We start from the raw sequence: 57,671 nt of genomic DNA on the forward strand, positions 1-57,671 counted from the left end.
GGGTTCACAACATATTTTAGGCGAAATCGTCTAGGCAGACTTATCTTTACATTGTAATTAAGTGATAGCATTGACCCCAAATCGATTCAAGAACTTAACTAGAGAATTAAAGGTTTCCCCAAGCCTTTTTTAACCTACAAATGACTACCGAAGTTTATTCGGACCATATCTTACAAACCTACTTAACTAAAAAAAGCTCTTTCCCAAAAGGGCTTTTTTTTATGGAATAAAACTACAGGCCCCAAACAATTGGAAAATGGATCAAATACAATTTCTGGGTATTAGGATATTTATGCAAATAGTTGGGTTAACCTAAATAGGGGTCATGACCAATTGTTGTGTTTATGTAAGGATCATTATCAATCTGTAAAGGAAGAATGTTATATTTTTCACACCCCTGAACGGGGGGATAAAGAAGGAACGGCCTATTTTTGATTTCGTTTTAAATCAAGTGGTTTCCGCATTGGGTGGGGGAAGCCGTCCATAGAGCATTTCACTTTAGTGAAAGCGGCCTGGGCGGTGTGGCTGCGGAAAGTGCGTGGATTTAAAGAAATTCAAAATCAGCCTAGCGTTTTTTGTTTCTTTTTTTGGCAATGCAAAAAAGAACAGAACACGAACTTCGGGATAGTTTATGCTTTCTTTTTCTAATTCACACCCAATTTTTGGGATTGATTCTGGAAAATCCGGTAAACTTGTCATTCACTTTAACAAGTTATGCTACAAATCCAGCAGGATTCACAACAATAATTTACTTTTCAATATCAATGCCATTACATTCGTAGTGTATTTATGATTTATTATCGCGTCCCAATCGGATTATGAGTTAACCTATAAATAAGTATTTGGAATTAGCCCGTTCAAAATTGACAACTAGGATACAATGTTTGACTAACTAATTCAACCAAAACCTACTTAATAAAAAAGTCCTGACGAATTCGTCAGGACTTTTTATTATTATATATCTATTGGGGATTAAAAGGCGTAGTTCAGGCCAAATAACCAATAAGTCTGTAATTTATCATCGATATTATCGAAAGTAGCGGCTGCATCGGGTGTTGGTCCGTTCAAAGCATAATTAAGCGCTTCCTGCTTATTATCCCTTAGTCCAAACTCAAAACCTAGTCCAATCCCATTCCAAATGGTGTAACCGAAAGAGTTGATCCAAGTCCAATTGGACAAATCTGATGATTTATAGCTTTGGAACATTGAAAGATTGGTCTTGAAGTTCACCTTACCTATTTTACGGGTATAATCGGCAACGATCTTGGCACCAAGTGAAGATTCGAAAATATCATCCTCACTACTGAAAACAAAGTTGTAGTTCAAAGGGTGGATCACCACTACCAAATCGGTAATTGGTGTCCATGTAGCACCAACACCTATATCCAAATACCCTGGATCGTTGAAGTTGCTCAATATGGTGGTCCTGTATTCCGCTAACGTCGATATGGCGAACTTCTCACTGATTTTTCGCCCGTAAAGCGAAGTAATGTTAAAAACATCGGTAGCTTGCTTAAAGCTATCATCGTCAGTAGGGTCATCCTTGTCATCGAATTTTACCCAACCCAAATTGACGTTTCCAGAGTTTCTCCAGAAATATTTCTCTTGGTTAAGGTTGGCAAAACCATTGATTGTAACACCGATATTACCGGCATTGGAATTGGCGGCATCCTTTGAATACCAATTGTTGAAACCGGAAAGGTTGGCTCCAATAGTTCCAAATGCCCCTTTTTTCCAACCTGGAAGGGCATTGATTTGTGCTTGCAGGGCATCTACCCTACCTTGGATTGCAGCTATCGAATCCTTTTTAGGTCCTTGCAAGGCCTTAAGTTCATCGGCAGTCTGCGCGTAAGTAGCTGATAAGGCCAAAAACGCAGTTAACGTTACTACTAAATTTCTCATAATGCTTAGTGTTTAATTATGTTATGAAGCGCAAAAATAAGCATTGTTAACAATAAACAATTACCGTTATCAACAATTATCCCTTTTTATACAATGGCACGGAAGAGCAAGCCTCACCGTACATAACGCTTTTTGCAACCGGCAATAATTTTGAAGTTATAAACAAATAGGCATTTTGCGGAACAGGTTTATTGCTGCACCCTTTGATTATAACAGGCCTGTCCTCGTAGGCAGAAACATCAAGGTCCTCAATGATGGATTGATACAGGGAAGTTTCCAAGGTTTCCAGATTTCCTTGCACCACTCTTTTGGCATAAGGATGTAGTTTGGTACTAATAAGCATATAGGCCCATCCTGGGATGATGGCATCGGTAGAACAGTCTACCGCAATGAATTTATCTTGATACTGTTTCCAATCGTGTTCGGCAATACTAGCCCGGAAATCCTTTTCCCTCAAGACAAAACCTTCGTAAAGCCAGTCCTTGATATCCAGGAAAACGCGTTCCCCAACAGGGTAATAATCTTCCAAATCAATGGTCTTCAATTGACTTTGGGCCACACGGTTGATGATTTCCTTTTCCATGGACGATACGTTTTAAAAATAGATTTATCCTAAAAAGGCGCTACTCACGAAATTACCTAAAGCAATCCCAGTTCCAATTTTGCCTCTTCACTCATTAAATCCTGGGTCCAAGGCGGATCAAAGGTTATTTCGACGATGGCATTCTTTACGGCATTCAACGATTTCACTTTCTCCTCTACTTCAACAGGAAGGGTTTCTGCCACAGGGCAATTCGGTGAGGTAAGGGTCATTAATATCTTGACATCCATGACCTCATTGACAAAAACATCATAAATCAATCCCAGTTCATAAATATCAACGGGAATCTCAGGGTCATAAATTGTTTTTAATACCTGTACTATTTTCTCGCCCAATTCTTGGGTGTTTATTGCTGCTTCGCTCATTTTTCTAGATTTAGTTCAATTGTGTCTGGTACGCAATGGCATACATCTTCAATTGTTTCACCATACTCACCAAGCCATTTGCCCGGGTTGGGGACAAATGCTCTTTCAATCCAATCTCATCTATAAATTCGGTATCGGCATCTATGATATCCTGAGGTTTTTGATTGCTAAATACACGAATCAAAATAGCGATTATCCCTTTGGTGATTATGGCATCACTATCTGCCGTAAATACCAACTTATCCCCTTCCAATTCTGCGTGTACCCAAACCTTACTTTGACAACCTTTAATGATATTGCCATCGATTTTGTACTTCTCGTCTATCAAAGGAAGGGATTTACCCAACTCTATCATGTATTCATAGCGCTGCATCCAATCCTCGAACATTGAGAATTCATCTACTATTTCCTCTTGAATTTCCTTTATACCCATTACCTGATTTTATACAAAAATACAATAAGTATTATACCTTTTCAATACTATGCCAAGACCAGCCGCTTTGTTCAAAGCAACATTGCCTTGGCTCGTTTTATTCCGGCAACCAAAACATCTACCTCATCCTTGGTATTATAAAAACTAAAACTGGCCCGTACCGTACCTGGGATCTTGTAGAAGTCCATAATTGGTTGGGCGCAATGGTGGCCTGTACGAACGGCGATTCCCAATTTATCCAGAATGGAGCCCATATCATACGGGTGTATCCCCTCTATATTAAAGGAAATCACGGATGTTTTAGATTTTGAAGTCCCGTAAATACGTAATCCCTCTATGGTCAACAATTGTTCGGTTGCATAGTGAAGAAGTTCATTTTCATAGGCGGCAATCCCCTCAAAACCTATGGCATTCATATAATCCAAGGCTGCACCAAAGGCGATTCCTCCACAAATATTGGGTGTACCAGCTTCAAACTTATGGGGTAAATCGGCATATGTGGTTTTCGCAAAGGTAACCTCGGCAATCATTTCACCACCTCCTTGATAGGGTGGCAATAAATTGAGCCATTCTTCCTTTCCATACAACATACCCTCTCCTGTAGGACCACACATTTTATGGGCCGAAACGGTATAAAAATCCACATCCAATTCCTGTACATCGGCCTTAATGTGGGGTGCGGCCTGCGCACCGTCTATCAATACCGCAGCTCCTACTTCATGGGCGGCATCGATTATTGTTTTAATCGGATTTACCGTTCCCAAGGCGTTGGACACGTGGTTACAGAAAACCAATTTGGTTTTCCCTGACAGTAATTTATGGTATTCATCCAAAAGCAATTCCCCTTCCTCACTCATGGGAATCACCTTTAAGATTGCTCCTGTGCGTTCGCACAACATCTGCCAAGGAACGATATTGGAATGGTGTTCCATGGCCGAAACGATAAGTTCATCCCCGGCCTTTAAAATAGACGAAAAGCCATTTGCCACTAGATTGATACTATGCGTGGTTCCTGAAGTGAAAATGATCTCATAGGGCTTCGCCGCGTTAAAATGCTTTTGGATCTTAATACGTGCCTGTTCGTATTTATCGGTCGCTTCTTGCGATAACGCATGTACACCCCGATGTATATTGGCATTGTAATTACTGTAATAGTCTACAATAACATCGATTACCTGTTGTGGTGTCTGCGAAGTTGCCGCATTGTCGAAATAGACCAAAGGATTCCCATTGACCTTACGGTTCAGAATCGGAAAATCTTTTCGGATTGTTATTGGATTAAAAGTTGTTTTTTCCATTTCACAAATCAAAACCCAAACGGACTCCCAGCTTTTCTGCTATAAGTCGGTTTATACTTGTTTTCAGCTCGGAAATACGAACACTTTCCAAAACATTATTGGCAAAAGCGTACATCAACAAAGCCCGGGCCTCTTTTTTGGGGATACCACGCGATTGTAAATAGAATAGTGCATCCTCGTCCAATTGTCCAATGGTACAACCATGGGAACATTTAACGTCATCAGCAAAAATCTCCAATTGTGGTTTGGTGTTTATCGTTGCCTTGTCGCTGATCAAAATATTATTGTTCTGCTGAAAGGCATTGGTCTTTTGGGCAATCTTGTCAACAATGATCTTACCGTTGAAGACCCCTGTGGAATTTTCCCCATAAACCCCCTTATAGTCTTGATGACTTTCACAGTTTGGCTCAATATGATGAACCAAAGTATGGTGGTCTACATGCTGTTTATCCCCCAAAATGGTAATCCCCTTCATGGTAGAATCGATATGCTCCCCATTCTGGTAGAAGTTCAGGTTGTTTCTTGTGAGTTTACCTCCGAAAGAAAAAGTATGCACTTTTACTACACTGTTACTTTTTTGATTGATATAGGTGTTATCTATCAAAGAAGCGGTTTTGGCATCGTTCTGAATCTTGTAATAATCGATAATGGCATTCTCAGCTGCAAAAATCTCGGTTACCACATTGGTCAAAACCTCGTTCGTTGTTAAACTTTGATGCCTTTCGATGACCTGAAGCTCAGCATTCTCCTCAGCAATAATCAAATTCCTGGGCTGAATCATCAAGGACGCCTCGTTACCTGTGGAGAAATGTACGATTTCCACCGGTTTTTTGGGCATTTTGTTCTTTGGGATATAAATAAAGGCCCCTTCCCTACTAAATGCAGTATTCAACGTGGTCAAGGAATCTTCCTTGGAAGCCACCTTATTAAAATACACATCGATATATTGCTTGTACATGGGTTTGGTCAAAGCCGCACTCATTAAACATATATCAACCCCGTCGTGGGTGGTTTCAGAAAGAAAAGAAGAATAAATACCATCGACAAAAACAATTTTGTAGGTATCGATCTCCTGTAGGAAATACTTCTTCACTTGTTTATTTTCCAGGGCATTTACCTCTTTTGGGAAAATACTGAAATCTATTTTTTGAAGACTTTTCAAGGAAGTATACTTCCAAGCTTCCTCTTTTTTGGTGGGAAACCCTTTCTCCTCAAAGTTCTTAAACGCTTCAGACCTGATATCATGCACTGGGTGCTCAACATCGATCTTGTTCTCGAACGCCATGAAAGAAGAAATCAATTTATCTTTTAAATCCATATCAATTCTATTGGTAGTTGGCACTTACATACTGCCGACTGTACTGCTTACTGCTGTTTATACCGCTGTCTCTTGTTTGAGCCAATCGTATCCTTTTTCCTCTAACTCATGGGCCAAATCCTTAGTGCCCGATTTTACGATTTTACCTTGGTGCAATACATGCACAAAATCAGGGACTATATAATCGAGAAGACGTTGATAGTGGGTAATTACGATTACCGCGTTATCCTTGTTCTTTAATTTATTCACCCCATTGGCCACAATACGAAGGGCATCAATATCGAGACCGGAATCGGTTTCATCCAAGATAGCCAACTTGGGTTCCAACATGGCCATTTGAAAAATCTCGTTCCGCTTCTTCTCCCCACCTGAAAAACCTTCATTCAGGGAACGCGACAAAAATTTACGGTCAATCTCCAATAACTCGGCCTTTTCCCGTATCATTTTCAACATATCCTTTGCTGGCATATCGTCTAAACCTTTTGCCTTGCGACCTTCATTGATGGCCGTTTTCATGAAATTGGTGACGGACACCCCAGGAATCTCAACAGGATACTGAAAAGAAAGAAAGATACCTTTATGAGCCCTTTCCTCAGGAGATGAATCTTCCAGGTTTTCACCCTCAAGAACCACACTGCCCTCGGTTACCTCATATTCCTCTTTACCGGCAATGACCGAAGCCAAGGTACTTTTTCCCGATCCGTTGGGACCCATTATGGCATGTACTTCCCCTGCTTTGACCTCAAGGTTTATGCCTTTTAGAATTTCGTTATTTTCAATACCCGCATGCAGGTTGCTAATTTTTAACATCTTCTACTTTTTATAAATATTATCCAACTGAGCCTTCTAGGCTTATTTCCAATAATTTTTGTGCTTCTACGGCAAATTCCATAGGTAGTTTGTTCAAAACCTCCTTACTGAAACCATTTACGATCAATGCTATGGCCTTTTCGGTATCGATACCACGTTGATTACAGTAAAAAATCTGGTCTTCACCTATCTTACTGGTTGTCGCCTCATGCTCAATTTGGGCCGTTTTATTCTTCACTTCGATATAAGGGAAAGTATGTGCCCCACAATCGTTGCCCATCAATAAGGAATCGCATTGTGAAAAGTTCCTGGCATTCTTTGCACGACTGTTCACCTGTACCAAACCGCGATAGCTATTCTGCGATTTACCTGCGGAAATCCCTTTTGATATGATCGTACTTCGGGTATTCTTGCCAATATGAATCATCTTCGTGCCTGTATCGGCCTGCTGATAATTGTTGGTTACCGCAATCGAATAGAATTCACCGATTGAATTATCCCCTTTTAAGATACAGGAAGGATATTTCCAAGTAACGGCAGATCCGGTTTCAACCTGTGTCCATGATATTTTTGAATTCGTATGGCAAATACCCCGCTTAGTTACAAAGTTGAAAACACCACCTTTTCCATTTTTATCACCAGGAAACCAGTTTTGTACCGTTGAGTATTTTATTTCGGCATCATCTAACGCAATGAGCTCTACAACAGCGGCATGCAATTGGTTTTCATCCCTTGATGGAGCCGTACAACCTTCCAAATAACTTACATAACTGCCTTTATCGGCAATGACCAATGTTCTTTCGAACTGTCCGGTACCGGCTTGATTGATCCTAAAATAGGTTGACAATTCCATTGGGCAACGAACACCTTTTGGAATATAGCAGAACGATCCATCGGAGAAGACCGCAGAGTTTAGGGCGGCATAGAAATTATCTTTTTGAGGCACTACAGAACCAATATACTTTTTCACAAGTTCCGGATGCTCTTTGATGGCTTCTGAAATGGAACAGAAAATGATTCCTTTTTCCGCCAATGTTTTTTTAAACGTCGTAGCCACGGAAACCGAATCCATAACGATATCCACGGCAACCCCTGCCAATTTCTTCTGTTCATCCAAAGAAATCCCCAATCGTTTAAAAGTATCCAATAATTCCGGATCAACTTCATCCAAACTATCGTATTTCGGTTTACTATTTGGGGCAGAATAATAGGATATCGCCTGAAAATCAGGTTTTGGATAGGTAATATTGGCCCACTCAGGTTCTTCCATGAGCTTCCATGCCTTAAAGGCTTCCAATCGCCATTGGGTCATCCAATCCGGCTCCTCTTTCTTTTTGGAAATCGCAACAACAATCTCCTCATTCAGTCCGATAGGGAAAGTATCCGATTCAATATCCGTATAGAAACCATATTCATACTCCTTGGTCTCGAGTTCCTTCTTTAATTCCTCTTCGGTATATGCCATATCTTATTTTATAATGAAAAGCTTTCCCCACACCCACAGGTACGCTGTGCATTAGGGTTGTTAAATACAAAACCTTTCCCGTTCAATCCTCCGGAATATTCCAAAACTGTTCCAGCGAGATATAAAAAGCTTTTTTTATCTACAATTATACGTACTCCGTTGTCCTCAAAAACCTTATCGGTATCGGCTACCGAAGTATCAAAATCCAATTCGTATGAAAGTCCACTACACCCTCCACTTTTAACGCCGACCCTAACATAATCCTTGGCAGCATCAAAGCCACCCTCTGTCATTAGGCCAATCACCTTTTGTTTAGCTGTTTCTGAAACTTGTATCATTATTTGTTTTGATTCTAAATAGTTTACAAATATAAGTTATAAGTAGGGTTCTACAATAAAACCTAACATTATTATAACGTATACATTCATAAGGGTTATCTATTGCAACCCCAGGCCGTAAGAAACCTGCATAAGAATTTGTGCCCTTTTCAACAAAAAAATAGCTTTGCATCAGTAAGTGAAGTATTTAAAATACCCACGAACCTATAACACTTCAAATGGGCTAAATTTATTTGTAAAGTTCCTCGTAATACTGTTTGGCCATACGGTTACTGCCGAACTCCGGCAGCACGTCATCAATACTATTGAATACTATTTCCTGCCATTTCTTAGGCTTGTCATAATACGTGGGCAGCACCTTATTCTCAAGAATGTCATACAAATTATCGCTGTCAATCTTATCTTGATCCCAAGTAGGTAAATTTTGATCTATCACAGGAAAGACAAAGGAATTTATACCATCTTTGGAGAATTCAGGCATCCAACCGTCGTTTGATGAGACATTCACCGAACCGTTCATGGCCGCCGTCATACCGCTAGTCCCTGAAGCTTCCCTTGTGATTCTTGGAGTATTCAGCCAAATATCGGATCCGCATTTCAATTTACGTGACAATTCGATTTCGTAGCCTACCAATACCGCCAAGTTCGATTTCTGTTTGGAATAATGCACTAAATGATTGAAAATATCAATGGCATAAAAATCGTATGGATAGGGTTTTCCGGCCCAAATGATCTGTACGGGATATTTTTCATTATTGATCAGTCTTTCAAAACGTTCTAGGTCATTGAGCAACAAATCGGCCCTTTTATACCCGGCAAATCGTCTTGCCCAAACCATGGTCATTACATTGGGGTCAAAAAGCTTATTGGTTTGGTTCAAAACCGCATTAAACAAATCTTTTTTGAGTTCAACCTTTCTTTTGGTATATAATTTCGCATCCTTTTCCTGGTGCGCCTCTTCAATGACCTCATCTTGCCAGAACTTTTGGTTCTGGGCATTGGTTATGGGGATGATCTCACTGATACCGGAATAGTCCTTCCACATATCTCGGGAGACCTTGGCATGCAACTTGGATACCGCATTTGATTTTTTGGCCATTCTTAAGGCAGAAACCGTATAATTGATCATTCCACCGTTGACCATCTCTTGCTGTAGTTCAGGTTCAGAAAGATATCTTCCGAAGAAGCCACAACGATTCAAATGACGACCATCGCGCTCCTCATTACCTGCCTTTTCAGGGGTATGCGTAGTAAATACCATTTGGTCTTTTTTTACGCCTTTGTCGCGTAGGTAATAAAAAGCAGGCAAGGCATGCCCTTCGTTGAGATGGTACATATCGGCACCTCCCAAGGCCTCAACTATTTTAGCCCCACCAATTCCCAAAACGATACTTTGGGAAATACGCGTTAAATAATTGGAATCGTACAGGTGATTGGTAATCGTCTTGGACAAATAATCATTTCCTTCAACATCGGTGGTTAACAAATACATGGGCACCGTACCGAATATCTCCGGTTTTAAAACCATAGCCCGGACCTTGACCGAAGGATTGTCGTGCAATTTAACTTCAACCTCAATACCGGAATCTTCTAGAAACGTATAGTTCTTTTCGATAAAATTGGTGCTCATGGTTTGATCACCATTCCTGCCTTGGTCATAATAACCATATTTCCATAGCATTCCGATGCCGATCATATTTTGCTTAAGCTCAAAAGCCGATCGCATATGCGATCCCGCTAAAAAACCGAGCCCACCAGAATATATCTTAAGGGCCTGGTGTATCCCAAATTCCATACTGAAATAGGCAACTTTCTTATTAAATTCCTTGGCTGGGGTGTATGGCATGTGCCATTGGTTATACTCAGAGGTCATATTCAATTTTTAGCCAAAATTAATCAATATCACTGGTCATAGGAATCCTAACCAAGGAAAATTTACAGTTCTGGAGTTGGAAACCGTTGTGTTTTCCATTGCCCAGGCCAATAAAATACTCCGTAATATATTGTTTTTGTGGTTTTTAACGATAACACAACACTTGTATTTGGTTCTTTTGTATCCAAAATAATGATTCCTATAATATCCTTCTTATTTTTGCAAAATGCTGGAGAACAAGAATCAAGAAAAAACAGATTTGGAATCATTGGGGGAATTCGGTTTGATAGACCACCTTACCCAACAATTCACTATTGAACAAAAATCAACCATAAAAGGCATTGGTGATGATGCCGCCGTACTGGATTTTAAGGATAATAAGACCATAATATCTACGGATCTTTTGATTGAGGGAGTTCACTTTGACCTCAGTTATATGCCCTTGAAACATTTAGGCTACAAGGCCGTCATGGTCAATCTTTCAGATATTTATGCAATGAACGCAAAGGCGACGCAAATAACGGTATCCCTAGCGGTTTCAAACCGATTTCCGTTAGAAGCTTTGGAAGAGCTTTATGCCGGTATTGCCATGGCCGCAAAAATTTATAATGTCGATTTGGTCGGTGGAGACACCACCTCTTCGCAAACTGGACTCATCATTAGTATAACCGCAATCGGAGAGGCAAAAGATAAGGATATCGTATATCGCTCCGGGGCCAAGGAAAATGACCTATTAGTCGTAACCGGCGATCTAGGCGGGGCCTATATGGGCTTACAAGTGTTAGAACGGGAAAAGGCGGTTTATCAGGTAAACCCAAACAACCAGCCCGATCTAGAACCGTATTCCTATATTGTGGAACGACAATTGAAACCCGAGGCCCGTAGGGATGTTTTCGATTTGTTCCAGAAATTGGAGGTGCACCCAACGTCTATGATCGATATCAGTGACGGACTTTCTTCCGAAATCCTACACCTGTGCAAAAACAGTAAAGTGGGTTGTAATTTGTATGAAGATAAGATTCCATTGGACCCAACGGTCATCTCAGCCTGTGAGGAATTTGGTATAGACAGCACCCTAGTGGCACTAAGCGGTGGGGAGGATTATGAACTGTTATTCACTTTAGACCAAAAAGAATTCCCGAAAATAAAGGGCAATCCTAACCTAACAGTCGTGGGGCACATGACTGCTGAGAACGAAGGTGCGCACTTAGTTTCCAGGAATAACTCTAAAATTCCATTAACCGCTCAGGGTTGGAATTCATTTGCCAAAACATAATTAGGCTGCGTGATCCGCAGTACAATGTCTTCTTTGGTATATAGATTTTAAAGTATCGTTGATTTCTTGACGCTCAGGGGTCAAGACAGAAAGATCTCCGGTTTCACTTGTGGTCACTTCTTTACCACAATGAATGCATTCATACTCCTTGATGTGTTGGGTGACTTTTTTGGTGACAGCGTAATGGTGTCCGAAAATCTGGCAAATTACTTTCTTCATGATGTAGGTTTTTTAGGCGTGCATTCTTCCGATTTGAGGAAAAGGATGAATGCTGAATACTTTGATTAGGTCTTTTGTAAAAAGCGGTTCATGAATCACTTTATGCTACAACGTCCTTTTCCTGTTATTTATTGGGATTAACCAAATTATTTATCTATAAATTCGATGAAATACACCTAAATCGTCAAAATGTTCATTTTTAACGATGAAACACTTGGTTCTCCTCTTCGATTTAATAGTATCTTTGCGCCCGAAATTCCAACCCATGAACAAAACCAAGGAAACCCTAGTCACGGCATTCGCCCTTTTCTCACTTTTCTTCGGAGCAGGAAATTTAATATTACCTCCATTACTCGGGTTTAAGTCGGGTGATTTTTGGTGGCTCGTTACCCTTGGGTTTTGCATTTCCGCCATATGCATTCCTATCATGGGTATTTTTGCCCATGCCCGCCTGCAAGGTACCCTCTACGATTTCGGCAAGAAGGTGTCCCCTAAGTTTGCTTTGGTATTCGCCCTACTCATATATGCCATCGCTGCAGGACTCCCCTCCCCACGTACAGCCTCCGTGACCCATGAAATTGCCATTCAGCCTTATTTTGACACCCCCTATATCCTAACGAGTATCATTTATTTTGCCTTGGTCTTTGTCTTTGTAATGAACCGGTCAAAGATCCTGGACATTCTGGGTAAATTTTTGACACCTGCCATTATTTTTATTCTATTGTTGATTATTGGCATTACCACATTTTCATACCCGATGGATTTTGGCGATACCGTTTTCCCGAATCCTTTTACGGCTGGAGTTTTGGAAGGGTACCAAACCTTTGACGCCATAGGCGCGGTGGTAGTGGGCGGTGTTATCATTGTTTCCATCAACCTAAAAAACAAGGGGGATTCCTTTAAAGAGAAAAGATCCCTTGTACGAAGGGCCGGCTGGATCGCAGGATTCGCATTGCTATTGATCTATGCCGGACTCATTTTTACCGGTGCACTAATGCACCAAGAATTTGATGCTGATGTTTCGCGCACCGCCATTTTAAACGGAATCAGTTTAAAAACCTTGGGCAACAAAGCCAACCTATTTTTGGGCATCTTGGTAAGTTTGGCCTGTTTTACCACAGCGGTAGGTATTGTTACCGGAACGGCCGATTTTATAAAATCCAGGTTCGGTGACTCCCAAATGGCCTATACGATAACGGCCATAATCGGATGTGTTCTCGGCGTGGGGATGGGACAGTTCAATGTCGATTATATCATTGACGTGGCCTTACCCACACTTATGTTCATTTACCCCATAACCATCATTTTAATCGTATTGAATGTACTGCCCGAAAAATATACCTCCCCAATGGTCTTTAAAACGGTCGTTATCACTACTTTCCTATTCAGCATCCCTGATTTTATGGGTAGTATTGGCCTAGGTGATACAATTTCCGCCGTTAAGGATCTTATTCCTTTAAGTGACTACAGTATGGGATGGGTAATCCCCGCTTTTGCTGTTTTTATTGGGGTGAATGGGATAAAGAAATAAGGATGTACCCTATGTTCGATTTATCCCATATTTCAACCAAAAATTCGTAAGGACCCATACGACACGGTAAACAAAGTAACCCGAGGCTTATTCAAAAAATGGGATAATCTTATTTTGGAAAACGACTTGCCCTATATTTGTAAATCCAAAAAAAGGACTAAAAAAATGGAACATTTTACACTTGCCAGGGTTATCCATATCATTGCTGTGGTTTTATGGATAGGCGGGGTTAGCATGGTCACGACCGTAATCATTCCTGCCGTTAAGAAAATGAAATCCAAAGAAGACCGCATTAAAACCTTTGAACAGATTGAAGGTAGGTTTGCCCTTCAAGCCAAAATTACCACCTTGATAACAGGTATTACCGGGTTTTATATGCTCTATGTACTCGATGGATGGGAAAGATATCTTGATTATAAATTCTGGTGGGTACACGCCATGACCTTAGTTTGGATATTATTTACCTTGGTCTTATATGTTTTGGAGCCTTTGTTACTTCATAGACTCTTTAAAAAATATGCCGATAAAAACCCAGAGAAGACTTTTGCCATTATGCACAAGGCCCATTGGATATTGTTGATGCTAAGTTTAATAACAACAGCGGGTGCAGTTGCCGGCAGCCATGGTTGGTTTTGGGTAAATTGAGGTTTTATATTCAATTCAACGCAGGCCTAAGGCCTGCGTTGAACTTCATTTAGGCATTCACTGATTTTTTCCAAGCAAATTTTTCAAAAGGCTTATCTACAGGAGTGTTTGCAATGTGATTGGTGTAATTACTGATTATTTTTTGAGACAACCCCAAGATGATTTCCAACACTTGTCTCTCTCCATAACCAGCGGCATAAAACGCTTGTAATTCTTCCGGCGTAACATGTCCGCGATTACGAACGATTATTAGGGTCATTGTACGTAAGGCCTCTAATTTTGGATTCTCAAGAGGGGTCTCATTACGTAAAGACTCCGTAATGGCATCATCTACCTTCATCATTTTCGCAATTGCAGTATGGGCAGGCACACAATAATGACAAGCGTGTTCTACGTTTATGGTTTGCCAAACTACAGTCAACTCATCCTTATCAAATGAAGAATCCGTGAACAATTTGTGTAGGGTTTGATAGGCTTCCAAAATGCCTGGCGCCCCTGCCAATACGCCGTGTAAACCAGGAATCATTCCGTTCGCTTTTAAGGATTGCTCCAATAATTCCTTGCTTCCTTCTGGAGCAGTTTCAATGTTGTTGACTTTCAATGTTGTCATAATTTTAAATTTCAATTGTTATCAAATAGTTTCTAAGCTATCGCTTAGTTTTGTTGTAAAAAAAATGCTATATGTTCCTAAACGTCATTTCTATATAATCCTCGAGCTCTTCTTTGCTGTTTACCCTTGAAGCCGCCGCAAGGCCGTGTTTGGCCAATAATAAATAATTGGCCTGTTTGCGTATGGTTGCTTCATCTTTGGAGGAATCCATACTTAATTTTTCAATAAAAATCGCTTTTACTCCCTCCATGAAATCCACAATTTCCTTACTGATCACATCATCCTCTTTCTCGGCAAACTCATTATATGTGTTTGTCACAAGGCAGCCTTTCTGATTTCCCAATTCTTCTGGAACCCTAATGGAGTCATAAAAGAATTCCTTGATGTCTTCGACACCACGGGTAGAGGTTTTCAGTTTATTGAAAATCGCACTTACCTTTTGTTTATAACACTTCAAGCTTTCCTGAAAAACGCCATGTTTACTCCCAAAACTGGAATAGATAGAGAATTGATTGATTCCCATTTCCTTCTCCAACATTCTGACGGAAGTAGCTTCATAACCGTTATGCCAAAACAAATGCATTGCTTTTTCAATAACCTCCTCCTCTATGTATTCTTTCTTTCTTGCCATTACATTTGTAATACGATACAAAACTAAGCAATCGTTTAGTTATAAAAAACAATTTAACGTTTATTATAGGTTTTAATACATCTACCACATCATTAACACCTCATTGTAAGCTTATTATATTTATCGGAAGCCATAAACAATTCGGTCTATTTATTGATCATTATGAAAGATATAATCTCCCACCGATAAAAAATGGATGTTTTATAAAATCGGAATGGGATGGAAACCGTCCGATTATAATAATACAACCTGCCAAATCGCATTATTGAACAATATTACCCTTTTACGCTAAATCCTATTTAAATAATGTAAATTTTGGTCAAATTACAGCACAAAAATGTACTTAACCCTTCCATAGGCCGAAATTAGGTTTTATGTTCCCCTCTTGGGGACGGATGCATTAGACGCGTTTACGAATTTTGTTCATAATTCGATGGTGGGCGTTCCAAGATCTCACGGGCTTTTTTTGTTGCCCCACTGAAACTATCGAAAATCAGGTCTTCCTGTATCAAATCGGTCAACTGGTATTTCTTGAATTTCGCTTTAACCTCAGGATTGAGTCCGGATAAAAGAATAGTAATGTCCTTGTTTCTCAGAATCTTTATGGTATCCTTTAAGTTATGCAATCCCGTCTGGTCAATAAATGAAACATGGCGCATTCTAATAATAAGGACCTTACACGTTAACCCAATCTCTTCAATCGCCTCCGAATATCTTCTTGCCGATGCAAAAAACAAAGGCCCGCTAATCTCATAGATATTCAAAGCAATAGGAAGGTCCGAATAGTTCTCGATCAAATCGCTATCTACAAAATCATCAATCCGTTTTTCACTGATATCCGCCATTCTCTTCATGAATAAAATGGCCGAGAGGACAACCCCTACCTCAATGGCCAATGTCAAATCGAAGAATACGGTAATGAAGAAGGTGGTTAATAAAATGAGTGTATCAAAATAGGAACCTTTCAGAATAGAGGCGAAAGATCTCCATTCACTCATATTATAAGCCACAACCATCAAAATACCCGCCAAGCAAGACATCGGGATCATTTTCGCCCATTGTCCTAGAAATAGCATGATCAACAACAAAGTGATTGCGTGTACCATTCCTGAAATCGGCGTTCTACCTCCATTCTTCACGTTCGTCGCAGTACGTGCGATGGCCCCGGTTGCAGGAATACCCCCAAAAAACGGAGTAATAATATTGGCTATACCCTGTGCAATCAATTCCGTGTTAGACCTATGTTTGCCCCCGATCATACCATCGGAAACGACGGCTGAAAGCAAGGACTCTATACCTCCCAATAAGGCAATGGTAATGGCAGGTGCGATGTAATTCTGCAATTCATTCCATTGGAAACTGGGAATGGTAATATGAAAATTATTGGGAATGGCCCCAAAAAAAGTTTCAATGGTAGACACATCGAGTTTCAATATATGTACCAAAGGTGTTATGAGGATAATCGCCAAAAAGGAACCTGGAAGCTTTGTTGTTATCTTTTTTGAGAAAATGGTAATTAAAATGGTAATTGCGGTCAATGAGAATGCCACCCAATTTATTTGATCAAGGTTGGAGAAGTAGACCAGCCATTTCTCATGAAATTCAGAAGGTACTTTGTCTATAGGCAACCCCAACGCATCCTTGATCTGGGTCGAAAAAATGACCAAGGCGATACCACTTGTGAAACCAACGACCAATGGATGGGGAAAATACTTCAATAAAGCCCCAAGTTTCAATAAACCGAAAAGAATCAATATTACGCCCGCAAGGATAGTTGAAATGACCAAACCATCGATGCCGTATTGTTCAACAATACCATAGACAATTACAATAAACGCCCCCGTGGGCCCACCAATCTGAACCCGACTGCCCCCCAGTAACGAAATTAAAAATCCAGCGACTATTGCCGTGATCAATCCCTTTTCGGGCGATACCCCAGAGGCGACGGCAAAAGCAATAGCCAATGGTAAAGCCACAATACCCACGACAATTCCTGATAAAATATCATCTGATATTTGCTTTCTGTCTAGTCCAGATTTTAAAACCGAAAAGAATTTTGGTTTAAAAACATTCTTCATAATAGTATGCTTAATAAAAGTTTTTTCTTTAAAAATCACAGAACACCTTCTGGTACAAATGTGAAAAGTTTCCGCCTTGTTCGAAGTACCGGGATCCTCATTTTTGTATTCTAACGGAGTAGTATACAACTAAGGTATTCTCCCCGGATTGTGGGTGATATTAAACTTCATAAGATTGATATACTATAGGAATGGTTTTAACTCCATATTAAAAAAACAGTTTTCCCATAAGAAGATTGCTATGATTCCTTATTTCCATGCCAAGGGTCCAGTAGTCCCAATTGATTAAGAAAGACCATTGACCAAGACTAGGCCTTCATCAATTCCTCTATCTCCTCAACCTCTATAGGGATATTGGCCATAAGGTTGAAAGGTTCCCCTTTTTCTTGGATTACCACATCATCCTCAATTCGAATACCCATATTCTCTTCCGGAATGTAAATGCCCGGTTCAACGGTAAAGACCATATTGGCCTTCATAGGGGATTTTAAAGGTCCATAATCATGGGTGTCCAATCCGATATGGTGACTGGTACCGTGCATAAAATACTTTTTATAGGCTGGCCAGTTTTTATCCTCGTTTTGTACATCGGCCTTGTCCAATAAGCCCAAGCCCAATAGTTCCGAGGTCATGATATTACCGACTTCCTTATGATACTCAGCCCAATCGGTACCGGGTACCAACATTTTCGTAGCTTCGTTTTTCACTCTTAATACCGCTTGGTATACTGCTTTCTGACGTTCGGTAAACCTTCCATTTACAGGAATGGTCCTCGTTAGGTCACTGGAATAATTGGCATATTCCGCAGCAACATCCATCAACAACATATCTCCATCCTTACACTGCTGATTGTTCACGATGTAATGAAGTACATTGGCATTGGCACCGGAAGCTATAATCGGGGTATAGGCAAAACCTTTGGAGCGGTTTCGTATAAACTCATGTAGAAGTTCAGCTTCGATTTCATATTCCCAAACACCCGGTTTTACAAAACCCAATAATCTTCTAAATCCTTTTTCGGTAATATTGCAGGCTGTTTGCATCAGGTCGATTTCCTCAGGTTCCTTAACCCCTCTTATTTCCTGTAAAATAGGATTGCTCTTCGCTACTTTATGCCCTGGGAATTTTTGTTTACAATCCCGGATAAAACGATCTTCACGGGTTTGGGTTTCCACGGACTGTCTGTAGTGTTCATTGGTATTGAAATATATCGTATCGGCCTCGGTCATTAAATTAAAAAAGACCTTGTCAAACTCACTCAACCAATAAATGGTCTCGATTCCGGATATTTCCGTTGCTTTTTCCTTGGTCAGTTTTTCACCTTCCCAAACGGCAATATGATCATTGGTCTCACGTACAAAAAGGACCTCACGAAGTTTCTTGTCATGGGCATCCGGAAAGAGCAATAAAATGCTCTCTTCCTGATCGGCTCCACTTAAATAAAAAATATCGCGATGTTGCTCAAAAGGCAAAGTGCTATCCGCACTTACGGGATAGATATCGTTGGAATTAAATACTGCAATACTCGAAGGCTCCATTTTGGCCATGAATTTCCTGCGATTCTTAATAAAAAGTTCACTGCTGATCTGTTCGTATTTCATGTGGAATGTATTTGGACCACAAAATTAATAATTCCGATATGGAAAGGGTCAATTTCTAAATTTAATTATCTTAGTAAGGATAAATAAATCTCGGTGTCCCTATATTTTCAACCTCGTTGGGGTTTTTTCAGTTGTGGGGATCTTTTCAATTATGCACTTCCTATGAATCCAAGACCCAACATACTTCTCCTTGTTTTTTTGCTTACTTTCATTTGCAATGCCCAGACCGAATCCGAAACATTCAAAAACCTGAAATTCCGGTTTATCGGCCCTGAAGGAAACCGGACCATTGCCATTGCAGGAGTACCCGGAAATACCATGATCAATTATATCGGTGCCGCTTCCGGAGGTTTATGGAAAACCTCGGATGGCGGGGTAACCTGGAAATCGATTTTCGATGACCAGGATGTCTCTTCAGTCGGTTCCTTGGCCATAGCCCCTACAAATCCCAATGTTATTTGGGTGGGTACGGGGGAAACTTTTATAATACGGCCTGCCCATGCCATGGGTGATGGCATCTATAAGTCTGAAGATGCAGGCAAGACATGGAAGAACATGGGCCTTGAAAAAACAGGACGTATTGGTCGCGTGGTCGTTCACCCCACCAATCCTGACATCGTTTACGCCGCTGCCCTTGGACATACCTATGGACCCCAGCAGGAGCGTGGTGTGTACAAGACCATTGATGGTGGCAAAAATTGGAAACGCATACTTTTCATTGACGAAAACACCGGGGCTGCGGACATTGCCTTGGACCCTAAAAATCCAGATAGGCTATTGGTCGGCATGTGGTCTATCCTAATAAACACTTGGGGACTGAACAGTGGTGGTCCCGGTGGCGGCATCTACCGATCCCTTGACGGGGGTGATACATGGCAAGCACTCTCAGAGAAAGGATTACCGGGAGGTAGGAACAATCCTGTTGGTAAAACGGGTGTTGCCATTTCGCATTCAGACCCCAATGTAGTCTACGCCCTTTTTGAAATTGATAGTCCGGCCCTCTATAAATCCATTGACTTTGGTGACACATGGACACTGCAAACCCGCAACCACGATATCAATGAGCGTGCACCCTACTATACCCGCATGGCAGTTTCCACCAAAGACCCCAATGAAATCTATTTTGCAAATGTAAAGTTCAGCACTTCGAAAGATGGGGGGGAAACCCTAAAAGGCGGCTATAAGGCAGGTGGTGACAACCATGATATTTGGATAGACCCCACCAACGCTGACCGCATATTGGTTGCCCATGACGGAGGTGCAAGTATAAGTCTTAATCATGGAAAAACCTTTCAAAGGGTTGTACTGCCCATCGCCCAAATGTACCATGTGGCCGTTGATGACCAAATACCTTATAACGTCTATGGAAACCGACAGGATGGCTATTCCTATAAAGGCCCCAGCAATAGCCTGCAAGGATATATACCAATTGGTCTTTGGAAAGGGGTGGGCGGATGTGAAAGTGGATTTGCGCAACCAGACCCCTTTGACAACGATATTGTCTGGTCGGGTTGTTATGATGGTGGACTCCAAAGGTATAATGCCAAAACAGGACATTCACAAGATGTTCGCGTATGGCCCGAATCAGGGTATGGTTGGGCCCCTTCAGAAATGAAATACCGCTGGCATTGGAATTTTCCCCTTGCCTTTTCTCCCCATGTAAAACATCGGGTATATGTAGGGAGTCAATATGTGCATAAAAGTGATGACAATGGTCAAAGCTGGCAGGTAATCAGTCCAGACCTTACCCTAAACGATAAATCGCACCAACAAAGTTCAGGGGGTATCGCCAAAGACAATCTAATGACCTTCGACGGATCCACCTTATTTGCCATAGAGGAATCCGGATTGGAAGCCGGACTTATCTGGGTAGGAACCAATGATGGTCAAGTACAGCTTACACGAAACGGGGGTGAAAATTGGACCAACGTGACCCAAAATATCCCCAACCTTCCAAAATGGGGTACCATATCCAATATAGAAACCTCACGGTATAAAAAAGGGGCTGTATACCTTAGTGTTGACTTACATCAAATGGGTGATTTTAATCCTTACATCTACAAAACAGAGGATTATGGGCAACATTGGAAGTTGATAAGTGGCAACATTCCGAAATCCGTACATAGTTTTGTGCATGTCATCAAAGAAGACCCTAAAAGGGAAGGTATGCTTTACGCTGGGGTCGATAATGGTTTGTATATCAGTCAAGACGATGGGGAACATTGGATGCGACTTCGCAATAACCTTCCCCCTGCACCGGTATATTGGCTTGAAATTCAGGAACGTTTTGATGATTTGGTTGTAGGCACCTACGGAAGGGGCTATTACATCCTTGATAATATTTCACCCCTGCGTGAATTCGATTTGGATGCTAAGGATAAAAAAGCCCATTTGTTCAGTTTACGACAAGCGTATCGGTTTCAAGAGCGGGAAAGTATAAAAACCGACGGACCTAGTAACAACGCTGGACAAAACCCTACGTATGGGGCCGATATCAACTATTACTTAAAAGATAGTACAGATCAAAAGGTGGAAATACAAATATTGGATGCCAACAATGAAATCATACGTACGTTAAAAGGTGAAAATGACAAAGGCATACATAGAACCGTATGGAATTTACGCTACGAACCCACCTACAAGCCCAAATTGAAGTCGACCCCACCCGGAAGACCTTGGGTACAACTCAATGGGGAAGGATGGCGCCCATTGGTTACATGGGATTTAGATCTTTGGCGTGGGCAATTCGGACCACGGGTAGTGCCCGATACCTATACAGTAAAGCTCATTATTGGCAAGGACGAATATGTCCGTGAATTAAAAGTTCTTAAGGACCCTTCTTCCGAAGGTACTTTGCAAAGTATTCAGGAGCAGGTGGCTTTTTCGTTGGAATTAAGGGATGCCATGAACTATGCCGTTACCCTAATCAACGATATTGAAACGATACGGTCCGAGTTGAATGAGGTCATTCCCAGCTTAAAACGTAAAAACGATATTCAACGTGCTACAGAGCTTCGGGAAATGGCCCAAAATATAGCAGGTACACTGTATGACATCCAATTAACCGGTGCCCGTGAAGATGCCTTTAGGGCTCCTATGAAACTATACGGAAGATTGAGTGCCCTGGCGAGCGATATTGGAGCCAATGGTGTCGATTTTAAACCAACCGACCAACAACGTGAGGTCTATGCCATTTTCAACAAGCGTTTGGAAAACGTAAATGAAAAGTTCAAAAAGTTCATCAAGGTTGATGTAAAACAATTGAACACCCAACTTAAAAAGAGCAAATATCAAATACACCTTAACAAAAAAATAAAACCCTAGTGTTTGATATTACCGGATAGCCTATTCCTTATCCAATATTTTGTCCCACTTAAAGTGAAAGTCCAAACCTGTTATTCAATAACCGCAAAAGGTTGTAGCTCCTTAGCACCCATCTTAATGATATTCACATCCAAGGATATGGGTTTTAAGGGTTGGTCTATGGAATCCCTTGGGCTATTCACAATAGCGTCGACAACGTCCATACCTTTGATAACCTTACCAAAAACAGTATAATCACCATCCAAACGGTGCTCCCCTTTCGCATTGTGGACGATATAAAACTGACAACGGGCAGAAAGTTTGTCGGGGTTGTTGTCCCTTCCTGCACCGAGTGCACCATAATCATGCAACAATTTTTCGTTGAATTCCGGTTTCAATAAATATTCGGGATCCTTAAACCCTTCCGGAGTATCCGGGCAACCGCCCTGGGCCACAAAATTCGGAATTACCCTATTGAATGTAAGTGAATCCCAATACCCGTCTTTAGCCAATTGCAAAAAACTTTGTTTGTGATTTGGGGTTTCATCGTAAAGCCAGACCAAAATTTCCCCTTTGGGTGTGCTTATCTGTCCGACTTCATAGCTCTTCTGGGTTCCGCAGGAAGACAGTACAAATAATACCGGCAAAATCAGTTTATACATATTTTGATTTTTTTTGGAAGATAAAAAAAAGCGGTAACAAAAGCAGTTTGCCCCACCTTTTGATTTCATTTCTTAATGGTACATCCAATGGTAGATGATCCCAATAACCGGAAACCAATTAAGACCTCTAAACTTTTGGTTTTTTTGGCAATCGTCTGAATGACAAGGAAATTAATACACCCTGCCTTGTGGTTTACGCTTTGAAACACTAAATTTAGTAACCAATAAAAACCACTCCATGCGCCTTACCCTTAAACTATTTTTATTCACTTTTGGTTTTACGATGATTGCCTTTACACAGGAAAAAACGAATTCGCCCCAAAAAATAAGGGCGCTGATCATCGATGGGCAAAACAACCACGATCAATGGCCCAAAACCACCTTTATGTTGAAAAGGTATTTCGAAGAATCAGAATTGTTCGATGTGCAGGTAGAACGTACCGCTTTTACATGGAAAGGTGAGGAATACCTAACGGATTATGCCATTTCAGGTACAGGTGATTCCGAAATTGTTGAAAAACCCATAACCGACCCTGATTTTAAACCTGATTTTTCCAAATACGACGTTGTCATCTGTAATTTCGGGTGGAATGCCGCGCCATGGCCCGATGAAACACAGAAATCTTTTGAGACCTACATCAACAATGGCGGTGGTTTGGTGGTTTTTCATGCTGCGGATAACTCCTTTCCCAATTGGCAAGCCTACAATGCCATGATCGGACTTGGAGGATGGGGTGATCGTACCGAAAAAGATGGACCTTATGTATATTACAATGAAAAAGACGAGTTGATAAGGGATATGTCCCCAGGAAAAGGGGGTGCCCACGGACCTCAACATGAATATCAGATCCAAATCAGGAATACTGAACACCCGATTACGAAAGGTATGCCCAAGATATGGCTTCACACAAAGGATGAACTGTACCAACAATTACGGGGACCGGCTGAAAACATGGAAATCTTGGCCACTACTTTTGCCTCAGGGGAATTTAAGGGTTCCGGACGGCACGAACCGGCATTGATGGTGCTTAATTATGGCAAGGGCCGTATTTTTCATACCATCATGGGGCATGCCGACTATTCCGTACAATGTGTTGGTTTTATCACGACCATGCTACGAGGAGCCGAATGGGCGGCTACAGGAAAGGTTTCCCTGCCAATCCCAAATGATTTTCCTTCGGCAGAACAATCAAAAAGTCGCGATTTTACCGCAAAAAATTAAACATCACCCACGAAATAGAAGAAAGGTATAAATCTTTCTTCAAAGACCCCAAAACCTATAAAATAATCCAAACCGACCCATCGGTCGGATATACATGGTACAATACAATTCCATAAAAGATTTGCAAAGGATAAGCGACCTGAAATGTCCGTCGAGCGTCACTTATTCAGAGCCAATACCGTTGGCGGGAAACACGAACAGACCCATGGGTCTGTTTTCTGGGAAGGGCTTGAGGAAGAAATGCATTACGAAAGTGTCGTTTTTCCCAATAATCCTCTAATCAAATCGGCTTTCCAACATGAAAAAGGGCATCCCCCTGATTAACTACCGCTTGGTGGTTCACACTAAATACAAAACCATCGAAAGGTGCTCTTATTTTTTTACTTCGCTGGGCATAAGTATCGGTGACAATACCCATTTCCTGACCTTTTCGCACTTCACTACCATTGGTTATTACCGGAATGAACATCCCTGCCGTAGGGGCCCGAAGCCATTTACGATCACTTAGCATAACCGTTCCCGTTCGTTCAACATACATGGGATCTATACTGGAAATCATCTTAAAATGTTTTAAAACATTCAGGATGCCCTGTATCCCCTGTAAAATGGAATAATCATCGAACCGCATACTTTCCCCGGCCTCAAACACAATGGTAGGTTTCCCCATTTGAAAAGCTGCGTTCCTAAACGACCCTTTGATCAATCGGGAAGAAAATGAGAATGGGGCATTAAAAATCTCAGCTAATTTCCTGCTGTTTTCATCATTCTTGGTAAAACGTATTTGTGGAAAATTATGGCGTTGGGCTCCCCCAGTATGCAAATCGATGGCAAAATCCATTTGATCCATGATCTCGGAAATATAATGATACGCCATACGACTGGCCATAGAACCGGACTTAGTCCCAGGAAAGCTACGGTTCACATCCTTACCATCAGGCACATCGCGGGAAAAGTGTATAAACCCAAAGATATTTAAAATGGGGACTGCAATAACGGCCCCGATATCAATCTTAAACTTTTTCTCCTGGATCATTCGACGTACGATCTCTATGCCGTTGATCTCATCGCCATGTAAACCCGCCTGGATCAACAAGGTCGGACCGGCATGTTTCGCATTGAACACATATACCGGTATATCGATAAGCGTTCCTGTGGGTAGCCTATCTATGCTTATTTTCACGAGTTTATCTTCTCCCGGGAAAACCGTCTCACCACCGATCTCGATATTTCTATTATCTTTTTCTTGGAACATTCTTTTCTACAAACAAGATTATTTCTTTGGCAATATTCACTCCAGTGGCCGCTTCGATTCCCTGTAATCCAGGCGATGCATTGACCTCGATAAGCAATGGTCCTTTTCTGGAACGAATGATATCGACCCCTGCAACGCCCAAACCCAAATGCTTGGTTGCCCCCAAGGCCATATGTTGTTCTTTTGGGGTAGGCACTATCGTTTCCGTAGAACCTCCGCGATGTACATTGGATCGAAAATCCTCTACATCGCTGCTTCGTTTCATACTAGCCACTATTTTTTGGCCCACCACAAAAATCCGGATGTCCTCACCATTCGATTCCTCGATAAACTTTTGGATAAGGATACTGGTATCCATCTTATAAAAGGTATCGATGATCGATTTTGCCGATTTTTTACTTTCCGCCAAAATTACCCCTAACCCCTGTGTACCTTCCTGAAGTTTGATAATGACAGGAGGTCCCCCCAAAAGTTCGATTTGTTCCTCAATATCATCGGGATTAATGGAAAACAGGGTTTCTGGGATGGGAATGTGCTTACGCGATAGGATCTGAAGGGTTCGCACTTTATTTCTTGCCCTTGTAATACCTATGGAATGGGCCGTGCTGAACACCCCGTTCATTTCAAGTTGTTTTACAATGGCAACCCCATGCTTGGTCACCTTGGCCCCTATTCGAGGAATAATGGCGTCAAAGGCATTTGTAATATCCTCATTTAGATAATACACCTTAGGTTTGCCCGAACCCAATTTTACCGAACATTTGGTATGGTCTATCAATTCTATATAGTGCCCACGATTTTCGGCTTCATCCGCAATGCGCTTTGTTGAATACACATTCATACTCACTGATAGAAGTCCAATATCCATATACTAATATTTTTACCACGGGTAAGATCGTTGAAAAAAAAGAAACTGCCTAATTAAAAAAATAACCCAAAAAATAAGGCCACTTTCACAAAATATTTCACAAAAAAATGGCCAATTAAGATATTTAATCCCTAAAAACCCTAAAACCCATTATTTTATCCTGTTTAAGAAAGTGCTTAAAATCAGTCCTTTCAGGCCTTATTCCTTAAACAGAGTTTTTTGGTGCTTAAAATGAGTCTAAATAAGCGTACTTATGTCCCCCAAAACTTGTTCATAATTCCACGGAAATGTAAATTTGCAGCCAAAATCAACAACCAATGAGCGGGTTCTTTAATTCTTCGATAGGTAGAAAGTATGCGATGGCGCTTTCTGCTTTTTTTCTTATTATTTTTTTAGTCATTCATTTAGCGGTAAACATCACATCCGTTTTCAGTGAGGATTTGTTCAATCAACTATCCCATTTCATGGGTACGAATCCATTAATTCAATTTGGATTACAGCCTGTTTTGATATTTGGTGTCGTCTTCCATTTTGTGATGGGGTTTGTTCTTGAGAGAAAGAACAAAGGCGCAAGAAACATTAAATACTTTAAAAACAATGGGGCTGCCAATTCCACTTGGATGAGTCGTAACATGATTTACAGCGGCTTGGTTATCCTAGCTTTTATCGTATTGCATTTTATAGATTTCTGGATTCCGGAATTGAACACCAAGTATGTTCAAGGTGATATGTCTGGCCTTTTGGCGGATGGGGAAGGATTTCGTTATTTCGAAGAACTTCAACATAAATTTGTTAACCCTGCCAGGGTAGGTGCTTATGTAGTTGCCTTTATTTTATTGGCGCTGCATTTATTACACGGATTCACCTCTGCTTTCCAATCCGTTGGGGCAACCATGGGAAGAAGAAAAGTAATGCAAAATATTGGCAAGGCATATTCAATTCTTATTCCATTAGGATTTATCGTTGTTGCTCTTTTCCATCATTTTAACCATTAATACCATTTACTTATGTCTGTATTAGACTCAAAAGTGCCTGAAGGCCCAATTAAGGACAAGTGGACTACCTATAAGGACAAAATAAATCTTGTAAACCCTGCGAACAAGCGTCACATCGACATTATTGTTGTTGGTACCGGATTGGCAGGAGGATCCGCCGCTGCAACCTTAGCGGAGCTAGGATACAATGTTAAAGCATTTGCATATCAAGATTCTCCCCGTAGGGCACACTCAATCGCAGCACAAGGTGGTATTAATGCCGCTAAAAATTATATGGGTGATGGCGATTCTGTTTATCGTTTGTTCTATGATACCGTAAAAGGTGGCGATTATCGCTCCCGTGAGGCGAATGTTTATCGTTTAGCCGAGGTGTCAGCCAATATTATTGACCAATGCGTAGCCCAAGGGGTACCATTTGCACGTGATTATGGCGGATTGTTGGACAACCGTTCTTTTGGAGGGGTTTTGGTTTCCAGGACATTTTATGCCAAAGGACAAACGGGTCAACAATTATTGCTAGGTTGTTATTCGGCCATGAACCGACAAATTGCCCGCGGTAAGATCGATATGTACAACCGACATGAAATGCTCGATGTTGTTAAGATCGACGGCAAAGCACGTGGTATTATTGCCCGTAATTTGATTACAGGTGAACTCGAACGTCATTCTGCCCATGCCGTGGTAATCGCCACAGGTGGTTATGGTAATGTATACTTCCTTTCAACCAATGCTATGGGATCCAACGCAACCGCTGCTTGGAAAATACATAAAAAGGGTGCTTTCTTTGCCAACCCTTGTTTTACACAAATCCACCCAACATGTATTCCTCGTTCAGGGGACTACCAATCCAAATTAACCTTGATGTCAGAATCATTGCGTAATGATGGTAGAATTTGGGTGCCAGCAAAATTAGAAGATGCTAAAGCAATACAACAAGGTAAATTAAAGCCTACACAAATTGCTGAAGAAGATAGGGATTACTATTTAGAACGTCGTTACCCAGCCTTTGGTAACCTTGTACCTCGTGATGTTGCCTCAAGGGCCGCCAAGGAACGTTGTGACGCCGGTTACGGAGTAAATGCCACTGGAGAGGCTGTTTATTTGGATTTTGCCGCTGCGATTGAACGTTATGGTAAAGAGCAAGCGAAAATCCATGGTATTACCAATGCTTCCAAAGAAAAGCTCACTGAATTGGGTGAAGCTGTTATAGAGGCCAAATACGGTAACCTTTTCCAAATGTACGAGAAGATCGTAGATGAGAATCCCTATAAAACACCAATGATGATCTATCCTGCTACCCACTATACTATGGGTGGTATTTGGGTCGATTACAACTTAATGACCACGGTTCCCGGTTTATATTGTATCGGTGAGGCCAACTTCTCCGATCATGGTGCCAACCGATTGGGTGCTTCTGCACTAATGCAAGGTTTAGCCGATGGTTATTTTGTATTACCTTATACTATCGGAGATTATTTATCGGATGATATTAGGACCGGAGCAATCCCAACCGACAGCAAGGAATTCGAAGAGACCGAAAAAGAGGTTCGCGAACGTATCGATTTCTTTTTGAACAACAATGGGACTAAATCTGTCGACCATTTCCACAAACGCCTAGGAAAAGTAATGTGGGATAAAGTAGGAATGTCCCGTAACGCCAAAGGCTTAAAAGAAGCCATGGCAGAAATCAAGCAGATACGCGAAGAATTCTGGAAAGACGTCAAGGTTCCTGGTGGAGCCAATGAAATGAACCCGGAACTGGAAAAAGCAGGTCGTGTGGCCGATTTCTTGGAACTCGGTGAATTGTTCGCAAAAGACGCCCTTATCCGAGAGGAATCCTGTGGTGGTCATTTCCGTGAAGAATCCGTAGAAATGGATGGGGAACAAGAAGGGGAAGCCAAACGTAACGATAAGGATTATGCCTTTGTTTCCGCTTGGGAATACAAAGGGGAGCCTGGAGACGCCGTATTGCACAAAGAGCAATTGGAATTTAAGGATATAGAATTAAAACAACGTAGTTATAAATAGTAATACGCTCTTAGTGGGAAGTTTATAAACAACTTTTCTCCACTATTACAAACCGTATTACTTAATACTCATATAGTATGAATCTGACGCTTAAAATTTGGAGACAAAAAGGACCACAGGATAAAGGCAAGATGGTCGATTACAAGGTGTCTGAAATTTCAGAACATATGTCTTTCTTGGAAATGATGGATGTTTTGAATGAACAGCTTGTAAATTCTGGCGAAGAACCTGTAGCATTTGACCATGATTGTCGTGAAGGTATTTGTGGCATGTGCTCCTTACATATAAATGGAGAAGCCCACGGCCCAGACAGGGGTATCACTACCTGTCAATTGCACATGAGAATGTTCAAGGACGGTGACACCATAACCATTGAACCATGGAGAGCCAAGGCATTTCCGGTAATCAAGGATTTGGTAGTGGATAGAACTGCCTTTGAGCGTATTCAACAGGCCGGTGGTTATATTTCAGTGAACACTTCAGGAAACACCCAGGATGCCAATTCCATTCCAATTCCAAAACACGCTGCCGATGAGGCTATGGATGCCGCAGCCTGTATCGGATGTGGCGCATGTGTGGCTAGTTGTAAAAACTCTTCCGCCATGTTGTTCGTCGGCGCCAAAGTTTCACAATTCGCACTTTTGCCCCAAGGACGGGTTGAAGCCACAGACCGAGTTAAGAATATGGTAGCCCAAATGGATTTGGAAGGCTTTGGGAACTGTACCAATACCGGTGCTTGTGAAGTCGAATGTCCTAAGGGAATCACCCTGGAGAACATTGCCAGAATGAACCGCGAATTGGTGAAAGCGAACCTTATAAAGTTCTAATCACCATTCTTTTTCTATAAAATTAAAATCCCAACCGAAATCGGTTGGGATTTTTTTATTTTTATACATGGCCAAAACTTATTCCGAAAATCGAATCAAGGTACCCCGTTTCAATGAAGAATCCGGTTTTTACACAACCCCGGAGCGTTCCAAGATCATGGCAAAGATTCGCGGAAAGAATACCAAACCGGAACTTGCCTTTCGTAAAGCCTTATGGGCCAAAGGGTATCGTTATAGAATCGACTCCAGAAAATTGATTGGAAGACCCGACATTGTGTTGAACAAATACAAAACGGTTGTTTTTATCGATGGGGAATTCTGGCATGGTTTCCAATGGGAGGAACGAAAGGAAAAACTGAAAAGCAATAGGGAATTCTGGATTGCGAAAATTGAACGCAACAGACAACGCGATGAGGAAGTGAATGCCGAACTTGAACGCATTGGCTTTACCGTATTCCGTTTTTGGGAAAAAGAGATCAAAAACGATTTGGAAGGCTGTATTCAAATAGTGATTTCACATTTAAAATCACAGCACAACCATTAATCCCGAAACTATGCCAATATATCCCCATAAAATTATTTCCAAACTACCCGATGTAGGAACTACCATTTTCACTACTATGGGGCAATTGGCAAAAGCCCATAACGCCATAGACCTATCCCAGGGTTTCCCTAATTTCGAACCAGACCCAGAACTCTTGGCCTTGGTCGCAAAGGCCATGCGTGATGGTCATAATCAATACGCCCCAATGGGCGGTTTACCGGTGTTAAGGGAAGTAATCGCTAGTAAAATAAAAAGCTTGCACCAAAGGACCTATGACCCCGAAAAAGAAATAACCATCACAGTTGGTGCCTCCCAGGCTATTTTTACGGCGATTACGGCCTTTATTGGCAAAGGGGATGAGGTAATTGTCTTTAAGCCTGCATATGACTGTTACGAGCCAGCTATAGCGGTTAATGGTGGAATTCCTGTAGGCATCCAATTGAATAAAGCGGATTACAAAATAGATTGGAACCATTTTCGAAGCAAGATTACACCTAAAACGAAAATGATCATCATTAACACCCCACACAATCCCAGTGGTACCATTCTTGCGAAAGAAGACATGCTGGAGTTGCAAAAGAGTTTGGCCAACACCAACATTATCGTTATCAGTGATGAGGTCTACGAACATATTGTCTTTGACGGCCATGAGCATGAAAGTGTATCGCGTTTTGAAGATTTGGCCGCTCGTAGTATTATATGTTCCTCTTTTGGGAAGACCTTTCATGTTACCGGTTGGAAAGTTGGTTATTGTGTAGCACCTGCAGCATTGATGCATGAATTTCGAAAAACACATCAGTTCAATGTATTCTGCGTAGATCACCCCATTCAACATGCCCTTGCGACCTATCTACAACAACCTCAACATTACTTAAGCCTTAATGGGTTCTACCAAGGAAAAAGGGATTATTTCCTAAACGCCTTAAAAGGTTCCCAATTTACTGCTATCCCAGCCCAAGGAACCTATTTCCAACTTCTGGGATTCTCGAATGTTTCCAATGAGGATGATATCACTTTTGCCAAAAGATTGATTGTTGAACACCAACTGGCAAGTATTCCCATTTCAGTCTTTAATATGAATGGGCAAGACCATAAGGTTTTACGATTCTGCTTTGCAAAAACCCATGACACCCTGGAAAGGGCCACCGAAATCTTACAACGAATTTAAAGTCCACGATTCCTTTTGGTGATAGTGAATCAGCAGTCCCCACAATGGAAAGAAAGTTAAGTGCCCCATCATTGGTTCCCAAAGTAATTGTCACCCAGTGTATTTATCAGGTTACCCCCCAACCGAAGAATACCTTTTGATCCTTTTAAGCCCAAGTAAATCCGTTAACATGCATTTCTTTATTCCATTTGTATAACACCCGATTCTTCCTAAAATAAAAAAAGCCCTGATAGTATCAGGGCTTTTTTCAATTCTTATACGAAAAGCATTAAATCATAAACAATTTCTTAATCAATAATACTACACCGTGATAAAAATCATTCTTGTACACTAAAATCTCATTTTCATTCGAGGAGTGGTGGTTAATTTGGGCATCCATATAATTTAGGTTTGGGGATAGGTTTATATTAAATTTTTACTGCATATAAATATAATTCAAAACGCAGATATTCCCTAAATTATTGTTGTGAATTGTGCTTAAAATGTTGTGAAAAAATTGAAAAACTAATTTTATCGTTGAACTACCTATATCTTGGCCTTAAAGTTTCATTTCCGGAATATCACCCTCTATGATCAACCGCCCATTTGTGGCATTCTCGATTGCTTCCACACTAACCCCTGGAGCGCGCTCCAATAGCTTAAAACCGTCTGTTGTAACCTCGAGTACGGCAAGATTGGTCACTATCTTTTTAACACAACCCACGCCGGTTAATGGCAAGGTACATTCCTTTAATAATTTGGATTCACCAGCCCTATTGGTATGCATCATAGCGACGATTATATTCTCTGCCGATGCCACCAAGTCCATCGCCCCTCCCATACCTTTGACCATTTTGCCTGGAATCTTCCAATTCGCAATATCACCTTTATCGGACACTTCCATGGCCCCTAATATGGTAAGGTCTACATGTTGACCGCGAATCATTGCGAAACTGGTTACCGAGTCAAAGAACGAGGCTCCGGGCATGGTCGTTATGGTTTGTTTGCCCGCATTGATGATATCCGCATCTTCCTCACCCTCGAACGGAAAAGGCCCCATACCCAATACACCGTTCTCACTTTGGAATTCCACACTAATATCATCTCGGACGAAATTGGCCACCATCGTAGGAATGCCTATTCCAAGATTAACATAATAACCATCCTTTACTTCCTTTGCTATACGCTTTGCGATACCATTCTTGTCTAACATCAGTTTCTTGGTCTTACTGTTCGTTGTTCAATTCTTTTCTCATACTTTTCCCCTTGGAATATCCGTTGAACGAAGATACCGGGAACATGTATATCATTGGGGTCCAAGGATCCCGCAGGCAATAATTCCTCTACCTCAGCAACCGTGATATTGGCCGCCCCACACATACAGGGATTGAAATTTCGCGCAGTACCCTTAAAAATCAGGTTCCCTGCCTCATCGCCTTTCCATGCCTTTACGAATGAAAAATCGGCCTTAAAGGCCTCTTCCAAGACATACATCTTACCGTTGAATTCCCGGGTTTCCTTTCCCAAAGCCACTTCGGTCCCAAAACCAGCAGGTGTATAAAATGCCGGGAAACCCGCTTGGGCAGCCCTGCATTTCTCGGCCAGGGTTCCTTGTGGGGTAAGTTCAACCTCCAATTCCCCACTTAACATTTGACGTTCAAATTCATCATTCTCTCCCACGTAAGATGAAATCATCTTCCGTATTTGCTTTTTTTGCAAAAGCAGGCCCAATCCAAAATCATCTACCCCCGCATTATTGGAAATACAACAAAGATCGGTTACCCCCAAACGCACTAATTCCGAAATCGTATTTTCAGGAATACCGCATAAACCAAAACCTCCAAGCATCAAGGTCATTCCGTCCTTTACCCCTTTTAATGCTTCCTGAACATTTTCTACCGTTTTACGAATCATAATTTGTCTAGTCTGTTTTTATAATCTGAAAAGCCAAGCTACACTAAATTAAGGTTTTAAAAAGAAAATGCCCTTACTTTTTGGTGAAAGTTAAGGGCATTCAGCAAGGTCGCTGATTTATAATCCATGAGGAATTTAGAAATCGAGATCCTCTAAATCGTCATCCAAATCTTTTTCTTTATTGGAGTCCTCCGCTGATTTAGTACAATCCAAATTGATGGACATATTCTCGGGTTTGGGAAATTCACCATCAGAAACCCCCAAGTCCTTATCGTCATAATTCTTTCGCATATAAAGTCCCCAAATGGGCAACGCCATTGATGCTCCTTGACCGTAAGTGATTGACTTAAAGTGTACGGAACGATCATCACCACCTACCCATACACCAGTGACCAAATTAGGTACCATACCCATAAACCACCCATCACTTTGATTTTGGGTAGTACCGGTCTTACCGGCAATAGGGTTTTTAAATTCATAGGGGTATCCCGTGATTATCTCCTTATATTCCGGACGCCATTTATCATAACCCGTTGTACGTAAGCGGGTACCTGAACCTCCTTGGGTTACACCTTCCAATAAATTTACCATGGCATAGGCTACTTCTTTACTCAATACATCCTTGGTTTCTGGGACATATTCATATAATACCGTTCCATTCTTATCCTCGATACGGGTTACCATTACAGGTTTTACGTACACTCCTTGATTCACAAATGCCCCATAGGCACCAACCATTTCATAAACGCTAAGGTCGGGTGTTCCTAGGGCTATAGAAGGTACTTCCGGAATTTCACTGGTAATTCCCAGATTCTTTACAATCGAAACCACCGACTTGGGACCGACCCTATCGATCAATTGGGCGGTAACACTATTTTTGGAATTCGCCAAGGCCCTTTTCAAGGTATACATCTCACCTGAATACTTGCCTTCGGAATTTTTTGGACACCAAGGTTCTGGATTCCCGTGTTTTCCAGCTTCAATACAGTATTGTGTATCTGGTAATTCATAACAAGGGGATAACCTTAACTGGTCAATTGCCGCTGCATACACAAATGGCTTAAAGGTTGAACCGGCTTGGCGGGCACCCTGATAGACATTATCATATTGGAAGTGTCTATAATCAACACCCCCGACCCAAGCTTTTACGTGTCCTGTTTGTGGCTCCATCGACATCATTGCCGTTCTTAGGAAGGATTTATAATACCTAATGGAGTCCATTGGCGTCATAATAGTATCCTTCTCATGGGAATCGCTCTTCCAATCAAAGACGGTCATCTCGGTTTTTTTGGTGAAGGAATTTCGAATGTCCTTTTCCGATTTGCCCTGTCTTTTCATCAAGCGCCAGCGATCCGAATTCTTCATGGCCCGTTCCAGGATACCATCTACCTCCTCCTTCGTCAAATCCAAGAAAGGGGCTGTTTTATTACGATCAGGGGTATTTTGATGAAAAAACTCCGTTTGCAATTTCTCCATATGCTCTTGTACGGCTTCTTCCGCATTGGCCTGCATACGGGAATCGATCGTCGTGTATATTTTTAGTCCGTCAAGATAAAGACTCCACTTATCACGCTCACCTTCCACCGCCGGTTTAGGATTCTTTTTGATCCAATCGTTCATAAAGCCTTGCAAATACATCCTAAAATACGTTGCCAATCCTTCCCTATGGTTCTCAGGGTTGAAATGGACTTCCATTTTTAAGGCCTGAAGGGAATCTTTTTCTTCTTCAGTGATATAGTCGTATTTCGCCATTTGGGCCAAAACCGTATTTCGCCTATTGAAAACCAGTTCTTTACGCCTTAAGGGGTTGTAATATGAGGAATTCTTCAACATCCCTACGAGCATGGCCGACTCCTCTATCTTCAAGTCGATGGGCTCCTTGCCAAAATAAATCTTGGAGGCCGATCGAATACCATCCGCAGCATATCCGAAGTCATAAATATTCAGATACATGGCAATAATTTCATCTTTGGTGTACTGTCGTTCCAAACGTGTAGCCAAAACCCATTCCTTGACTTTCTGCAGAATAGCCTGGGTCTTCTTCTCTTTTTCCCTGGCACCAATGAACAGTTGACGTGCCAATTGCTGGGAAATGGTACTTGCCCCTCCTTTTTTACCCAAATAGGCAAAGGCCCTCAAAGTACCCCTGGCATCTATCCCTGAATGCTCATAAAACCGGGCATCTTCAGTAGCCACTAAGGCGTTTATCAAGTTTTGTGGAAGATCTTCAAATTTGATCGGGGTACGATTATCATCCAGATAAAATTTACCTAAAGTCTCTCCGTCGGATGAAAAGATTTCGGAAGCTAGATTTGTCTGGGGGTTTTCCAAATACTCATACGGGGGCAATTCCCCAAATACACCCCATGATGCCAATAAAAACAACATTACCCCGGAAAGCGCACCCACGGTGAACAAAATCCAGAACCATTTAACAAACTTAAAAAAGCCTTTATTGTTATTTTTCTTCTTGGCTTTCACCATTTTTTTACTCATTGCTTTTTACTATTTCAAATCCGACATCGGTAATGCCCTCTAAGTTAATAATACCCTCGACATTGCCATTTTTTCGCATGGCTTGTGAGATACGTAAGGTATATACGCCTGAAGAAGGAAAAACGATGTTTTCTTTATACCATAATTTATTTTCCTTTACGCTACCATAGCCTTTACCCAGCCAGGTCCCATCCGGATCGGCCATCATATATTCCAACGTATCGGTAGCGGTTTCCCCATTGGGATATTCCAAGGTTGCTATTAAAAAAAGGTTGCTATAGGGAAAGGTATTATCGTTTCTGACATTGATAAACATATTGTGTTTCTGAATGGTATCGAGTCCCGAAAAATTGAACTGCATAACACTATCCTTATTCCAAATGCCATTATTGGTCCCCTTGAATTCTGTCTTTACAATGGAATTATCACAGGAAACCATAAAAACAACCCCTACAAACGCTACTAATATCCTAAGCATTTCTTTGACGTCTTTTTTTATTTTTATTATTTCTCCTCTTCTTATTGTTGTTATTACTCTTATTCGTACGTCTTTTGGGCCTATCAAAACGGGTAAGGCTATCTTGACCAACTACATTTTCAAATACCACCTTGTCGTCGTCAACGATATTATCAACCGCATATTCCTCTAAACTGGCTACTTTCTCTTTCTTTCTGTTCTTGTTGATGATCTCAACTACCTGTTCCTTGGACAACATATGCCAATTTGAGGGGTCTTCTTTGTAAGAGAACCATAACTTGGACTTGAAAATATCGGCCTTTTGGCAGAATGCCATTCCTTTTTCAGTGAACAGTTTGGTGTCTTGGGAAGGAAAATCCTTTAAGGCATCGAGATATAAATCGAGCTCGTAGTTAAGGCAACATTTTAATTTACCACATTGCCCTGCCAATTTCTGGGGGTTCAATGATAATTGCTGATATCGGGCAGCGGATGTACTCACCGACCTGAAATCTGTCAACCAGGTAGAACAACACAATTCCCTGCCGCAGGAACCGATGCCCCCCAAACGTTGGGCCTCTTGTCGATACCCTATTTGGCGCATTTCTATTCGAATACCAAAGGCCTTGGCCATATCCTTTATCAATTGGCGAAAATCAACACGTTCCTCGGCCGTATAATAAAAAGTGGCTTTGGACCCATCGCCTTGGAACTCGACATCGGAAATCTTCATTTGCAATTTCAAGATGATCGCAATCTCACGGGAGCGTTTTTTGATCTCTTCCTCCCGATCTCTTACCTTTTGCCAAATATCAATGTCTTTTTGTGTGGCTTTTCGATAGATTTTGGGGATATCCTCCGCATTTGGATCCTCCTTTTTCTTTTTCATTTGCACCCTCACAAGTTCACCCGTCAAAGTGACCATGCCAATATCATGACCCGATTGTGCCTGCGTAGCCACAATATCACCTATTGAAAGGGTTAAATCCCCGGAATTCCTAAAGAATTCCTTTCTGCTATTTTTAAATCGGACTTCAACGATGTCAAATGGTTTTTCCCCATTTGGAAGTGACATGTTGGAAAGCCAATCAAATACCGTTAATTTATTACAACCATCAGAGCCACAAGTCCCATTGTTCTTGCACCCTTTCGGTTGTCCGTCCTTACCGGTTGAACAACTGTTACAACCCATATTTTGTATCTTGATTTGGGAAAATCCTATGATTTCCCCAAAAAAGGTTCATATTAATCTTATCCGTAAAGGTACTAATTTTTTAATGTGTCAAAAAGTTATCTCAACTTACACAGGTTCTTCGTTCTTTTGCACCAATTACGTCTATGTTTAAAAAATTGCATGCCCCGTTATATGGAAAAACAAAAAAGGGTAAGTGACACCGTTCTCTATCTCATGAGCCTTTCAGCAGGCCTAATCGTTGCAAACCTCTATTACAACCAGCCTTTACTTCAAATGATTTCGGAAAGTTTTGGCGTAACCGAATCTGCCGTGAGCAATGTGGCATTGGCCACACAATTGGGTTATGCTGTGGGCTTGCTTTTTGTAATACCCCTAGGGGATATGGTTTCTAACCAAAAAATATTGAAAATCGATTTCACCCTTATGATTATATCCTTGTTGGCAGCGGTTTTCTCCACCTCACTCTGGTTTCTTGTAGTCGCAAGTTTTTTTATTGGGTGTACCTCTGCCTTGCCACAATTGTTTGTTCCCATGGCCGCTCAATTATCGAATCCCGAAAACAGAGGGCGTGCGATAGGGATCGTCATGAGTGGACTGCTCATCGGTATTTTGGCAAGTCGTGTTGTCAGTGGTTTCATTGGCGAACAGTTTGGTTGGCGCACCATGTATTTGATAGCCACGGTTATGATGCTTCTTCTCTTTATCGTGCTAAAATTAAAGCTGCCCCAGGTTACACCGGTTTATAAAGGCAATTATAAAAATTTGATGAAGTCATTGGTTCATTTTTTTAAAGCAGAACCGTCATTACGTCTGGCAGCAGTACGTGGTGGACTTTCATTTGCGGGTTTAAGTGCGTTTTGGACCACCTTGGTTTTTTTAATGGAAGATAATTTCGGCTATGGAAGTGGTATCACCGGAACCTTTGGACTAGTTGGCGTTGTTGGGGCATTGGCAGCGTCTGTCGTCGGAAAATTAAGTGATAAGATGAGCAAAAACCGAATTATTATTACTGCGACTTCTATCTTTATTTTCTCATGGACGGTCTTTCTGTTTTCCCATCATTCCATCATTGGTATAATAATCGGTGTTATTTTAATAGACCTCGGGCAACAATCACTTCATATCGCCAACCAGAACATCATATTCTCCAAAAACGAAAATGCCCGAAATCGCATAAATACGGTTTATATGGTCATCTTTTTCATGGGAGGTGCCCTTGGAACGATTTTAGGCGCCCTGGCATGGCAACATTACCAATGGACAGGTGTATCGGTCCTAGGTCTTACCCTTTCACTACTATTGTTAATGGCCCATTTGGTATTTGGCAATAAGGAAATCTGAACCTATTTTTTGAATTTCAGCACTTCTGACCGCCCTTTTTTAAAAATCTTATTGCTTACCGTTTTCCCTTTTCTTAGTGCCTTTTGCTCTTCATAGGGCAAGGCGTGGATCTCTTTGCACTCATTTGAACAACAATCGTTCATTTTCTTGGCACAATCCTCGCATTGGATAAACAATAAATGACAGGCTTCATTGGCACAGTTCACATGCGTATCACAAGGTTGACCACATTGATGGCAATGTGAAATCACATCTTCGGAAATGCGCTCCCCCCTACGGTGATCAAAAACAAAATTCTTCCCGATAAACTTGTTTTCCAAGTTCTGGTCCTTGGCCTGTCTGGCATATTCTATTATCCCACCCTCTAACTGAAATACGTTCTTAAACCCCTTGTGTTTATAGTAGGCACTGGCTTTTTCGCAACGGATACCCCCTGTACAGTACATAACCAATTTCTTGTCTTCCTTGAAAGCTTCCAAATCCTTTTCAATAATATCCAAGGAATCGCGAAAGGTATCGACATCGGGTGTAATGGCATTCTTAAAATGACCTATTTCACTCTCATAATGATTTCGCATGTCGACCAAAATGGTGTCGGGATCTTCAATAAGTTCATTGAATTTCTGTGCATTTACATGCACCCCTTTATTGGTGACATCAAAGGTGGCATCATTCAATCCGTCGGCCAAAATCTTCTTTCTCACCTTTACCTTTAATTTCAAGAAAGATTTATTGTCCTGTTCAATGGCAATATTCAATCGTACATCCTTTAAGAAGGAAATACTATCCAAATGTGCCTTAAATGCCTCGAAATTAGCTGCTGGCACAGACAACTGGGCATTGATGCCTTCATGGGCCACATAAATTCGCCCAAGAACATCGAGGTCATTCCAATGAATGAATAAATGGTTCCTGAAAATAGAAGGGTTTCCTATATGTGCATATTGGTAAAAGGAAATGGTCAGACGGTCCTGTCCGGCCTCTTCAATAAGAGCTTCCCTTTCCTTTGCACTTAATGTATTGTACAGTTGCATGCTATACCAATCGTTAAGTTAAAGAATAGTTTCGTGGGCAAATATAGGTTAATCCTAACGTATTTTGGTGGTAATGATCTTTACCGGGCAAGCTAATTGGGCTTGTTTGCATGGTTCAAAAATTGCATTGTCATGCGATTTTATCGTAAAAAAACCCTTTTTCTCTATGGAGTGCAACAAAACACTTTTCCCGTCTTTTTTTGACATCTGAAATTGCTCTGGGGCCAATTCGACGCAATAATTACAACCAATGCATTTTTTGCGCTGCAAAGTAACGACGACCATTATTCCTTTACGATTTTATACAACTTATCAGAGGGTCGGATCTTGAAACCGGTCGGAAAAGTACAGTTATTTCCCTTTTCGGCCATTGCCGTTTTTAGGTCATCTACCATCATTTGATCCAATTGCAGTTCTTTTACGCCAGTCGTAGGGCCAGTGATCAAAAGGGTGTCACCCACTTTGATGTCGTAGGCTTCGATTTTGAATTCCGCGATGCCTGGTTTGGGATAATAATGTACTCCCTTGCCCACGTATACCTTTTTTTGCGTGGCCTGTGTACCAGGGCCATCGCTCCATTCCCCCAATTTCTGTCCGAGATAATAACCACCCCAAAATCCACGGTTATAGACCTTTTCCAAGGCTTTCATCCAAACGTCTATTTTTTCCTTGGTAAATGTTCCTTCGTAATAGGAATCTATCGCCTCCCTATAGGTTTTGATAACCGTAGCCACATATTCAGGTGCACGCCCCCTACCTTCTATCTTCAATACTTTTACGCCGGCATCGATGATCTGATCTAAAAAATCAATCGTACAAAGGTCTTTGGGAGACATCATATATTCATTGTCCAATTCAATCTCGAAACCACTTTCCTGATCAATGACCGTGTATTTTTTACGGCAATTCTGTTTGCAAGCCCCCCTGTTGGCCGATGAATTATGGGAATGTAGACTTAGGTAACACTTTCCTGAGACCGCCATACATAAAGCACCATGGCCAAAAACCTCAACCTCGATCAAATTGCCGGAAGGTCCTTTTACCCCTTCCTTCTCTATTTGTGAGCAAATCTTCTTAATCTGCCTCAGACTCAATTCCCGACTTAGGACCACAGTATCGGCAAATAAGCAATAGAATTTTACGGCTTCAATATTGGTGATATTGATTTGGGTGGAAATATGCACTTCCATATTGATCTGCCTTGCATAGGCAATGACCGCCTGATCCATTGCAATAACCGCGGTAACCCCCGATTCTTTGGCCGTATCCAAAACCGTCTTTATAATAGAAAGGTCATGGTCATATATGATCGTATTCAGTGTTAGGTACGTTCTAATATTCCTTTTACCACATCGTCGGGTAATCTCCGGTAAATCTTCCAAAGTGAAATTGATGGTTGCCCTAGCCCGCATGTTCAATTGCTCAACGCCAAAATATACCGAATCCGCTCCACTGTCGATAGCCGCCTGCAGGGACTCGAAATTCCCGGCTGGGGCCATTAATTCTATCTTTCCATTTCTTGTCATAAGTACAAGGTGCTACATTTTTTGGACTGCAAAGATACATTATATGGGCAGATTACCATGCTAGCCCACTAATTATAAGGGCTATAGTACATAATCTAACCGAGTAACATAGTACCCGTTGAAATTGATGAAGGAAAAAAAGGATTTTGGCATTAATACGTGTAAAACCATGTATAGTATGCTCAACCTTCCAATCTGACGGAGCATTGCATGCTGGCCGTACCGGGGTAATTGATTTTGTATGAAGACCCTGATGTTCACCATCAGGGTTAGTTCAACCTTCCGGTCCAGCGGCGCATTGCATGCTGGCCGTACCGGGGTTTCACTAAAAAAAAAGAGCCTTGAATCTCAAGACTCTTTACGGTCATCCCATTTTTTCCTTTTTCATAGCCTTCTCTGAGTCGTAAAAAGGGGATTGACCACCATTAACCACTGTTAAAAAAACAACGGGTCTGTACATTGAGTTAGTAATGTATTTACAATAAGATGTTCCTTTTTTGAAAAGGTTGCGTTTTTAAATCCATCAAGCCCAGACCACTGTGCATAAAATAATTTTGAGTGCTGGAATTATGACAAAAGAAATGGTAAATTAGCATTCCTAATAAAATATAACATGAGTTCTGAAAAAGAAGCAAAATTAAAAGCATTAAAACTAACCTTGGATAAACTGGACAAGACCTATGGCAAAGGCGCCGTTATGAAATTGGGCGATAGTGTTATTGAGGATGTGGAAGTGATTCCATCAGGGTCTTTAGGGCTAGACATCGCCCTTGGGGTAGGAGGATATCCTAGAGGAAGGGTCATTGAAATATACGGTCCTGAATCGTCAGGTAAAACAACCTTGACCTTGCATGCCATTGCCGAAGCACAAAAAAACGGTGGTATTGCAGCCTTTATTGATGCTGAACATGCCTTTGACCGTTTTTACGCCGAAAAACTGGGCATTGACATTGATAATTTGATTATTTCACAACCCGACAACGGGGAACAGGCATTGGAAATCGCCGATAATTTAATCCGTTCAGGAGCCATTGATATTGTTGTGGTGGATTCCGTGGCCGCCTTAACGCCAAAAAGTGAGATCGAAGGTGAGATGGGGGACTCCAAAATGGGGTTACATGCACGGTTAATGTCCCAAGCCCTTAGAAAGTTGACGGGATCGATCAGCAAAACCAATTGTACGGTTATCTTCATTAACCAATTGAGGGAGAAAATCGGGGTCATGTTCGGTAATCCGGAAACCACAACAGGTGGTAACGCCCTTAAATTCTATGCTTCGGTTCGTTTGGATATTCGAAGATCAACCCAGATCAAGGATACCGATGGTAGTGTACAAGGGAACAAGACAAGAGTAAAGGTTGTCAAAAACAAAGTAGCACCACCTTTTAGATTGGCAGAATTCGATATCATGTACGGTGTTGGTATTTCCAAAGTCGGTGAAATCATCGATCTTGGGGTAGAATATGAAATCATAAAGAAAAGTGGTTCTTGGTTCAGTTATGGCGACACCAAACTTGGTCAAGGTAGGGATGCCGTAAAAGCACTTTTAAACGACAATCCAGAATTATATGAGGAACTTGACGCCAAAATCCGAGAGGCCATAAAAGCAGTCAAATAGAACGATACTCCATTTTAATATGATACAATAGGCGCCAATGGCGCCTATTGTCGTTTAATAACCCAAATATTGCGGTAAAACAACTTTTCCCGTACCTTAACATCAGCAAACGCAACCATAATCGAATAATTTCATCTTAGGAATAAAATAAATTGTTTAGATTATGAAAAGGACATTCGTGGCACTATGTGCTATTGCGGTAGCATTAGCTTTTAATTCTTGTGAGGTTGATGATGACAGCCCAAACTTTCATTTTGTATCCCTACCAATTGAAAGTGTAGACATGCCAGAATCATTCGAACTTGATGAGACCTATCAAATTAATTTGACCTATACGATACCCGATGGGTGCACTTATTTTGAAGGTTTTGATGTTACCAAGAGTGATGTTACCACTCGGGAAGTTGTTGCCATTGGTTCCCAAAGAACCGATCAAGAAGCGTGTACACCTACCGTTCGGGAGGCAGAAGGTTCATTTGACTTTATCGTAATTCATACCGAACCGTATTTATTTCGTTTCTACCAAGGCGATGATGAAAATGGTGACCCAATATTTTTAGAGATTGAAGTTCCTGTAAATTAAATAAAATAACCTAATCAATATTTTGAGTCTAGAAGAACTCATAAACAAATGTAAGAAGGGCGATAGAAAGGCACAGGAACGACTATATAGGCAATACGCCGATATACTGTTCGGTATATGTCTTAAATATTCGCGCAACAAATCGGAGGCCGAGGATAGTCTTCATGACAGTTTCATGACTATTTTCGAGAAAATCGGCCAATATAAATCAAAGGGGTCCTTTGAAGGCTGGATCAAACGCATCACGGTTAACACGGTCTTACAAAAATACAGGAAGGAAGAATACCTCAAAGTAGTTACCGAAAACACCGAGGAAGAAGTTGAAGTGGAGACCGGATATATGGATCTTGACCTTCAGACCCTCTTAGGCTACATTCAGGAGTTACCGAACAAATACCGTTTAACCTTCAATCTTTATGTATTGGACGGTTACTCACATAAGGAAATAAGTACGATGCTAGGCACATCGCCTGGCACATCAAAATCAAATCTTGCCCGTGCCAGAATGATTTTAAAGGAAAAAATTGAAAGCAGAAAAGCCAAAGCGATAATCGGCATATTGATTATGGCCTTGGGAAAGGATCCGTGCAACCCACATGGGGTTCACAACAGAAAAGACATGAACATTGCTGAACATAAAGCAAAATGAGTAAAAAAAACATAGACCGATTATTTCAAGAGAAATTCTCGGATTTTTCAGACACCCCTACCGAAAAAGTCTGGAAATCCATCGAGGCCTCCTTGAATATGAAAAAGAAAAACCGGAAGGTCATCCCCATTTGGTGGAGACTGGGCGGTATTGCCGCAGCATTGGCAATAGGCTTATTCCTTTTTAACCCGTTCCATACAGCAAGTGATGCACCGGAAGAGAAAGTCACGGATGTTAAAGACACAAAGGAAGAACCTTTACAGCCAGGGAAGGATATTAATCAATCCCCCTTTCCCAACACTCCGAAAGTCGTTGAACAATCACATCAAGGGAACGTAGGCAACGATAATACCAAAAAGGTAGATGATGCCAATGACCATCCAACCAACAATTCGAGTCTACAGCCGGCCTCCGGCAATAATGGGGTATTGGCAGCCAAAGATAACTTAAGTCAAACCTTGCAAACACAGGATAGCAAGAATACCCAATTCGCAGCTTCTGGGAAAAATCCAAAGAAAGACCTTGGGGAACCTAACATCCTAAATGAACAAGGATCAACAAAGGTTTTGGACCATCAAGTCGCAAAAAGTGATTCTTCCACCAAAATTCCCCCTACAGCCAATAGTAGTGAAAACACATTGGGGAACCCTGGATTAAAAACGAATGAAGAAGCCATTGCCCTAGCGGGGGATGAAGATGCCGAGGAAAAGACAGGGAATACCAAAAAATCGATTTTTGATGAAATTGTAGCGGAGGAAGAAGAGGTTGCCACGGCAAAAGGCAGTAAATGGTCTGCCGGCCCAACGATTGCACCAGTGTATTTCAATGCTATGGGAAATGGCTCCCCAGTACATTCGATCTTTGTACCCAATTCCAAATCCGGGGATTTCAACATGAGTTATGGGGTGGCGGTTTCATATGAAATAAGTCCAAAACTATCTGTAAAAACAGGCATCAACAAAGTCGACTACGGTTACAACACCAACGATGTGGAGTTTTCCTCGACTTTAGAGGGTTTTGGCAACGGACAAATTGAAAATATAGCCTATAGTAATCAGTCAATGAATATCCTCGTGGAAAGCACTGCCAGCAATACCACCTCATTAACTGGGAAAAACGCTTTTGATGCAACAGCAAAAAACCCTTCCCTATCGGGGGTCATGGCCCAACAATTTGGATATTTGGAAATACCGGTGGAATTGAATTACGCCCTTATCAACAATAAATTCGGTGTTGACCTTATTGGTGGTGTCAGTTCCTTGTTTTTAGTAGATAATTCGGTCTCATTGACCTCTGGTGAATTAACCACCGAAATGGGTGAAGCCAATAATTTGAACACAGTGAATTTCAGTACCAATGTCGGATTTGGACTCCATTATAAATTCACACCAAAAGTACAACTGAATATAGACCCTATTTTTAAATATCAGCTGAATACCTTCTCCAATACGGCGGGCGAATTCCGCCCATTTACCATTGGTGTCTACAGTGGGTTGAATTTCAAATTTTAATACAGCCAACAGACCCTACTTTGGTTGGTTCCAATTAATTTTCCCCCTCTTAGGTAATATTGGGGGCGGTTGTTCAATGCTGATTATTTTTCGAGTTCCTTTAAAATCACATTCCGCACCTGTTCCCGTAACGTAGCTTTATCCTTGTCCTCTAGATTTGCAGTCTCAAAGAACGCATGTACCTTGGCCCGCAACAACCCTGGACCTCCACTCAAGAACGTAAAGGAAAACCGTTTTTTATTATCGTAAAACGTCATGGGTACCAAGGGAATATTATGGGCAATGGCCATTTTAAAAGCTCCATCCTTAAATTCATCCAAGACGATGCTTTCATCATCGGGCACGCCACCTTCGGGAAAAATACAAATGCTCAAACCTTGGTCCAATCGGCGTTGCGCCCTACGGTAAACACCCATTCTACTCCGGCTATTCTCCCGGTCTACCAGAATACATACCCGCTTATAGAAAAACCCAAATAGCGGAATTTTTACCAATTCCTTTTTTCCGACAAAAACAAATGGGTTTCTACTTATTCGAAGCATCAACATGATATCCAACATACTGGTGTGGTTCGCCACCAACATATAACTTTTCCCCCGAACCAGTTTCTGCTCCCAAGTCACCTTCTGCGGACATCCCATTCCCAACAATATGGGTCTTGCCCAAAAGTTTCTGGCCAACCAGAAAAATTGGGGATACCATTTTTCCGATAATGTGGTCAATACCAAAAAAGGAAAGAACAATACGATGGGTACGGCCACCAAAACATAAAACCAAATCCGGTATAACGTGTATCCAATATTTTTAACAATTCGCAACATGGATCAAAAATAACAATTTGATCTAGTTATTTATGAATTGTTTTACCTTTGTGCTTCTTTAAAAATAATGGAATGGCAAGAATACTAACAGGCGTTCAAAGTACAGGTGTACCCCACCTAGGAAATATCATGGGTGCAATCCTACCGGCCATAAAAATGGCACAGGATCCCAAAAACGAATCTTTCTTATTTATCGCAGACATGCACTCCCTGACCCAAATAAAAAATGGGGAAGAGTTAAGAAGCAATACCTATGCTGTTGCGGCCACTTGGCTTGCCTGTGGTTTGGACATCAATAAAACGGTTTTTTACCGTCAAAGCGATGTGCCGCAAACCACTGAACTTTCTTGGTACTTAAGCTGTTTCTTTCCATACCAACGTTTAACCCTTGCCCATTCTTTCAAAGATAAGGCAGGGCGTCTTGAAGATGTTAATGCCGGACTGTTCACCTACCCAATGCTGATGGCTGCGGATATATTGCTCTATGATGCCAATTATGTCCCGGTGGGCAAGGATCAATTGCAACATTTGGAGATTACCCGTGATGTTGCTGCACGTTTCCATTCCAAATTGGGGGAAACATTTGTAATTCCCGAAGCTGAAATACAGGACAACGCCAAGATCATTCCCGGTACCGATGGTGAAAAAATGAGCAAAAGCCGTAACAACCTCATCAATTTATTTCAAACCGATAAAAAACTGCGCAAGCAGATTATGGGAATTGAAACGGACAGTACCCCAATGGAAGAACCAAAAAATCCGGATACAGATAATGTTTTTGCCCTTTACAGCCTTATTGCCTCTGAGGAACAAATAGCCGAAATGCGGGCCAATTACCTAGGGGGTAACTATGGGTATGGCCATGCCAAACAAGCTTTGTACGAAGTTATCCTGGAACGTTTTGGCGAAGCCCGTGATAAATATGCCTATTATATGGCCAACCTCAATGAAGTGGATGAGGCCTTGACCCTAGGTGCGGAAAAAGCCAAAAAAGTGGCTGATGGGGTATTGCAAAGAGTACGTACCAAGCTAGGTTATTAGGCTATTGAAATCAAACGGTTCATAGGTTTAATTTTCGGGATTTTACATTGATTATACGGGTAACGGAAAATATTCCTTTTAAAAAACAGGAATAGCCGTAAGGCTATCTTAAAAAGCCATAATCATGCAAACAAACCCCATGGTCGGTTTTGGTTGTTTCGAATGTAATTCCGTAGCAGTTTCTTTCGGATTTTTGTCGGCGCTTTGTCGATGAACTACCGAATTGATAAAGCCAAACTACAAATCAAGACTCAAACAAACTACTTGGTCTTTTATTTTGGGATTGCGGTCTACAAAGAATTGAGAAGCTAGAGGTCTTTTATACCGCTTCAAACAACTTTCCGGGCAAGGGACGAACGACGCCTTTCATCTCCATGTTCAATAGGGTCGATGATACTTTGAAGATGGGAAGTTTACAATCCAAAGCGATGGTATCCAAGAGTTGCTTTCCCCCTTGTTGCAAATATGTGTGTATGATTTTTTCCATTTCATCCAATTCGACAAATAATTCTTGTTGAATGGGGCTGGACTTCTTTTCCTCCAATTCCCAATTGAGTATATAAATTAGATCGGCTGCGGATGTGATCATATGTGCCTTTTGTTGTTTGATTAAATTATTACATCCCGAACTGTATTTATCCTGAGCCCGACCTGGGGCGGCAAATACCTCACGATCATAACTATTTGCGATGTCGGCAGTGACCAAACTGCCACCCTTCTCTGCCGATTCGACGACGATCGTGGCCTCGCTCATCCCGGCAATAATCCGATTGCGCTTAAGGAAATTCTCCCGATCCGGATTGCTTGAACTCCAGAATTCAGTAACAAACCCTCCATTTTTTTCAATGTCATTTACATATTTCGAATGTACTTTCGGATATATCTGGTTCAACCCATGTGCCAGGCACCCTATGGTCTGTAACCCATGTTTCAAGGCAGCCCGCTGTGCACAAATATCGACCCCATAGGCAAAACCACTTACTATTATAGGGTCAAGCGGGGCCAAATCAGCTATAAACTTTTCACAAAAGGCAGTACCATAACTGGTGATGTTCCTTGTGCCCACAACACTGATGATCTTACGGTCATCAAGGTCAAAATCCCCCTTTTTGAACAAGATCAAAGGACTATCGATACAATGCTTCAAATATCTTGGATAATCCTTATCCTGAAAATAAGAATACGCTATTTCATGATCCCGTATATATTGCAATTCCTTTTCGGCCGCTTCAAGATGTTCCGCATCATGAAGCCCTTTGATGGTTTGGGTCCCAATACCATCTATTCTCAAAAGATTTTTCGATTTATCGTTAAAAACAGCAACTGGACTACCACAATGGGAAATTAATTTTTTTGCCGTTACATCCCCAATATTTGGAATGTTCTGAAGTCTCAATACCGCAATCAATTCATCTGTAGTCATTTGTATTCCCATGTTAGTTGTTCACAATTTAATAAAAATATAATGTTAATAAAAAGTGTCCTTGATTCTGTTTAACTACTATAATTTTTGCAATATTTGTCCTGATGGTATTAGAACACTATATCTCCGATTTACTCTATAGGTACAACTGTGTGGTTGTTCCAGGCTTTGGTGCTTTTTTATCACAACATAAATCAGCTACCCTCAATAAGCAGACCCACTCCTTCCACCCGCCTTCAAAATCCTTGTCATTCAATAGACAATTGTCTTCGAATGACGGACTTTTGGTTTCCTATATGGCAGAAGTTGAAAAGTGCTCCTATGAGGAAATGCTAGCGCAGGTTACTGAAAAGGTTGAACAATGGAAACGTACGTTGAATCAAGGTGTACGCTTGTCATTGGAGAACATTGGTGACCTTAAATCGAATAAGGAAGGACGTATTTTATTCCAACCTTCCTATGAAGTCAATCATTTGACCTCTTCCTTTGGTCTGTCTTCGTATGTTTCAGCGCCGATCACTAGGGAAGTATTAAAAGAAGAAGTGGTTTCCATTGAGGAAAAAGTTCCTTTTATCATCACCCCTGAACGAAGAAAGGAAGCATCATTACGCCCTTATTTAAAATATGCGGCAGTACTGCTATTAGCGGTTTCAACTGGATTGACAGGGTACAGGTTCTACAATAAAAATCTTACCCAAGAGCAAATCGTGGTAGAAAAGGTCCAAGAGAAAGTTTCAAAAAGTATCCAGGAAGCTACCTTCTTTGACACTGCACCATTGGAGTTGCCCACATTGAATCTAAAGGTTGTTACCAAAAAACCGGAAGTTGCCATGCACCATATTATCGCTGGAGCTTTTAGGTTCAAGGAAAATGCGGACAAAAAAATAAGCCAACTGAAAAGACGGGGATACGATGCTGCCTATCTAGGTACCAATGACCATGGTTTGCATGTAGTGACTTACAGTAGCTTTAGCGATGTTGATGAAGCCCTGCGTACCCTTAGAACGATTAAAAGAACGCAATCCAAGGATGCGTGGTTACTTTCTGTTCGATAATTCTGTCATCAACACATAGAATTCCCCATTAATAAAATCTCTTTTAATAAAAGATTTATGCAGCCCAAAAGCCCCAGTCACTCACGTACAATAATGACCGATTTGGTGCTCCCCAGTGAGACCAACCCTTTAAACAATCTGTTTGGTGGTGAACTTTTGGCCCGTATGGATCGTGCGGCAAGCATTGCCGCCCGTCGTCATTGTAGACGAATTACGGTAACGGCTTCCGTGAACCATGTAGCCTTTAACCATCCCGTTCCGTTGGGTAGTGTGTTAACTGTTGAAGCGGCAGTTTCGAGAGCTTTTAATACCTCAATGGAAATCTATATTGATGTTTGGATGGAAGACCGTCATAACAGAAATCGTTCCAAAGCCAATGAAGCCATTTACACCTTCGTTGCCGTGGATGATTCAGGCATACCTACCAAAGTTCCACCATTGGTTCCTGAAACCGATTTGGAAAAGGAACGGTTTGAAGGGGCCTTACGCCGTAAACAGTTGAGTTTGATCTTGGCCAAAAGAATGAAGCCGAGTGAAGCTACCGAACTCAAGGCCTTGTTTATGGGTAAATCGCCTAACTAAGGGCTCTTTAAAAAAAATGCATGAGGGTGGCTTTACTGTCCGCTTCAAAAATCCGATACAATCTTTTCTGATAGCAATACGTGTTTCCTCCTAATGATATCCGCTAGATCTATACCCGTAATGCCTCCTTTAATAGGATTACTTCTCTAAAGATTTGGAATATAAAACACCTAAAAACACCCACATGGGTGATAATCACGATATAAGGGAGTAAAGAACTATTTGATTAGTGGGATAAGGAAGATTTAAAAATCAAATGTATCGGGATCTGGACCAAATCTTTTGCCTTTTTCAAGACGGTCTAAATAGGCCATGTCTTCTTTGGATAATTCAAAATCGAAAATATCGGCATTATTGACAATACGTTCTTTTTTCACCGATTTTGGTATGGTCACCACTCCTTTCTGAAGATCCCATCTCAAAACGATATGGGCAGGTGATTTGCCATATTTCTTAGCCATTTCCTTAATGGAATCCAACTCGAATATTTTGCCCTGCATCATGGGCGACCATGCCTCATACTGTATTTTATGGGCATTACAATAGTCAATCAAATCTTGCTGCACCAAATACGGATGAAATTCCATTTGATTCACCATAGGGACAATCACTGCGGATTGTTGTAGGTCTTCCAAATGATGTTTTAAAAAATTACTCACCCCAATCGCCCGTATCTTCTTTTCCCGGTACAAATGTTCCAATGCGCGCCAAGTTTCCTTGTATTTGCCTTCTACCGGCCAATGGATCAAATAGAGGTCCAGATAATCCAATTGCAAGCGTCTTAGACTTTCATTAAAGGCCTTCAGCGTACTTTCGTAGCCTTGGTCGGCGTTCCATACCTTACTGACAACAAACAGTTCCTCCCTGTTGATTCCGCTTTGTTGGATACCTTCACCAACGCCCTTTTCATTATTATAGATAGCAGCCGTATCAATATGCCTATACCCGGCTTCAATCGCCCAGCGAACCGCATTGATGACTTCCTGACCATCTTCCGACAAATAGACCCCCAAACCAAAATAAGGCATTGCAACGCCATTATGTAATTCGAAAGTACCTCTAAGATCCGTTATTTTCTTTGATGCTGTTGTCATATCAATAATTTAAAGTTGATACACCCATTCTTCGGGATTCAATCGGGAAGTATCTTGGTATAGATAGAATTTTAAACGCGTCTGACCGTTAGACCGATTGGTATATATTTTCCCCAACTCGGTTTTGATACTGACCTTATCCCCTTTTTTTACATAGAGGTCAGACAAATTATAATAGGTGCTGATGTAGTTACCGTGCTTGATCTGTACACCTTTATTCCCACCGGGTACGGAAAGGATGGCGATTACCTCCCCCTCAAAAATGGCCCTGGCCTTGGCTCCCTCATCCGTAGCGATGATAACCCCATTGCTTTGGTGTTTGATACCGGGATAAACGGGGTCTTTGTAAATACCAAAACCTTGGCTTTTTATACCCTTTTCGACCGGCCAAATAAGTTTGCCCTTATTGGCTGAAAAATTGTTGGCCACCAGTGTAGCCTCCGGGGTCAGTACAAATTTATTGGTAGACACCTTAGTGGTCTTCTTCCCTTTGGTGGCTTTCTTGTTCGATGCCGCAATGGCACTTCGAATCAAACGCTCGATCTGCTGGTCGATCTTACGGGCTTCCCGTTTTTTCTTGTCTATGGCCGATGCATACTTGCTTTCATTTTTACGAATGCTTCCCAATAGATCTTTTTGGGACTTCATTTCTTTCATTAACTGTGCCTTGGCTTTATTGTTGACCGCAATCAATTGGTCTTTTTCCTTGCGCTGCTCGGCTAGATCCAAATTCAATCGGGTAAGATCATCGGTCTTGGCCATTATTTTTTCGCCTTGCTCTTTACGATACTGCGTATATTGTTTCATATACTGCATACGCTTAAATGCTTGGAAAAAATTCTCGGAAGATAGCAGGAACATCAACCTACTCTGTTGTGATTTGTTCTGATACGATTTACGGATCATCGTTGCATATTCTTCCTTCAAAAGTTCTAGGTCTTCCCGTAATTTGGAGATATTGCGAATATTGGCATTGATCTGCCTATTCAACAAATTCGATTGTTGATTGGTCACCCGGATCAATTGTTGCCGTACGTTTATTTTTTTGTCCAAAGCCTCCATCTGGTCCAAGACATTGCCCTTTTCGGTCTTTTCAGCAAATAACAACCGGTTTATTTCACTGATTTCCTTTTGTAGCTGTTCCCGTTTGGCCTCGAGTGCCTTTTGCTCATTCGTTTGGGCATAGGAAGTCTGTATCGACAAAAATGTCAAAAACAATAGGGAAGAAACGAAGAAAATGCGTCTACAAAGCATCAGCCTTTAATTCTATCTTTTTAAAACCTTTCGGTATCTTATATGGAAAGTTCAAGTTTCTATTGAACTCAACACTTTTATAATCTATGTCTATGGTATTTTTTGAATTGCCGTCTATCGCGGTAATCAAAATCTCGTTGGGTAATATCCTATTGTTGACTTCCTGATAATTCTTATAACTTATATCCAACACCCGTTGCTTTAAAGGTTGTGACAATTGCTGGGCGGCGATCATAAAATTATCCGGTTCGATCATGTAACTTGTCTTAAACAGTTCCAACGGCTTCTTAGGCTTTAGGATATAATCGGATTCGGTATGCGAAACCTCATATTTTGCAGTTCTTAAATCGAACAAGGCCCGCCCCAAAAGCAGGTTTTGCATTTTATCAAAATCGAGTTCGGTTCCCAATATACGGCTCAAATATGAAAAATCCCCATCGAAATACTCGTTCTCAAGTTTGTTGTAAAAAGAAACCCTATTGGGTGTAATATAGGCTTTAACGATCCCCAAAGGTGCGCTAAGCCATATGGCCCGATCCTTTTCCATGCGGAGGCTTACCGTCACACTTTTTGTAGATTCCCCATCATAGTAGGCAATCTTCATTCGACCACTTAGGGTCTTGAAGTTGATATGGTTTTGATAATGGGTTCGGATAATGGCCTTGGCAGACATATTATCCCTGACGGCATTATCGGAAACCACTTTTTTGGATTTACACGAAAACATGAGTAGTATCAAAACACTAAAACGTGTCCATTTTATTATGGTAGCCATAGTCTAAAACCCGGGTTTTATCTTACGAAGATACATATTTGCCTTCGAAGGATTGTTCAATGCGGAATGCGCGTCGGCCAATTCCTGATATATTTTATTCAATAGGGGAATGTCGTCCAACATATAATCCAAGGCCGTTTCAAGCACCTCTATTGCCGCTTTGAATTTACTTGTTTTATTCAATGCATGTCCGTTTATATAATAGAAGTACGGCTGAGCCGGAAAATCTTCCATGGCCTGTGCACTAAGTTTGGTTAATTCGGGGTATTCCTTTTTCACCATTAAGTCAGCCAATTGTTGCTTGAGCCCTTCGATAGGATTTTTTCCGGTTTCTTGTCGTACAACCACCTTCTCCTTCTTAATGTGTACCACACTCTTCTTCATGGAATCCTCGATCTTAGCTTTTAATCCCTCCGTATAGGTCGACTTTTCCATATCGGAAAGAACCGATAGTGCCTTATCGTAATTCTTCTGCTTAAAGTAAATCAAGGCCAGATTCCCCTTTAAAGTATTGTTTGTCATGGGAAGATTGATATTCATCTGATCCAATGAACTTCCTTGCATTTGGATACAGGAGACCAAGGTATTCAGGTACCATAAATTCCCGGGATCAGACAAAACAGCCGAAACAGCATATTCCTGGGCCATTGAATACTGCTTCTCTACCAAATATACCTTAGCCAATTCGTGGTCTACCACGGTATTATCGGCATCGATCAACTTACATTCCAAAAGAAGGTTAATGGCCTTATCATAATTTTCAATTCCCTTTTGCTTTAGGGCCTCAAAGAAATTCTCTTGAAAAGTATCGGAGTACTCCTCTAAAAAGACGTCCGCACTTTCCTCGATATCCATATCCTTGACTTGTCCTACCCCCCATAAGGGATAGATCAAAACGACCAAAGGAAATATGATTTTCAGGATTTTCATTGTTGTGGACTCAAAAAAATAAATTGTATTGGATTTTGGATTAAAATTATCAATAAGTATTCCAGTGCTTCCCTCTTTTATGTTAAAACACCCTTAAAACAACATAATGCCAAATGGACACGTCTATTTGAAATCGTATAAACGCAATTATTTGGTTCCCGTACTACCAAATCCACCAGCACCCCTTGAGGTATCGGACAATTCATCAACTTGGATCCATTCGGCCCGTTCGTGCCTGGCAATGACCAATTGCGCAATACGCTCCCCATTCTCTATGGTAAACGGCTCCTTGGATACATTCACCAAAATGACCCCTATTTCGCCACGATAGTCCGCATCAACGGTTCCAGGGGCATTGAGTACCGTAACCCCTTTTTTTGCCGCTAAGCCACTCCTAGGACGCACTTGGGCCTCAAACCCAATAGGCAACTCAATGAACAACCCCGTTTTCACAATGGTACGGCCCATAGGCTCCAAGGTGATACTTTCCTCAATGTTGGCCCTTAAATCCATTCCTGCTGAGGCCAGGGTCTCATAATTAGGCAATGCATGGGCTGATTTATTAATGATCTTTATCTTCATTTTTTCAAAAATATTTTTCTCAAGTTCTGATTTTCAAGTTTATACACCATCCCCAAAAACAAAATCAGTAAAGGAATACCAATAAATAGGTTACGATCAAAAACGTAAAAGGACAAGCCCGAAAATACAACAGAGACTAAAAGGTAAAAAGTGATTTTTCTAAAGTTATAGGGAATAGGATAGTACATTTTGCCGAAAAAGAAAGATAACATCATCATACAACCATAGGCAGACAGCGTTGCAACGGCTGAAGCCATATATCCGAAATGGGGTATAAAAACCAGGTTTATGATAATCGTTAAAACAGCACCTATCAAAGAGATATAAGCCCCGAATTTGGTTCTGTCGGTTACCTTGTACCAGACAGAAAGGTTATGGTATATTCCCAAGAAAAAACTTGCCAGGATTATAATCGGAACTATATTCATCGCCTCCCAATATTTGGGATCTCGGACAAACAATATCTTCAGAACATCGGCAAAAACAACGACGCCGAGAAGAATTATACTTCCTAAAACAACAAAATAATTGGTTATTTGGGCATAGGCCTTTTGAGGGTTCTCGGTATTGGAGTGACTAAAAAAGAAAGGCTCTATCCCCAAACGGAATGCCGTAGCGAACAAGGTCATAAAAAGTGCCAGTTTATAACAAGCCGAATACATACCCACTTCGCTATCAGCGACATTCTCCGGCAACAATTTTTCCAATAAAATACGATCGAAGACCTCGTTGACCGTAAATGCCACTCCAGCAACCAGTACGGGTAAGGCATATTTCATCATTTTTTTCCAAAGCGTTACATCAAAAACAAACTTTGATCTCAGATAGAGCTTTAACATCAATAGAAGCGTTATACCGCTTGCAATTAAATTCGCTATGAAAATATACGATATTTGAAAATCGGGCTTGTAAATAGCGCTAAAAAGTCCTTCTGGGTCCGATGACACCATCTTTGGCAAGGAATATAGGAAGAATACATTCAATCCAAGGTTGATCGCCACATTCAATATCTTGACCACAGCGTATCGCATAGGTTTTTCATTGGCCCTTAACCAAGCAAATGGAATAATGACCAGGGCGTCCAAGGTCAAAATAAAAATGGCGAATCTTAAATATTGTGGATTAATTCCGGAAGCTTCCGAAATGCTGTTTTGCAACAAAAGGGCCAATGCCATAAATACCATTGTACTGACCATTATTGAAATCAACGAGGTGGAAACTACCTTTCTTCGGTTGTCGGAACCATTGTAAAAACGAAAGAACGCCGTTTCCATACCATAGGCCAAAAACACATTGAAAATAGCAAACCAAGCATAAATCACTGAGAGTTGACCATAGTCTCCCGTTGCCAAAATATCGGTGTGGAATGGCAGCAATAGGAAAGAAAGCATCCGTGGTAAAACAGTTGCGAGACCATAGATGGCCGTTTGCTTAAAAAGTTTCTTAAAGAGATTCAACCAAGCATAATTAAAGTATAAAAATAGGTATTAAATCGAAAGCGGCAAAGCGGGTACAATCAATTGGTCTGATGAATAAAAAACCTCGCATACAGCGAGGTTTTCCTATAATTACTTCTTAGCACCTTAAATAAAACACCAAGTATGTCGTATATATGACTTCGTTAATTGTTGAGTGCCTCTGCACCGCCAACAATCTCCAGAATTTCACCGGTAATGGCAGCCTGTCTAGCCTGATTGTATGTCAATTTCAATTGATCCCTTAGCTCAGTTGCATTATCCGTGGCCTTGTGCATCGCTGTCATACGCGCACCGTGCTCACTAGCAAAGGAATCCCGTACCGCTTTGTACAACTGCGTCTTCAGCGACTTCGGAATCAACTGCTCAATGATATCAACCTTGGAAGGTTCAAAAATATAATCGGCATTGGAACCTTGGTCACCTTCCGCCGGAACGATTGGTAAAAATTGCTCCGTAGTTACGATTTGTGT

53 protein-coding genes (1 of these 53 only partly in view) are annotated in these 57,671 nt (G+C 41.2%); 18 read left to right on the forward strand and 35 right to left on the reverse strand.

Translation table 11 applies throughout. The features are described from left to right. Nucleotides 1-972 precede the first annotated feature (972 nt). From LX92_RS00600 to glgP, 10 genes are all read right to left on the reverse strand, one after another. Nucleotides 973-1,902, reverse strand: coding sequence for a DUF3078 domain-containing protein (locus LX92_RS00600; protein ID WP_109648341.1), 930 nt, complete (start codon nucleotides 1,900-1,902; stop codon nucleotides 973-975). A 76-nt stretch (nucleotides 1,903-1,978) separates the two neighbouring features. Beyond that, nucleotides 1,979-2,485, reverse strand: a complete 507-nt coding sequence (locus LX92_RS00605) for a DUF2480 family protein (RefSeq protein ID WP_109648342.1) — start codon at nucleotides 2,483-2,485, stop codon at nucleotides 1,979-1,981. Between the two features lie 56 nt (nucleotides 2,486-2,541). After that, nucleotides 2,542-2,868 (reverse strand): iron-sulfur cluster assembly protein, encoded by a 327-nt coding sequence (locus LX92_RS00610; protein WP_109648343.1) that lies wholly within the window; start codon nucleotides 2,866-2,868, stop codon nucleotides 2,542-2,544. A 10-nt stretch (nucleotides 2,869-2,878) separates the two neighbouring features. Beyond that, nucleotides 2,879-3,301: a SufE family protein gene (locus LX92_RS00615; protein WP_109648344.1), complete on the reverse strand. Its 423-nt coding sequence runs from the start codon at nucleotides 3,299-3,301 to the stop codon at nucleotides 2,879-2,881. Nucleotides 3,302-3,372: 71 nt separating this feature from the next. Then, nucleotides 3,373-4,599, reverse strand: coding sequence for an aminotransferase class V-fold PLP-dependent enzyme (locus LX92_RS00620; RefSeq protein WP_109648345.1), 1,227 nt, complete (start codon nucleotides 4,597-4,599; stop codon nucleotides 3,373-3,375). Nucleotide 4,600: 1 nt separating this feature from the next. Next, a complete protein-coding gene (sufD, locus tag LX92_RS00625) occupies nucleotides 4,601-5,917 on the reverse strand; it encodes a Fe-S cluster assembly protein SufD (protein WP_109648346.1) in 1,317 nt (438 codons plus the stop codon). A 57-nt stretch (nucleotides 5,918-5,974) separates the two neighbouring features. Beyond that, nucleotides 5,975-6,727 carry a Fe-S cluster assembly ATPase SufC gene (gene sufC / locus LX92_RS00630; protein WP_109648347.1) on the reverse strand — a complete coding sequence of 251 codons (753 nt, stop codon included), beginning with the start codon at nucleotides 6,725-6,727 and terminating at the stop codon, nucleotides 5,975-5,977. A gap of 19 nt (nucleotides 6,728-6,746) precedes the next feature. Continuing rightward, nucleotides 6,747-8,192 (reverse strand): Fe-S cluster assembly protein SufB, encoded by a 1,446-nt coding sequence (gene sufB, locus LX92_RS00635; protein WP_109648348.1) that lies wholly within the window; start codon nucleotides 8,190-8,192, stop codon nucleotides 6,747-6,749. A gap of 8 nt (nucleotides 8,193-8,200) precedes the next feature. After that, on the reverse strand, nucleotides 8,201-8,530 hold the full coding sequence (locus LX92_RS00640) for a HesB/IscA family protein (protein ID WP_109648349.1): 330 nt from the start codon (nucleotides 8,528-8,530) through the stop codon (nucleotides 8,201-8,203). A gap of 229 nt (nucleotides 8,531-8,759) precedes the next feature. After that, nucleotides 8,760-10,376: an alpha-glucan family phosphorylase gene (gene glgP / locus LX92_RS00645; protein WP_223308297.1), complete on the reverse strand. Its 1,617-nt coding sequence runs from the start codon at nucleotides 10,374-10,376 to the stop codon at nucleotides 8,760-8,762. Between the two features lie 253 nt (nucleotides 10,377-10,629). Here glgP and thiL point away from each other — a divergent pair, with 253 nt between their 5' ends. Next, the gene (gene thiL / locus LX92_RS00650) at nucleotides 10,630-11,679 is read left to right on the forward strand and encodes a thiamine-phosphate kinase (protein ID WP_109648351.1); all 1,050 of its coding nucleotides are present in this window, start codon (nucleotides 10,630-10,632) and stop codon (nucleotides 11,677-11,679) included. Here thiL and LX92_RS00655 read toward each other — a convergent pair whose 3' ends face one another. Then, nucleotides 11,680-11,898, reverse strand: a complete 219-nt coding sequence (locus LX92_RS00655) for a hypothetical protein (RefSeq protein WP_109648352.1) — start codon at nucleotides 11,896-11,898, stop codon at nucleotides 11,680-11,682. Between the two features lie 265 nt (nucleotides 11,899-12,163). Between LX92_RS00655 and brnQ the strand changes: the two genes are divergently transcribed. Together brnQ and LX92_RS00665 are read left to right on the forward strand one after the other, a co-directional pair. After that, entirely contained in the window at nucleotides 12,164-13,429 is a 1,266-nt protein-coding gene (brnQ, locus tag LX92_RS00660; RefSeq protein WP_109648353.1) for a branched-chain amino acid transport system II carrier protein, read from the forward strand. A 165-nt stretch (nucleotides 13,430-13,594) separates the two neighbouring features. Continuing rightward, a complete protein-coding gene (locus tag LX92_RS00665; protein WP_109648354.1) occupies nucleotides 13,595-14,074 on the forward strand; it encodes a hypothetical protein in 480 nt (159 codons plus the stop codon). 49 nt (nucleotides 14,075-14,123) lie between these two features. On the opposite strand, the gene LX92_RS00670 is transcribed toward LX92_RS00665, so the two are convergent. The 4 genes from LX92_RS00670 to LX92_RS00685 all read right to left on the reverse strand — a co-directional run bounded on the left by LX92_RS00670 (nucleotide 14,124) and on the right by LX92_RS00685 (nucleotide 18,994). Beyond that, nucleotides 14,124-14,684, reverse strand: a complete 561-nt coding sequence (locus LX92_RS00670) for a carboxymuconolactone decarboxylase family protein (protein WP_109648355.1) — start codon at nucleotides 14,682-14,684, stop codon at nucleotides 14,124-14,126. Nucleotides 14,685-14,751: 67 nt separating this feature from the next. Then, a complete protein-coding gene (locus tag LX92_RS00675) occupies nucleotides 14,752-15,315 on the reverse strand; it encodes a TetR/AcrR family transcriptional regulator (RefSeq protein ID WP_109648356.1) in 564 nt (187 codons plus the stop codon). Nucleotides 15,316-15,725: 410 nt separating this feature from the next. After that, entirely contained in the window at nucleotides 15,726-17,393 is a 1,668-nt protein-coding gene (locus tag LX92_RS00680; RefSeq protein WP_109648357.1) for a SulP family inorganic anion transporter, read from the reverse strand. A 308-nt stretch (nucleotides 17,394-17,701) separates the two neighbouring features. Then, entirely contained in the window at nucleotides 17,702-18,994 is a 1,293-nt protein-coding gene (locus LX92_RS00685) for an aminopeptidase P family protein (RefSeq protein ID WP_109648358.1), read from the reverse strand. 162 nt (nucleotides 18,995-19,156) lie between these two features. On the opposite strand from LX92_RS00685, the gene LX92_RS00690 reads away from it, so the two are divergent. Further along, on the forward strand, nucleotides 19,157-22,318 hold the full coding sequence (locus LX92_RS00690) for a VPS10 domain-containing protein (RefSeq protein ID WP_109648359.1): 3,162 nt from the start codon (nucleotides 19,157-19,159) through the stop codon (nucleotides 22,316-22,318). A gap of 71 nt (nucleotides 22,319-22,389) precedes the next feature. Here LX92_RS00690 and LX92_RS00695 read toward each other — a convergent pair whose 3' ends face one another. Next, on the reverse strand, nucleotides 22,390-22,959 hold the full coding sequence (locus LX92_RS00695) for a peptidylprolyl isomerase (protein ID WP_109649019.1): 570 nt from the start codon (nucleotides 22,957-22,959) through the stop codon (nucleotides 22,390-22,392). A gap of 238 nt (nucleotides 22,960-23,197) precedes the next feature. On the opposite strand from LX92_RS00695, the gene LX92_RS00700 reads away from it, so the two are divergent. Continuing rightward, on the forward strand, nucleotides 23,198-24,181 hold the full coding sequence (locus tag LX92_RS00700) for a ThuA domain-containing protein (RefSeq protein ID WP_109648360.1): 984 nt from the start codon (nucleotides 23,198-23,200) through the stop codon (nucleotides 24,179-24,181). A gap of 280 nt (nucleotides 24,182-24,461) precedes the next feature. Here LX92_RS00700 and LX92_RS00705 read toward each other — a convergent pair whose 3' ends face one another. Further along, nucleotides 24,462-25,433 carry a succinylglutamate desuccinylase/aspartoacylase family protein gene (locus tag LX92_RS00705; RefSeq protein WP_109648361.1) on the reverse strand — a complete coding sequence of 324 codons (972 nt, stop codon included), beginning with the start codon at nucleotides 25,431-25,433 and terminating at the stop codon, nucleotides 24,462-24,464. Then, nucleotides 25,414-26,301, reverse strand: a complete 888-nt coding sequence (locus tag LX92_RS00710; RefSeq protein ID WP_109648362.1) for a RimK family alpha-L-glutamate ligase — start codon at nucleotides 26,299-26,301, stop codon at nucleotides 25,414-25,416. The genes LX92_RS00705 and LX92_RS00710 overlap by 20 nt, the downstream gene beginning before the upstream one ends. Before the next feature lie 317 nt (nucleotides 26,302-26,618). Here LX92_RS00710 and LX92_RS00715 point away from each other — a divergent pair, with 317 nt between their 5' ends. The 5 genes from LX92_RS00715 (at nucleotide 26,619) to LX92_RS00735 (ending at nucleotide 31,863) form a co-directional block, all read left to right on the forward strand. Then, nucleotides 26,619-27,296 carry a succinate dehydrogenase cytochrome b subunit gene (locus LX92_RS00715; RefSeq protein ID WP_109648363.1) on the forward strand — a complete coding sequence of 226 codons (678 nt, stop codon included), beginning with the start codon at nucleotides 26,619-26,621 and terminating at the stop codon, nucleotides 27,294-27,296. A gap of 12 nt (nucleotides 27,297-27,308) precedes the next feature. Beyond that, a complete protein-coding gene (locus LX92_RS00720; RefSeq protein WP_109648364.1) occupies nucleotides 27,309-29,324 on the forward strand; it encodes a fumarate reductase/succinate dehydrogenase flavoprotein subunit in 2,016 nt (671 codons plus the stop codon). Nucleotides 29,325-29,401: 77 nt separating this feature from the next. Then, nucleotides 29,402-30,151: a succinate dehydrogenase/fumarate reductase iron-sulfur subunit gene (locus LX92_RS00725; RefSeq protein ID WP_109648365.1), complete on the forward strand. Its 750-nt coding sequence runs from the start codon at nucleotides 29,402-29,404 to the stop codon at nucleotides 30,149-30,151. Nucleotides 30,152-30,218: 67 nt separating this feature from the next. Then, a complete protein-coding gene (locus LX92_RS00730; RefSeq protein WP_109648366.1) occupies nucleotides 30,219-30,695 on the forward strand; it encodes a very short patch repair endonuclease in 477 nt (158 codons plus the stop codon). 10 nt (nucleotides 30,696-30,705) lie between these two features. Then, on the forward strand, nucleotides 30,706-31,863 hold the full coding sequence (locus LX92_RS00735; RefSeq protein ID WP_109648367.1) for a methionine aminotransferase: 1,158 nt from the start codon (nucleotides 30,706-30,708) through the stop codon (nucleotides 31,861-31,863). 538 nt (nucleotides 31,864-32,401) lie between these two features. Here the strand turns inward: LX92_RS00735 and LX92_RS00740 are convergent. The 5 genes from LX92_RS00740 to LX92_RS00760 all read right to left on the reverse strand — a co-directional run bounded on the left by LX92_RS00740 (nucleotide 32,402) and on the right by LX92_RS00760 (nucleotide 37,901). Further along, entirely contained in the window at nucleotides 32,402-33,055 is a 654-nt protein-coding gene (locus LX92_RS00740; RefSeq protein ID WP_109648368.1) for a 3-oxoacid CoA-transferase subunit B, read from the reverse strand. After that, the gene (locus tag LX92_RS00745; RefSeq protein ID WP_109648369.1) at nucleotides 33,055-33,756 is read right to left on the reverse strand and encodes a CoA transferase subunit A; all 702 of its coding nucleotides are present in this window, start codon (nucleotides 33,754-33,756) and stop codon (nucleotides 33,055-33,057) included. Before LX92_RS00745 ends, LX92_RS00740 begins: the two co-directional genes overlap by 1 nt. A 135-nt stretch (nucleotides 33,757-33,891) precedes the next feature. Then, a complete protein-coding gene (locus tag LX92_RS00750; RefSeq protein ID WP_109649020.1) occupies nucleotides 33,892-36,240 on the reverse strand; it encodes a penicillin-binding protein 1A in 2,349 nt (782 codons plus the stop codon). 4 nt (nucleotides 36,241-36,244) lie between these two features. Then, nucleotides 36,245-36,730, reverse strand: a complete 486-nt coding sequence (locus LX92_RS00755) for a gliding motility lipoprotein GldH (protein ID WP_109648370.1) — start codon at nucleotides 36,728-36,730, stop codon at nucleotides 36,245-36,247. Continuing rightward, nucleotides 36,723-37,901, reverse strand: a complete 1,179-nt coding sequence (locus LX92_RS00760; RefSeq protein WP_109648371.1) for a PSP1 domain-containing protein — start codon at nucleotides 37,899-37,901, stop codon at nucleotides 36,723-36,725. The genes LX92_RS00755 and LX92_RS00760 overlap by 8 nt, the downstream gene beginning before the upstream one ends. A gap of 174 nt (nucleotides 37,902-38,075) precedes the next feature. Between LX92_RS00760 and LX92_RS00765 the strand changes: the two genes are divergently transcribed. Next, entirely contained in the window at nucleotides 38,076-39,245 is a 1,170-nt protein-coding gene (locus LX92_RS00765) for an MFS transporter (RefSeq protein WP_109649021.1), read from the forward strand. A 2-nt stretch (nucleotides 39,246-39,247) separates the two neighbouring features. On the opposite strand, the gene trhO is transcribed toward LX92_RS00765, so the two are convergent. From trhO to LX92_RS00780, 3 genes are read right to left on the reverse strand one after another with little or no spacing between them, the layout of a single operon-like run. Then, complete coding sequence (gene trhO / locus LX92_RS00770; protein WP_109648372.1) at nucleotides 39,248-40,279, reverse strand: oxygen-dependent tRNA uridine(34) hydroxylase TrhO; 1,032 nt, start codon at nucleotides 40,277-40,279, stop codon at nucleotides 39,248-39,250. A gap of 54 nt (nucleotides 40,280-40,333) precedes the next feature. Continuing rightward, the gene (locus tag LX92_RS00775; RefSeq protein ID WP_109648373.1) at nucleotides 40,334-40,564 is read right to left on the reverse strand and encodes a ferredoxin; all 231 of its coding nucleotides are present in this window, start codon (nucleotides 40,562-40,564) and stop codon (nucleotides 40,334-40,336) included. Continuing rightward, nucleotides 40,564-41,805 carry a peptidase U32 family protein gene (locus LX92_RS00780; RefSeq protein WP_109648374.1) on the reverse strand — a complete coding sequence of 414 codons (1,242 nt, stop codon included), beginning with the start codon at nucleotides 41,803-41,805 and terminating at the stop codon, nucleotides 40,564-40,566. The genes LX92_RS00775 and LX92_RS00780 overlap by 1 nt, the downstream gene beginning before the upstream one ends. Before the next feature lie 613 nt (nucleotides 41,806-42,418). Here LX92_RS00780 and recA point away from each other — a divergent pair. The 4 genes from recA to LX92_RS00800 all read left to right on the forward strand — a co-directional run bounded on the left by recA (nucleotide 42,419) and on the right by LX92_RS00800 (nucleotide 46,166). Further along, complete coding sequence (recA, locus tag LX92_RS00785) at nucleotides 42,419-43,423, forward strand: recombinase RecA (protein ID WP_109648375.1); 1,005 nt, start codon at nucleotides 42,419-42,421, stop codon at nucleotides 43,421-43,423. A 163-nt stretch (nucleotides 43,424-43,586) separates the two neighbouring features. After that, a complete protein-coding gene (locus LX92_RS00790; RefSeq protein ID WP_109648376.1) occupies nucleotides 43,587-44,006 on the forward strand; it encodes a hypothetical protein in 420 nt (139 codons plus the stop codon). A gap of 22 nt (nucleotides 44,007-44,028) precedes the next feature. Continuing rightward, complete coding sequence (locus LX92_RS00795; protein WP_109648377.1) at nucleotides 44,029-44,655, forward strand: RNA polymerase sigma factor; 627 nt, start codon at nucleotides 44,029-44,031, stop codon at nucleotides 44,653-44,655. After that, nucleotides 44,652-46,166, forward strand: a complete 1,515-nt coding sequence (locus LX92_RS00800) for an outer membrane beta-barrel protein (RefSeq protein WP_109648378.1) — start codon at nucleotides 44,652-44,654, stop codon at nucleotides 46,164-46,166. The genes LX92_RS00795 and LX92_RS00800 overlap by 4 nt, the downstream gene beginning before the upstream one ends. An 83-nt stretch (nucleotides 46,167-46,249) precedes the next feature. Here the strand turns inward: LX92_RS00800 and LX92_RS00805 are convergent, their stop codons facing one another. Then, nucleotides 46,250-46,987 (reverse strand): lysophospholipid acyltransferase family protein, encoded by a 738-nt coding sequence (locus tag LX92_RS00805; RefSeq protein WP_109648379.1) that lies wholly within the window; start codon nucleotides 46,985-46,987, stop codon nucleotides 46,250-46,252. 72 nt (nucleotides 46,988-47,059) lie between these two features. Here LX92_RS00805 and trpS point away from each other — a divergent pair, with 72 nt between their 5' ends. After that, the gene (gene trpS, locus LX92_RS00810) at nucleotides 47,060-48,028 is read left to right on the forward strand and encodes a tryptophan--tRNA ligase (RefSeq protein ID WP_109648380.1); all 969 of its coding nucleotides are present in this window, start codon (nucleotides 47,060-47,062) and stop codon (nucleotides 48,026-48,028) included. Nucleotides 48,029-48,347: 319 nt separating this feature from the next. Here the strand turns inward: trpS and dprA are convergent, their stop codons facing one another. Continuing rightward, nucleotides 48,348-49,451, reverse strand: a complete 1,104-nt coding sequence (gene dprA / locus LX92_RS00815; protein WP_109649022.1) for a DNA-processing protein DprA — start codon at nucleotides 49,449-49,451, stop codon at nucleotides 48,348-48,350. A gap of 104 nt (nucleotides 49,452-49,555) precedes the next feature. On the opposite strand from dprA, the gene LX92_RS00820 reads away from it, so the two are divergent. Both LX92_RS00820 and LX92_RS00825 read left to right on the forward strand, forming a co-directional pair. Further along, nucleotides 49,556-50,506 (forward strand): HU domain-containing protein, encoded by a 951-nt coding sequence (locus LX92_RS00820; protein ID WP_109648381.1) that lies wholly within the window; start codon nucleotides 49,556-49,558, stop codon nucleotides 50,504-50,506. A 57-nt stretch (nucleotides 50,507-50,563) separates the two neighbouring features. Then, a complete protein-coding gene (locus LX92_RS00825) occupies nucleotides 50,564-51,088 on the forward strand; it encodes an acyl-CoA thioesterase (protein ID WP_109648382.1) in 525 nt (174 codons plus the stop codon). Between the two features lie 245 nt (nucleotides 51,089-51,333). Here LX92_RS00825 and LX92_RS00830 read toward each other — a convergent pair whose 3' ends face one another. The 7 genes from LX92_RS00830 to atpG all read right to left on the reverse strand — a co-directional run. Beyond that, nucleotides 51,334-52,182, reverse strand: a complete 849-nt coding sequence (locus LX92_RS00830) for an aldo/keto reductase (RefSeq protein WP_109648383.1) — start codon at nucleotides 52,180-52,182, stop codon at nucleotides 51,334-51,336. A 9-nt stretch (nucleotides 52,183-52,191) separates the two neighbouring features. Further along, complete coding sequence (locus tag LX92_RS00835; RefSeq protein ID WP_109648384.1) at nucleotides 52,192-53,436, reverse strand: murein hydrolase activator EnvC family protein; 1,245 nt, start codon at nucleotides 53,434-53,436, stop codon at nucleotides 52,192-52,194. Further along, nucleotides 53,426-54,211 (reverse strand): DUF4292 domain-containing protein, encoded by a 786-nt coding sequence (locus LX92_RS00840; RefSeq protein ID WP_109648385.1) that lies wholly within the window; start codon nucleotides 54,209-54,211, stop codon nucleotides 53,426-53,428. Before LX92_RS00840 ends, LX92_RS00835 begins: the two co-directional genes overlap by 11 nt. A 3-nt stretch (nucleotides 54,212-54,214) precedes the next feature. Beyond that, nucleotides 54,215-55,141 (reverse strand): tetratricopeptide repeat protein, encoded by a 927-nt coding sequence (locus LX92_RS00845; RefSeq protein ID WP_109648386.1) that lies wholly within the window; start codon nucleotides 55,139-55,141, stop codon nucleotides 54,215-54,217. Between the two features lie 147 nt (nucleotides 55,142-55,288). Next, entirely contained in the window at nucleotides 55,289-55,723 is a 435-nt protein-coding gene (gene dut, locus LX92_RS00850; RefSeq protein WP_109648387.1) for a dUTP diphosphatase, read from the reverse strand. Then, complete coding sequence (locus tag LX92_RS00855) at nucleotides 55,720-57,180, reverse strand: lipopolysaccharide biosynthesis protein (RefSeq protein ID WP_109648388.1); 1,461 nt, start codon at nucleotides 57,178-57,180, stop codon at nucleotides 55,720-55,722. Before LX92_RS00855 ends, dut begins: the two co-directional genes overlap by 4 nt. Nucleotides 57,181-57,344: 164 nt before the next feature. Continuing rightward, a protein-coding gene (gene atpG, locus LX92_RS00860) for an ATP synthase F1 subunit gamma (RefSeq protein ID WP_109648389.1) crosses the window boundary here: on the reverse strand, nucleotides 57,345-57,671 show its final stretch. Its footprint extends 534 nt past the window's final position; 327 of the gene's 861 nt are visible here — the last part of the coding sequence; its start codon lies off the right edge, out of view; the stop codon is at nucleotides 57,345-57,347.

It is taken from the genome of Maribacter polysiphoniae (genome assembly GCF_003148665.1).
Taxonomy (GTDB): Bacteria; Bacteroidota; Bacteroidia; order Flavobacteriales; family Flavobacteriaceae; genus Maribacter_A; species Maribacter_A polysiphoniae.

Excerpts from the sequence above, each read along its gene's own strand:
- LX92_RS00610 (WP_109648343.1), bottom strand. The coding sequence starts at position 2,868 with ATGAGCGAAGCAGCAATAAACACCCAAGAATTGGGCGAGAAAATAGTA.
- dprA (WP_109649022.1), bottom strand. The coding sequence starts at position 49,451 with ATGACTACAGATGAATTGATTGCGGTATTGAGACTTCAGAACATTCCA.
- LX92_RS00600 (WP_109648341.1), bottom strand. The coding sequence starts at position 1,902 with ATGAGAAATTTAGTAGTAACGTTAACTGCGTTTTTGGCCTTATCAGCT.
- sufB (WP_109648348.1), bottom strand. The coding sequence starts at position 8,192 with ATGGCATATACCGAAGAGGAATTAAAGAAGGAACTCGAGACCAAGGAG.
- LX92_RS00775 (WP_109648373.1), bottom strand. The coding sequence starts at position 40,564 with ATGGTCGTCGTTACTTTGCAGCGCAAAAAATGCATTGGTTGTAATTAT.
- LX92_RS00765 (WP_109649021.1), top strand. The coding sequence starts at position 38,076 with ATGGAAAAACAAAAAAGGGTAAGTGACACCGTTCTCTATCTCATGAGC.
- LX92_RS00840 (WP_109648385.1), bottom strand. The coding sequence starts at position 54,211 with ATGGCTACCATAATAAAATGGACACGTTTTAGTGTTTTGATACTACTC.
- LX92_RS00675 (WP_109648356.1), bottom strand. The coding sequence starts at position 15,315 with ATGGCAAGAAAGAAAGAATACATAGAGGAGGAGGTTATTGAAAAAGCA.
- LX92_RS00845 (WP_109648386.1), bottom strand. The coding sequence starts at position 55,141 with ATGAAAATCCTGAAAATCATATTTCCTTTGGTCGTTTTGATCTATCCC.
- LX92_RS00690 (WP_109648359.1), top strand. The coding sequence starts at position 19,157 with ATGAATCCAAGACCCAACATACTTCTCCTTGTTTTTTTGCTTACTTTC.
- LX92_RS00665 (WP_109648354.1), top strand. The coding sequence starts at position 13,595 with ATGGAACATTTTACACTTGCCAGGGTTATCCATATCATTGCTGTGGTT.
- LX92_RS00720 (WP_109648364.1), top strand. The coding sequence starts at position 27,309 with ATGTCTGTATTAGACTCAAAAGTGCCTGAAGGCCCAATTAAGGACAAG.
- LX92_RS00620 (WP_109648345.1), bottom strand. The coding sequence starts at position 4,599 with ATGGAAAAAACAACTTTTAATCCAATAACAATCCGAAAAGATTTTCCG.
- LX92_RS00615 (WP_109648344.1), bottom strand. The coding sequence starts at position 3,301 with ATGGGTATAAAGGAAATTCAAGAGGAAATAGTAGATGAATTCTCAATG.
- LX92_RS00790 (WP_109648376.1), top strand. The coding sequence starts at position 43,587 with ATGAAAAGGACATTCGTGGCACTATGTGCTATTGCGGTAGCATTAGCT.
- brnQ (WP_109648353.1), top strand. The coding sequence starts at position 12,164 with ATGAACAAAACCAAGGAAACCCTAGTCACGGCATTCGCCCTTTTCTCA.
- LX92_RS00710 (WP_109648362.1), bottom strand. The coding sequence starts at position 26,301 with ATGGATATTGGACTTCTATCAGTGAGTATGAATGTGTATTCAACAAAG.
- LX92_RS00725 (WP_109648365.1), top strand. The coding sequence starts at position 29,402 with ATGAATCTGACGCTTAAAATTTGGAGACAAAAAGGACCACAGGATAAA.
- LX92_RS00745 (WP_109648369.1), bottom strand. The coding sequence starts at position 33,756 with ATGATTCGTAAAACGGTAGAAAATGTTCAGGAAGCATTAAAAGGGGTA.
- sufC (WP_109648347.1), bottom strand. The coding sequence starts at position 6,727 with ATGTTAAAAATTAGCAACCTGCATGCGGGTATTGAAAATAACGAAATT.
- thiL (WP_109648351.1), top strand. The coding sequence starts at position 10,630 with ATGCTGGAGAACAAGAATCAAGAAAAAACAGATTTGGAATCATTGGGG.
- LX92_RS00805 (WP_109648379.1), bottom strand. The coding sequence starts at position 46,987 with ATGTTGCGAATTGTTAAAAATATTGGATACACGTTATACCGGATTTGG.
- LX92_RS00830 (WP_109648383.1), bottom strand. The coding sequence starts at position 52,182 with ATGACAACAGCATCAAAGAAAATAACGGATCTTAGAGGTACTTTCGAA.
- LX92_RS00800 (WP_109648378.1), top strand. The coding sequence starts at position 44,652 with ATGAGTAAAAAAAACATAGACCGATTATTTCAAGAGAAATTCTCGGAT.
- LX92_RS00780 (WP_109648374.1), bottom strand. The coding sequence starts at position 41,805 with ATGACAAGAAATGGAAAGATAGAATTAATGGCCCCAGCCGGGAATTTC.
- LX92_RS00835 (WP_109648384.1), bottom strand. The coding sequence starts at position 53,436 with ATGCTTTGTAGACGCATTTTCTTCGTTTCTTCCCTATTGTTTTTGACA.
- LX92_RS00640 (WP_109648349.1), bottom strand. The coding sequence starts at position 8,530 with ATGATACAAGTTTCAGAAACAGCTAAACAAAAGGTGATTGGCCTAATG.
- trpS (WP_109648380.1), top strand. The coding sequence starts at position 47,060 with ATGGCAAGAATACTAACAGGCGTTCAAAGTACAGGTGTACCCCACCTA.
- LX92_RS00715 (WP_109648363.1), top strand. The coding sequence starts at position 26,619 with ATGAGCGGGTTCTTTAATTCTTCGATAGGTAGAAAGTATGCGATGGCG.
- sufD (WP_109648346.1), bottom strand. The coding sequence starts at position 5,917 with ATGGATTTAAAAGATAAATTGATTTCTTCTTTCATGGCGTTCGAGAAC.
- LX92_RS00605 (WP_109648342.1), bottom strand. The coding sequence starts at position 2,485 with ATGGAAAAGGAAATCATCAACCGTGTGGCCCAAAGTCAATTGAAGACC.
- LX92_RS00760 (WP_109648371.1), bottom strand. The coding sequence starts at position 37,901 with ATGGGTTGTAACAGTTGTTCAACCGGTAAGGACGGACAACCGAAAGGG.
- LX92_RS00685 (WP_109648358.1), bottom strand. The coding sequence starts at position 18,994 with ATGAAATACGAACAGATCAGCAGTGAACTTTTTATTAAGAATCGCAGG.
- LX92_RS00695 (WP_109649019.1), bottom strand. The coding sequence starts at position 22,959 with ATGTATAAACTGATTTTGCCGGTATTATTTGTACTGTCTTCCTGCGGA.
- LX92_RS00735 (WP_109648367.1), top strand. The coding sequence starts at position 30,706 with ATGCCAATATATCCCCATAAAATTATTTCCAAACTACCCGATGTAGGA.
- LX92_RS00700 (WP_109648360.1), top strand. The coding sequence starts at position 23,198 with ATGCGCCTTACCCTTAAACTATTTTTATTCACTTTTGGTTTTACGATG.
- LX92_RS00820 (WP_109648381.1), top strand. The coding sequence starts at position 49,556 with ATGGTATTAGAACACTATATCTCCGATTTACTCTATAGGTACAACTGT.
- LX92_RS00705 (WP_109648361.1), bottom strand. The coding sequence starts at position 25,433 with ATGTTCCAAGAAAAAGATAATAGAAATATCGAGATCGGTGGTGAGACG.
- LX92_RS00825 (WP_109648382.1), top strand. The coding sequence starts at position 50,564 with ATGCAGCCCAAAAGCCCCAGTCACTCACGTACAATAATGACCGATTTG.
- LX92_RS00755 (WP_109648370.1), bottom strand. The coding sequence starts at position 36,730 with ATGCTTAGGATATTAGTAGCGTTTGTAGGGGTTGTTTTTATGGTTTCC.
- trhO (WP_109648372.1), bottom strand. The coding sequence starts at position 40,279 with ATGCAACTGTACAATACATTAAGTGCAAAGGAAAGGGAAGCTCTTATT.
- dut (WP_109648387.1), bottom strand. The coding sequence starts at position 55,723 with ATGAAGATAAAGATCATTAATAAATCAGCCCATGCATTGCCTAATTAT.
- glgP (WP_223308297.1), bottom strand. The coding sequence starts at position 10,376 with ATGCCATACACCCCAGCCAAGGAATTTAATAAGAAAGTTGCCTATTTC.
- LX92_RS00680 (WP_109648357.1), bottom strand. The coding sequence starts at position 17,393 with ATGAAGAATGTTTTTAAACCAAAATTCTTTTCGGTTTTAAAATCTGGA.
- LX92_RS00740 (WP_109648368.1), bottom strand. The coding sequence starts at position 33,055 with ATGTTAGACAAGAATGGTATCGCAAAGCGTATAGCAAAGGAAGTAAAG.
- LX92_RS00655 (WP_109648352.1), bottom strand. The coding sequence starts at position 11,898 with ATGAAGAAAGTAATTTGCCAGATTTTCGGACACCATTACGCTGTCACC.
- LX92_RS00730 (WP_109648366.1), top strand. The coding sequence starts at position 30,219 with ATGGCCAAAACTTATTCCGAAAATCGAATCAAGGTACCCCGTTTCAAT.
- LX92_RS00750 (WP_109649020.1), bottom strand. The coding sequence starts at position 36,240 with ATGGTGAAAGCCAAGAAGAAAAATAACAATAAAGGCTTTTTTAAGTTT.
- recA (WP_109648375.1), top strand. The coding sequence starts at position 42,419 with ATGAGTTCTGAAAAAGAAGCAAAATTAAAAGCATTAAAACTAACCTTG.
- LX92_RS00670 (WP_109648355.1), bottom strand. The coding sequence starts at position 14,684 with ATGACAACATTGAAAGTCAACAACATTGAAACTGCTCCAGAAGGAAGC.